Below are 55,502 nucleotides of genomic sequence, written 5' to 3'. Positions count from 1 at the left end.
CGGGATGCACGATCCCACCGCAGTGGTGCGAGGCCCACCACGTCGTGCACTGGCTGCACGGGGGCCTGACCGACCTGGCCAACGGGGCGCTCTTGTGCGGGAGGCACCACACGGTGGTGCACGAGCGGGGCCTGACCGCGACGGTGAACGCGTTGGGGGTCACCTGGCACCGGTAGCTGCCCCGCCCTGTGCCCCGCCGTCCGGCGACGGGGCCCGCCAGCGTGCCGTCGCGGACGTTCTTCAACGCGATCGCCGGCTGCGCGCTGCCGACCGTGGACATCCAGGTACGGCGACATCCAGGGCCGGCCCAATCTGCCGTCGGGCCATGCGGATTCACGGCGTCGGCGCGTTGCGTGCCGGGCGTCCGTGAGCTGGTACGTCTGGGGATCTCGATGTACGGAGGTGCGTGAGGCGTTGGGAGGAGAGGAGGAGGCGTCAGAGGATGCGCCTGACTCCGGGCACGCGCCGCAGGAGCAGGACGATGACGTACGTCAGGGTCAGCACGGCACCGACGCGCAACAGCAGGACCGAGGTGCCACCGGCCGCGCGCTCGCCACCGATGACGGGCCACTCCGGGACCCACATCAGGATGGTGAGGTGGAGTGCGAATACTCCCATCGTCGCGTCGCCGAGGGTTCGCGCCAGCGAGCTCATCCGGGACGAGGCAAGGCGGCGCAGCGGCCCGTCGCGCCGGACCAGTCCCTGGAAGACCAGGAACACCGCCAACGAGTACACCATCGCCGGGGTGCTGTAGTAGCCGACTGGACTCATGGTTTCCAGCCAGGCCGGTGCCTCGGGGTTGTGCCACTGCCACCCCATCAGGGCTCCCAGGAGACAGGCGAGGACAAGTGCCCCGACGAGGGCGCGGCCGCGCAGGACGACGCCGCGCAGGGCCCAGCCGAGCAGGAAGTATCCGAGGTAGGGGACCCACCAGGTCCACGCCGTCTCGACGAAGACGTCCGGGGTACCGCGCCACTGAGCCGTCGCCTGGCTCAGGGCCGTCATCAGGCACGCGAGCGTGCCCACGACCAGCATCTGGCGGTGCGTCGCCTTGGCCACGAACGGGATGAGGACCGGCGTCAACACCGCCAGGCCGAGCACGATCCAGAAGAAGTAGAGGGCCGTGTAGAGCTTGCCGCTCAACGCCACGGCAGCGGCGTCGCCCAGCCGCAGGTCCTGGTCGAGGAGGAGGACGCGCACGAGGAAGTACCACGCGTGCCAGAAGACGACCGCCGGCACGAGCCGGAGGGCGCGCTTTCGGAGGAAGTCACGCGGCCCCTGGTAGCGGGTCGGGTCGAGCAGCAGGGCACCGCTCAGCATGACGAACACCGGGACCGCGAAGACCCCCAGTACGTCGAGATGGATGGCGGTAATGCCGCGCAGCGTGTCGCGGGCTCCGGGCTGCACTGCGTTGTAGCTGACCGTGTGGATCGTGACCACCGCGGCGATGGCCACGAAGCGCAGCCACGAGATCCAGGCGAGGTCCGGTCGGGGCCGAGCCGGCGTCCGGTCTGGCGCGGCGCCCCTGCGATCGCCCTCGGAGACCGCGTCGACGCCGTGGCCCGAGTCGCCGACGAGCGCGGCGTCGTCTGGGCGGTCCGCGTCGACGACCTCTGCCGGACCTCCGAGTCGCGAGGTGCTCATCGGAGGGCCCCGGCCTTGAGGTGTCCGGGGCATGCGGTTGCGACGGGCTGGGGGTGCGTGGGGCGCACGGGACTCCCTGGTCGTGGTGCTGTGTGGAGGGCGAGGACGTGGACCCCGGCGCAGCGGCTGGCGTCCGGGCCCGACAGCGGCGGCCCCGGTTGTTCGCCGGGGACCGCGCGACCGCACGCTACCCGCGCGAAGGCGCCTCGGCCTCCTCGTGCCACCGCTCAGCAGTCGTCGTTCATCGAGGTTCAGACGGCGTTGTATCGACGTTCAGACTGCGTCGTATCAACGTTCAGACTGCGTCGTGACAGCGCTCAGGTCGTCGGCGGACCCTGCTACGTGAGGACGCAGATGAGCCCGTTGTCGACGGGGCCGATCTCGAGGCGGCCGCCCCCGACGTGGAAGGCCTGCCAACCCTCGAGCGCCTTGAGGAACCGCTTCTCCTGGTCCATGGCCTCGGGCGACCCGGCCATCCGCGTCATCCCGGTGCCCTCGACCTTGACCAGCTCGTTCTCGGCCTTGTACGTGCCGACGATGCGGTTGACGCCCGTGGTCCCGGTGAGCAGCCCGTCCTCACCCAGGGACAGGCGCGGCCTCGGTTCGACCGTGGGCACGCCGCCGATCGACTCGACGACCCAGGTGTGCGACTCCTGCTCGGCGTTGCTCATGGCCCCGAGTCAACCACGCGGTACGCCCCCGACGCTGCCGCCGATCCACATCGACGTCGGCGACGAACGTCGTGCGGGAGGGGTTGGGGACAAGGACGCCGCCCGCCCCGCAGGTGCCCGGGACGGGCGGCGTCGGATGGCGTCGGACGCCGTCCAAGAGCGTCAGTCGGAGGAGTCCTTCGACATGCCGGTCTTGATGAGGTCCATGACCGAGCTGTCGGCGAGCGTCGTCACGTCGCCGACCTCGCGGCCCTCGGCGACGTCGCGCAGGAGGCGACGCATGATCTTGCCGGAGCGCGTCTTGGGCAGCTCGCTGACGATCATGATCGAGCGCGGCTTGGCGATGGGGCCGATCTCCTTGGCCACGTGGTTGCGCAGCTCCTGCACGAGGTCGGTGCCCTCGCCGGGCTCGTCGGCCTCCTGGACCGCCTCCTGGCGCAGGATGACGAAGGCGCACACGGCCTGGCCGGTGGTCTCGTCGTTGGCCCCGACGACCGCGGCCTCGGCGACCTTCGGGTGCGACACGAGCGCCGACTCGATCTCGGCCGTCGACAGGCGGTGGCCCGACACGTTCATGACGTCGTCGACGCGTCCGAGCAGCCAGATGTTGCCGTCGGCGTCGTACTTCGCGCCGTCGCCGGCGAAGTAGTACTTCTCGCCGAACCGCGACCAGTACGTCTCCTTGTAGCGCTCCGGGTCGCCCCAGATGCCGCGCAGCATCGAGGGCCACGGCTTGGTCAGCACGAGGTAGCCGACCTGCTCGGGCGTCGTGAACGGCTGGCCCTCGTCGTCGAGGATCTCGGCGCTGATGCCGGGGATCGGCTTCTGCGCCGAGCCGGGCTCGAGCGTCGTGACGCCGGGCAGCGGGCTGATCATGATGGCGCCGGTCTCGGTCTGCCACCACGTGTCGACGATCGGGGCGCGGCCCCCGCCGATGTGCTTGTGGTACCAGAGCCACGCCTCGGGGTTGATCGGCTCGCCGACCGAGCCGAGCAGCCGCAGCGAGCTCATGTCGAACTTCGCCGGGATGTCGGTGCCCCACTTCATGAAGGTGCGCACCGCCGTCGGGGCCGTGTAGAGGATCGTCACCTTGTAGTCCTGGACGATCTCCCACCAGCGGCCCTGGTGCGGCGTGTCCGGGGTGCCCTCGTACATGACCTGCGTGACGCCGTTGGTCAGCGGCCCGTAGACGATGTAGGAGTGGCCGGTGACCCAGCCGATGTCGGCGGTGCACCAGTACACGTCGGTGTCGCGGTGCACGTCGTGGACGACCGCGTTGGTGTAGGCCGCCTGGGTCAGGTAGCCGCCGGTCGTGTGGAAGATGCCCTTCGGCTTACCGGTCGTGCCGGAGGTGTAGAGGATGAAGAGCGGGTGCTCGGCCTCGAACGCCTGCGCCTCGTGCGTCGGGGACGCCTTCTCGACGGCCTCGTGCCACCAGAGGTCGCGCTCGTCGTTCCAGGCGGTGTCCTGGCCGGTGCGCTTGACGACGAGCACGTGGTCGACCGAGGTGTCGCCGTGGTCGAGGGCGGCGTCGACGGCCGGCTTGAGGGCCGAGGGCGCGCCGCGCCGGTAGCCGCCGTCGGCCGTGATGACGACCTTGGCCTTGGCGTCGTCGATGCGCGAGTGCAGCGCCTCGGCCGAGAAGCCGCCGAAGACGACCGAGTGCGGGGCGCCGAGGCGGGCGCAGGCGAGCATCGCCACGGCGGCCTCGGGGATCATCGGCAGGTAGATCGCGACGGTGTCGCCCTTGCCGACGCCGAGGTCGGCGAGGGCGTTGGCGGCGCGCTGCACCTGCTCGTGCAGGTCGGCGTAGGTGATGTCGCGGGTGTCGCCCTCGGGCTCGCCGACGAAGTGGATCGCGACCTTGTCGCCGCGGCCGGCCTCGACGTGGCGGTCGACGGCGTTGACGCACGCGTTGAGCTCGCCGTCGGCGAACCACTTCGCGAAGGGCGGGTTGCTCCAGTCGAGCGACTGCATGAACGGGGTGCTCCACGTCAGGTAGGTGCGGGCCTGCTCGGCCCAGAAACCCTCGTGGTCGGCGCTCGCCTGCTCGTAGAGGTCGGCGGTGCCGTTGGCCTGAGCGGCGAAGTCGGCCGGGGGCGGGAAGGTCAGGCCCTCGTGGACGAGGTTCTCGAGCGGCTTGTCGCTCACGGTGTCACCCTTTCGCATCGACGGTGGTGCGCTGGCGTCGACCCGGCGGGCGCGGGGCGCGCGGGCATCGACGGTCGGCACAACTCAAACGCAGGCTAGTTCGCCCAGCAAGGCCGCGTGACGGGGGTCTCACCGCTACCGGCGAGTAGCCCGCCGAACGGTCCCGGCCGCCGGACGAGCGGTCGACGTCCGTGGCCGGTGGAAAGGTGGACCGCGCGACGCCACCGGAAGGACGCGGCGTGGGGGAGGGTGGTGCGGTGACCGACGTGCGCCCGTTCCGACCGACCGACGCCGAGGGCGTGGCCGCGCTGTGCCGCGAGCTCGGCTGGCCCTCCTTCTCCGACGCGGAGGTCGCCGCCCGGGCGTGCACGGCACCGGGCGTCTTCGCCTGGGTCGCGGTCGAGTCGGGCGGCCAGGGTGGGCGGGTCGTCGGCTTCGCGCAGGCCTTCGGCGACGGCGTCGTGCAGTCCTACCTCGCCCAGCTCGGCGTCACCGCGACGCACCGACGCGGCGGGGTCGGTCGGCGCCTCGTCGAGGCGGTCTTCGCGGCATCGGGCACGCAGCGGATGGACCTCGTCACCGACGACGCCGAGGCGTTCTACCGCTCCTTCGCGCACCGCGAGAAACCGGGCTTCCGCATCTACCCCGACCTGCCGCGTCCGGACGCGTGAACCGGCCAACGTTCACCAGAGGTTCGGCCCCGCGTCGGCCGCCTCGGCGTCGAACCGGACGAACGTGGACGACATGGACACTCACCCCCCTGCACCCGCCATCCCCACCGACGCCTCTTCAGCCACCCCTGCCAGACCCACGCGGCGCACGGTCCTGCGCACCGGCCTCGCCACCGGCGCCGTCGCCCTCGCCGGCGGCAGCGTCCTGCTCGACAGCCGGCCCAGCGCCGCCGCCCCGACGCCGACCGCCGACCCGTTCACCCTCGGCGTCGCGAGTGGTGACCCGGCGCCCGACGGCTTCGTCATCTGGACGCGCCTGGCGCTCGACCCGATCGCGTCGGACGGCCTCGGGGGCATGCCGTCGACGACCTACCAGCTGGGCTGGCAGGTGGCCACGGACGAGCGCTTCGCCGACGTCGTCAAGGCGGGTTCGGTTGCGGCAGAGCCGGGCTGGGCGCACTCGGTGCACGTCGAGGTCGGCGGCCTGCGCCCCGGCCGCGAGTACTGGTACCGCTTCCGGCTCGGTCGCCACCTGTCGCCCGCCGGCCGCGCCGTCACGTCGCCGGGTGCGCTCGAGCTGCCGTCGGCGCTGACGATGGCGTTCGTGTCGTGCTCGAACTTCCCGGCCGGCTACTTCACGGCGTACGACCGGCTGGCGCAGGAGCGTCCGGACCTCGTGCTGCACCTCGGCGACTACCAGTACGAGGGCGCGGGCAACGGCGTCGGCCGCGCCCACGTCGGCCCGGAGACGACGACCCTCGTCGGCTACCGGCAGCGCTACGGCCAGTACAAGAGCGACCCCGACCTGCAGGCCGCGCACGCCGCCGCCCCGTGGCTCGCCGTGTGGGACGACCACGAGGTCGACAACAACTACGCCGGCGACACCCCCGAGAAGGTCGCCGAGAAGCCGACCTTCCTGCAGCGGCGCACCGCCGCCTACCGCGCCTACTACGAGAACATGCCGCTCCGCCGGACCTCCGTGCCGAACGGCCCGAACCTCGACCTCTACCGACGGGTCCGGTGGGGGAGGCTCGCCAACTTCCACATGCTCGACACGCGCCAGTTCCGCTCCGACCAGGCCTGCGGCGACGGCTACAAGGACTGCGCCGACGCCGCCGACCCCGCGCGCTCGCTGCCCGGCACGGAGCAGGAGGCCTGGCTGCTCGACGGGTTCCGACGCTCCGAGGCCCGCTGGGACCTGCTCGGCCAGCAGGTCTTCTTCGGCCGCCGCGACAACGACCCGACGGCGAGGACGACCGTGTCGATGGACGCGTGGGACGGCTACCCGGCCTCCCGGCAGCGGGTGACCCAGGGCTGGGTCGACGCCGGCGTCCGCAACCCGGTGGTGCTCACCGGCGACGTCCACGCCCACTGGGCCTCCGACCTCTACCTCGACTACGACAACCCCGGCGAGGTCGTCGGCTCCGAGCTCGTCACCAGCTCGATCACCTCCGGCGGCAACGGCTACGACAGCCCCACCGGCCAGCACCCGTGGGCGGCCTGGAACCCGAACCTGCGGTTCTGGACCAACCTGCGCGGCTACGTGTCCACGACGATCACGCCCGACGCGATGACGGCCCGCTTCCGGTGCGTGCCGGTCGTGACGACGCCGGGCGCCGAGGCGTTCACCCGTGCCGAGTTCGTCATCGACGACGGGGTGCGCGGGCTGCGACAGACGGCCGACAACCCGCTGCCGGCGTCGGCCTCGCTGCGCCGCTCGACGCCGACCGACGAGCAGGTCGTGGCCGACACGATCCGCGAGGAGACGCACGGCTCGGACTGAGCCCGGGTCGCCTCCCTCGGCCCACCCGGTGTCACACGGTGTGACACGCCCGCCTCCGTCGCTGCGGCCGCCCACCCATCCGTGGGCGGCCGCGGCACCGAAGACGAGGTGTGCGCGGCCTGCCCACCGACCTCACCTACCGCGTCGTCGTCCGTGCGGCCCGGGCGATCTTCGCCGCCCTCGGGCTGCGGATCGAGGTGCGGGGTGCGGAGCACGTGCCGGCGCGCGGCGGGGCGGTCCTGGCGAGCAACCACGTCAGCTTCCTCGACTTCCTGTTCGTGGGCCTCGTCGGCACCGAGCGCGGCCGGCTCGTCCGGTTCCTCGCCAAGCAGGGCGTCTTCGCGCCACCCGTTGTCGGGGCGGCGATGCGGTCGATGCGCCACGTCCCCGTCGACCGCGCGCACGGGGAGGTGGCGCTGCGGCGGGCGGTGCGGCTCGCGGCGTCCGGGGAGGTCGTCGGCCTCTTCCCGGAGGCGACGATCTCCCACTCGTGGGAGCTGCGGCCGCTGCGTCCCGGCGCTGCCGCGGTCGCCGGGTGGTGCGGCGTCCCGCTCGTGCCGGTCGTCGTGTGGGGCGGCCAGCGCGTCCTCACGGTCGGCGGACGCTGGAGCCTGCGTCGCGGCCGCGCCGTGACCGTCAGCGTCGGGGAGCCCCTGCACCCCGGGGCCGATGCCGACCCGTACGTCGTCACCGAGGCGCTGCGCGAGCGGCTGGCCGGCTTGCTCGCCGACGCGGTCGACACCTACCCCGACCGCCCGCGCGACCACGCCGACCGCTGGTGGCTGCCCGCGTCACGCGGCGGCACGGCCCCCGGCGTCGAGGAAGGGCTGCGCCTCGACGCCGAGGCGATGGCCAGGGTCGACGGTCCGCCGCGCGCCAGCAGGGCTGTCCTGTAGGCGAACTCACCCCGGCACGGTGTCGGGACCCCGCTGGCGATCACGTCGGCCCGCCGCGGCGCGGAGGGCCTCGAGGTCCGCGCGGTCCTTGTCGCCACCGGCGGGGTCGTCGCGCGCGTTCTCCTTGTCGGCGAGCATTCGGGCGAGCGGGACGGTGCGGGCGCGGACGCCGTCGAGGGTGCTCGTCGCGTCCCCGAAGGGCTCCGCGCTCCACAGTGCCGGCTCGGGCTCGAAGGGGATGAAGACCTCGCCCTCGTCGCCGTCGACGAGGAACGTGAGCTCGAGCCGCACCCCCTCGCGCGCGTACCTCGTGCCGACCACCTCGCCGGCCAGGGGAGTGTGCTCCCACCCCGCGGCGACGAGGCAGCCGTGCAGGCGAGGCCGGTCGCGCAGCCAGACCGCGAGGTCGACGTCGTCGTGCGGACGCGTCCGGCGGCCGACGAGGAAGTCGACGCCCCAGCCTCCGAAGAGCCAGTGCTCGAAGCCGGACGCGTCGAGGGCCGCGCCGAGCTCGCCGATCGCCGCGAGCTGACGGGCCTCGGTGGCGCGTCGGTCGTCGCCGCCGTCCATGCCTTCAGGCTAGGTCCGGTGGCGAGCGCATGCGGCCGGATCGGGCGGTCACCACTGCGCGAAGTCCGCCATGGCGCAGTTCCGGCGGCGTCAGGGCCTGCTCGGCCGCGGGAAGTCCGCCATGGCGCAGTTCCAGCGGTGTTGGGGCCAGTCCGAGCGCGCCAACTCCGCCACGGCGCACTTCCCGTGGCGGGTCAGTAGGCCATGCCCATGACGGCGCGGACCGTGGCCAGGGTGCGGTCGGCGACCGCGTTGGCGCGCTCGTTGCCCCCGCGCAGCACCCCCGCGACGTAGCCGGGGTCGCGTTCGAGCTCGGCACGCCGGGCCCGGTGCCCCGCGAGAGAGCCGTTGACCGCGTCGGTGACGACCTCCTTGAGCCGGCTCGCGCCACCGTCACCGATGCCCTCCGCGACCGCCTCGGGCGACTCCTCGAGGAACAGCCCGGCGATGGTCAGCAGGTTGGCCACGGCGGGACGACCGTTGGGGTCGTACGTGATCCGCCGTTCGGAGTCGGTGCGGGCCGCGCGGATCCGGGCCGCCGTCTCGTCGGCCGAGTCGCGGAGGTTGACGACGTTGCCCCGGCTCTTGCTCATCTTCGTGCCGTCGGTGCCGAGCAGCAACGGCACGTCCGACAGCAGCGCCTCCGGCTCGCCGAACACCGGCTGGCCGCCGGCGTACCGGGCGTTGAAGCGTCGGGCGATGGCGCGCGTCTGCTCGAGGTGCGGCAGCTGGTCGCGGCCGACCGGCACGATCCGGCTGTGGCAGAAGAGGATGTCGGCCGCCTGGTGCACCGGGTAGGTGAGCAGCAGGCCCGACAGCGGCCGCCCGTCGGACAGCGTCAGCTCGTCCTTGACGGTCGGGTTGCGCCGCAGCTCGGCGTCGGTGACGAGCGACAGGAACGGCAGCATCAGCTGGTTGAGGGCGGGCACGGCGCTGTGGGCGAAGATCGTCGTCCGTGCCGGGTCGAGGCCGGCCGCGAGGTAGTCGAGCACCAGGCCGTGCACGTTGTCGCCGATCGCCCCGACGGAGTCGCGGTCGGTGATGACCTGGTAGTCGGCGATGAGGACGAACGTCTCGACTCCCTTGTCCTGCAGACGGACCCGGTTGCGCAGGCTGGCCAGGAAGTGGCCGATGTGCAGGGGCCCGGTGGGCCGGTCGCCGGAGAGCATCCGGAACCGCGTCGGGTCACTCGCCGCGTGCTCGTCGATGAGGGCGTCGAGGACGCGGCTGCGTTCCCGGGCCGCGGCGTACGTGACGCTCTCATCGGCCTCGAAGGGTGGGTGGGCCAAGGCGGTCGCGCTGGTAAGGGCGGCCGTGCTGGTCATGCTGGTCATGCTGGTCATGCGGGTGCTCCTCGTGGAAGGCCCACGGGCCGCACGCCGTCCACGCCTGACGCACATGGCAAGAGCCGCCCGTGGGCGGCTCTGGATGGGTTGGTTCGACAGGCCGCCTCAGCTGGGCAGCCACCGCGCGCGGATCGGTGCGACGGTCGAACTCATGTGGTCAGGGTACGCCTCGTCGCCGCCTTCGTCGCATCCCGCTCAGAACTCTATGAACAGAACGTCGACGCCCCGGGCGCGCCTGCACGAGCGTGTCCCCAGGCCACGGAGCGTCCCGGGCCTCTCACAGTGAGGTGGAACTGTCAATGACGATAAGTCCTTTCGCGACCGGCCCGGATCGGGACCAGCAGGTGCTGGCAGACCCTCCTCCCGCACCGACGCTCTCGCCGCCCGGCCGGGCAACCCCCGACCGGGCCACCCCCGACCGGGCCACCCCCGACCGGGCCACCCCCGACCGGGCCGCCCCCGACCGGGCCACCCCCGACCGGGCCTCGGCCGTGGTCCGTGCCGTGTGCACCGTCGCCTTCTGGGCGAGCCTGCTGTTCTTCGTCTACCTCTGGGTCGCCGACGGGTCGCTCGACAAGATGTTCGCCAAGCCCGAGGGCCCGCTCAGCTACCCGGGCAAGCTCGCCGGGCTGGTGTCGGCCGACCTGATGATCGTGCAGGTCGTGCTCATGGCACGCCTGCCGTGGATCGAGCGCTCCTTCGGCCGTGACCGGCTCGTGCGGATCCACCGGTGGACGGGTTTCACGTCGCTGAACCTCATGCTCGCCCACATCGTCCTGCTCATGCTCGGCTACATGGTCCGCGACGGCCGGACCGTGCTCGGGTCGCTCTGGTGGATGGTCGCCGACTGGCGCGGCATGATGCTGGCCGCGCTCGGCACGGTGCTGCTGGTCATGGTGGGCGTCACCTCCAGCCGGGCCGCCCGCCGGCGCCTGCGCTACCACACCTGGCACCTGCTCCACCTCTACACGCTCCTCGGCATCGCCCTCGTCGTGCCGCACATGATCTGGACCGGCAGCGAGTTCCGTCCGCAGTGGGCCCAGGTGCTCCTCGTGACGCTGTACGCCCTCGCCGTCGGCTGCCTCCTCGTCTTTCGGCTCCTCGTGCCCCTGCTCCGCTCGGCGCGCCACCGCGTCGTCGTCGACCGGGTCGTCGAGGACGCGCCGGGCAACGTGTCCGTGCACCTGCGGGGCCGTGACCTCGAGCGGCTCGGCACCCAGGCTGGCCAGTTCTTCATCTGGCGCTTCCGCGACGGACGCGGCTGGACGCGCGGCAACCCGTACGCCCTCTCGGCTGCCCCGCAGGCCGACACCCTCCGCATCACGGCCAAGGAGGTCGGCACCAACAGCCGGCGCCTGCGTGGCCTGCGACCCGGGACGCCCGTCCTCTTCGAGGGCCCGTACGGGCGGTTCACCAGCGCGTCGGGGCACGGTGGCAGGGTCACGGCCATGGCGTCGGGGATCGGCATCACCCCGGTGCGTGCCCTGATGGAGGACCTCGACTACGCCCCGGGCGAGGCCGTCCTGATCTACCGCGGCTCGAGCGAGGACGACTTCGTGTTCCGGCACGAGCTGGACGAGCTGGCGCGGGAGCGGGGCGTGCGCGTCGTCTACCTGCCCGGGCACCGGCCGAGCGGCCGCACCTCCTGGCAGGCCGCACCAGCGAGCGAGGAGGACCACGTGGCGATCCGGAGTCTCGTGCCCGACGTCTGCGACGGCGACGTCTACATCTGCGGTCCCGACGCGTGGGCGCAGTCCGCCGCCGAGGCCGCCCGACGGGCCGGCGTCCCGAACACCCACATCCACGTCGAGCGCTTCGCGTTCTGACCGCGGCAGGAGAGCCCCATGATCCGGAACACCCTGTGGGTGGCGGCGACTGCCATCGCGCTCGCGCTCACCCTCGCCTACCCGACCAGCGCCAACCAGGGGGTGCCCTACGGGCGCACTCCCGGCGCCACCGTCAAGAGCAAGCCGACGCCGGCCCGCTCGATGCCGGCTACGCCTGCACCCGCTCCGCCTGCTGCGCCCTCCGCGTCGACCGTGCCGGCCAACCCGTAGGCGTTGGACGGCCGGCCGTGAGCCAGGGGCGTTCGAGCAGGACGAAGCTCGCGGCCACGACCGGCACGAGGACGGCGAGCGCGGCCGCACACACGAGCAGCGGTGATGCGTCCGGCCAGGCCGCCCGCACCGCCCACACGACCGGGAGGTGCCAGAGGTAGAGGCTGTAGCTCGCGACTCCGAGGCCGGACAGCACCCGGGAACCGAGCAGCCGAAGGACCACACCCCCGCGGTCGCGGCGGTGGTCGATGACGACGAACGCGACCACCGCCGCCGCGGGGAACACCGTGTAGCGGTAGGCGGGGTGCCCGTTGAGCGAGCTCGGCAGGAGCGTCGCCACGACGAGCAGCGCGATCCCGAGCGTCACGACGAGCGGGTCGCGACCCGCGTCGTCGCGTCGACCCGGCACGGCGTGGTGCAGGGCCAGCCCCGCCCCGATGAGCATCGCCGCCCAGTTCGCCGGTGCCACGAAGTAGAAGACGCGCGGCGACAGGGCGAGCGAGGCGACGTAGAGAGCGCCCGCCGCGACGAGCACGACCGTGCGCAGCCGGGCCGCGTCGAGGCGGCGTCGGGCGGCGAGCAGCAGCAGCGGCCACACGAGGTAGAAGACCCACTCGACCGTGAGGCTCCACGTGTGCTGCCACGGCTCGACGGCGATCGGTCCGGCCGCGACGAAGGGCGCCGTCGCCTGCGCGAGCACGACCGGTGCCGTGCGGATCACATCGGCGAGCGGGGGAGCGTCGAGGGCCGCGAACACGGCACCGGTGACGACGACCATGCCGAGCAGCGCCGGATAGAGCCGCACGACGCGTCGACGCACGAAGTCGGCGTAGGTGGCTCGCAGCGGGGCCCCGGCCGGGCGCCGCCACAGCTGGCGCGTCACGAGGTAGCCCGACAGCACGAAGAACACGACGACCCCGGCGTGGCCGCCGCCGTCGAGCTCGGACAGCCCGCTGTAGAAGACGAGGTGCACGTGCACGACCGCGAGCGCGGCAAGGCCCCGCAGCCCGTCGAGCACGCGCTCCCGGTGCGCGGGGCTCGACGTTGCGGGCTCGGCGGTCACCCTCGGATTGTCGCGGGTGGGATGCGTCCTGTCCGCCGATCGGCGGACCCGGACGCGGTGCGGCCCGACGCATCGGCCGCTCGGGTGCGTTGACGTGTCGGGGTGTGGGGACGCGTCGGGCGTGGGGCTGCTCACGCGGTGGCACGCGTCGGTCGGGCCTCCTCCTAGGCTGGGCCGGTGCCCGACCCGACCCCTGCCCAGACCGCGCTGCTCGACCACCTCGCCGCCCTCGTCGACCTGCCCGACGTGCGCGAGCGCGCCGAGGCCGCCCGCGAGGCGAGCACCCGGCTGCGGTTCCACGAGGCGCTGCGCCGTCGGATCCCCGAGGCCGCGGCCGAGTCGCGGGTCCGTGGCGCGCAGGCCAGCGCCGCGCTGGACGGTGCGGACTTCCCGGTGGAGGTCGTGCGGGCGTTCATGAGCGGCACGCACGAGTGGCCCGAGGACCCCGACCCCGGCCTGTCGACGCTCCAGGGCGCCGTCGCTGCGACGGCCGAGAGCGAGCGCGTCGTGGGTCTCGTGCGCACCGCGCCGCTGCAGGCCCTGGCGCGGCTCCACGTCGCGGCGGCCTCACCGGTCGTCGGGTCGGACGCGCTGGGGCGCCCGCGCGTCGGCGACGAGTCGTGCACCGAGCTCGTCGACCTCGGCGACGCGCCGTCGGCGTCGGCCGTCGCCACCCGGCTCTCGGCCCTGAGCGAGCTCGTCGTCGCGGCCGCGGGGTCGACCCGGATCCCCGCAGCCGTCACGGCCGCCCTCGTCCACGCGGAGGTCGCCGCGATCAGGCCCTTCGTCCACGGCAACGGCCTCGTCGCACGCGCCATGGAGCGCGCGCTCGTGCAGGCGCTCGGCCTCGACCCCACCGGCGTCGCCGTCCCCGAGGCGGGCCATCTCGCCCAGGGCGGGCCCGCCTACCTCGGGTCGCTCGCCGCCTACGCCACGGGCGGCGCGCGCGGCGTCGGTCTCTGGCTCGCCCAGGCCGGCACCGCCTACGTCGAGGGCGCCGCGGCGGGAGAGCGGATCAGCGACGCCGTCCGCGTCGGGCGGCTCGGCCCCGGCCTCTGAGGCCCCGAGTCCCATTCGCCGGACCCGCGGGGCGCCCTCCCGTGCGTGGTGTCCACGATGGTGGACAGTTCCGGGCTCCCGCGACGCGTCGGGTCTGTCGCCACGCCGACGCGGTGGGGTAGAACGGACGCAGGAACCACATCGCCGAGAGGCGTAGATCCGGATCCGCGTAGAACCCTTTTCCGAGAAGTATCGAGTACCCACGCGAGAGCAGTTCCTTTTGGAACCGTCCACCCCCGGGATCACCACCGGGGCGACACTACGGAAATTGCACGCCTGGTAGCCCGATACGTCTCCGGAGGCCCTCGACCGTCCACGGTCGGGGGCCTCCACTCGTGTGGGGACCGTTCCGGTCTGCGGGTCTGCGGGCCGGGTGTGCTCGGGTCCGAGCGGGTGTGCTCGGGTATGCGCCACCCGACGCCCTCGGAGGACCGGGTGTTGGAGTCTGACCGTTTTGGCCCGCGCGGTGGTCGCGTGCGACCATTCCACGCGGCTGCACCCACGGCCTGATTCGTGAAAATTCGCTGCGTGTCGTGACAAGTCGGTTTGCATTCGGGTGCAATGGGGTCCACGATTGTGGCGGCGCTCCCCTTCGGGGTCGAGCGCTGCGCGATCTGGCTCCTCCCCCCCGGTGCCAGTCTCGTGAAGGTGGCCTCCGTCTTCCCCCGGACGGAGGCCACCTGTCTGTCCGGGATCGGTCAGGCGCCGCATCGGCGTCGTCCCCGAGGCGCTGACGTGCCTTGTCCACACCCCGCCCCGCAGCTGCCCCGCCGTCCACAGCCGCGGCATGAGGGCTGGGCCTGCCACCGACCGGCGACGACGGTGTCGTCATGGGAAACGTCATCGCCGTCCTGTCCGCCTCGGGCGGCGTCGGGGCCTCGTGCCTCGCCGCAGCGCTCGCCGTCCGGGCCGCGGCCGCCGGGCGCTCCGCCGTCGTCGTCGACCTCGACCGCGGCGCCGGGCGCCTGGACGTCGTGCTCGGCGTCGAGCAGGAGCCCGGGTGGCGCTGGCCCGACCTCGCCGACGTCCGCGGGGTCGTCGACGGAGCCGGGCTCGCCGACCGGCTGCCGACCACCGCCGGTGTCGCCGTGCTCTCGGGGGCGCCGCCGTGGGCGGCCGGCCAGGACCCGCACGACTGGCTCGACACGGTCCCCGACGTCGTCACCGGGCTGGCCGACGCGCACGCCGTCACCGTGCTCGACCTGCCCCGGTCGGTCGGGGTCGTCGAGACCGTCGCCCCGCTCGTCGACGCGATCGTCGTCGTGGTCGGCACCGAGGTGGTGCAGCTGGCCGCCGCGACGCTCGTCGTCCCGGGCGTGCGCCGCGTCGTCGGCGCTGCGCGGCGGGAGGCCGACGACTGGTCCGGGCCGCCCGTGCCGCCCATCGAGCCCTGGGTCGTGCTCCGCGGTGCCCGCGTCGAGCCCGAGCTCGAGGACCTCGTCATGGACGAGCTCGATGTGCCCGTCGTGGCCGCGGTCGGTGACGACCGGCGCGTCGTCACCGAGGTCGCAGAGGGACTTCCACCGGGCGTGCGCGGTCGAGGCCCGCTCGTCCGGGCCGCCGACGAGCTGCTCCTGCGGCTGGTGTCCATCTCGGAGGCGGCGTGAGCCTCAGCCCGGCGGTCTGGGAACGGGTCCGTGAGGGCGTCGTGCCGGGCCCCGACGCGGTCGCCGCCGTCGCGGCCCAGGAGCAGGGAGCGCTCGGGGCGACGCGGGTCGCGGCGACGCGCTCGGCGCTCGGGGCCCGGGTGCTGGGCGCCGGCCCCCTCGATGCGTGGCTGGCCGAGCCCGGCGTCACCGACGTCGCCGTCAACGGCGACGGGTGGGTCTGGGTCGACCGTGGAGCCGGCATGGAGCGCACCACCGACCACCTCGACCCGGCCGACGCCCGCACCCTCGCGGTGCGCCTGGCGGGGCTCGCCGGCCGGCGGCTCGACGAGGCGAGCCCCTGGGTCGACGGGCAGCTGCCCTCCGGGGCCCGCCTGCACGCGATGCTCCCACCCCTCGTCGAGGGCGGGGCCCACGTGACCATCCGCGTGCCGCCGTCGCGGTCCGTGTCGCTGGCGTCGCTCGCGGCCCGCGGCATGGTGCCGCCCGGCTGGGAAGCCGTTCTCGAGGCGCTCGTGCGCCGCCGGCTCGCGTTCGTCGTGTCGGGCGGAACGGGCGCGGGCAAGACGACGCTGCTCGCCGCCCTCCTGTCGGCGTGCGACCCGCTCGAGCGCCTGCTCGTCGTCGAGGACGTCCGCGAGCTGCGTGTCGAGCACCCCCACGTCGTGCGGCTCGAGGCCCGCCCGGCCAACGTCGAGGGTGTCGGCGAGGTGACGTTGTCGACGCTCGTGCGCCAGGCGCTGCGGATGCGGCCCGACCGCATCGTGGTCGGGGAGGTCCGCGGCGGCGAAGTGCGTGACCTGCTGACCGCGCTCAACACCGGGCACGAGGGCGGGTGCGGCACGGTGCACGCCAACGAGCCCACCGACGTGCTGGCCCGCTTCGAGGCGCTCGGGGCGCTCGCGGGGTTGTCGCCCTCGGCGGTCCGTTCGCAGGTGTCGGCAGCCCTCGACGTCGTCGTCCACGTCGCGCGCTCGCGCGGCGTGCGACACGTCCGTGCCGTGGCCCTGCTCCGACGCGGTGATCGTGGTCCGCGGGTCGAGCCGGCCCTCGCCTGGGCAGGTCCCGGCAGCGAGCAGCAGGTCGGGCCGGGTTGGCCCCACCTCGCCGCGCGTCTCGGGCTGCCCTCCAGCCCACCGACCGGTCGCCTTTCGGCCCAGCAGGTCGGCGCAGACTCCTCTGCGGGTGCGGCGTGAGCGTCGTCGGCGGGGCGTCGATCTGGGCCTCGGTCCCGCTGAGCACAGCCGGCCTGACGGTGGGTGTCCTCGTCGCGCTGGTCGCCCTGGCCTGGCCCCGACGCCGCGCGGTGCGCGCTGCCCGGTCCAGGGACGCCCTCGCCCTCGGGCCGAGCTGCTCGGCGGCTGACTCCTCGCCCCCGGAGCCGGGTGGTCGCCGCGAGGCCATGGCCCGGCTGTGGCGGGCCGACCCCGTGCAGCTCGTGCGGGAGTGGCGGCTGCGTCGACGGTCCGACGACCTGCTCGCGGGCGCGCTCGACCTCCTGTCCGGGATCGGTGCGGGCCTGGAGGCCGGTCTGCCACCCGTGCGGGCCGTCGAGCTCGCGGCGACCTCGGTGGTCGGCGCCGACGCGCTCGCCCACGTGTCGAGAGCCGGCGCCGGTGCCGCGACGCCCCCGGCTCCGGGTTCGCTCCCCGCCGTCGCCGGCCTAGCGGGCGACCTCGTGCGTGCCGGCCGGCTGGTCCGGCCCGCCTCGGCCGTCTGGGACGACTGGGCGCTGAAGAGCGGCTCGGACGAGCTGGCCTTCGTCGCCGCCGCCTGGCGCCTGTCCGAGCGCACCGGCGCGCCGCTGGCCGCCGCCGTCGAGCGCGCCGCTCGCGGACTGCGTGACGTGCGCCGTCGCCGCGGTCGGGTGGCTGCAGCCGTGGCCGGCCCGCGCGCCACCGTCTCGGTGCTCACGGCACTGCCGCTCGCCGGGCCGCTGCTCGGGATGGCGTGCGGCGTCGACCCGCGGACCCTCTACCTCGGCTCGCCGCTGTCCACGGCGGCCGTCGTGCTCGGGGCCGGTCTCGCGGTGCTCGGTCGCTGGTGGTGCGCCCGGATGGTGCGGGCGGTGGCGTCGTGAGCGCGGGCGCCGTCGCGAGCGCGCCCCTCGTCGCCGGCGTCCTGGTCATGCTGGCCGTGCTCGTCCTGCCGTCCCGGCGCGAGGTGGCCGATCGACCCGACGCCCTCACCCTGCCCGAGGACGCCGACGTGCCGACGTCCGTCGAGTCCGGTCGGGGTGGCGCTCGCGTCGAGCCCGCGCCGGCGCAGGTGGCCTCCGCCCTGGCGCTCCTGGCCCTCGGCTACCGCTCGGGGCTGCCCACGTGGGACGTCCTCGACGCGGTGGGGGACGGGCTGCCCGCCGACCCGGCCGCAGACCTGAGGCAGGTGGCCACGGCCCTTCGCTGGGGTGCCTCCGACACCGAGGCCTGGGGCTCTGTCGGCACGGCGTGGACTCCGGCGGCGCGGGCCGTCGAGGTGGCGCACCTGGCCGGGGTGCCACCCGCGCCCCTGCTCCTCGCGGCCGCCGACGACCTGCGCGAGGCCGAGCTCGAACGGGTCGAGGTCGCCGCGGCCCGGGTCGGCGTCCGCCTCGTCGCCCCGCTGGGGCTGGTCCTGCTGCCGGCCTTCTGCCTCACCACCGTCGTGCCCCTCGTCATCGCCCTGGCCCGAGACCTCGTGTCCTCATGACCTGCCGCGGTGCGATCCGGCGAGGCCGCGGAGTCGCGCCACGCGAGGACGGCTCGCCCACAGACCAGCCGAGCGTCGCTCGGACCAGAGAAAGGAAACCCCATGTCCCACAGCATGATCCGCACTCTCCGCCGCCTGCGTCGAGCCCGGCCGCGCGGAGACGACCGTGGCATGACGACGGCCGAGTACGCCGTTGGCATCATGGCGGCCTGCACCTTCGCGCTCGTGCTGCTCGGGGTGGTCAAGTCCGACGCGGTCCGCTCGGCGCTCGCCGGGATCGTCCAGAGCGCCCTGGGGATCGCCGGGTGAGCGGACCCTCCCGTCGCGAGCACGGGATGGTGACGGCCGAGCTGGCCGTCGCCGTCCCGGCCGTGGTGCTCGTCCTCGCGATGTGCCTCGCCGCCGTGCGGGTGGCCGTCGACCAGGTGCGCTGCGTCGACGCCGCCCGGATCGCCGCGCGGGCAGCGGCACGCGGCGACCCGGTGGAGCAGGTGACGAGCCTCGGGCGCTCGGCCGCCCCCGACGGGGCAGAGGTGCAGGTCCACGCCGCGCCGCTCGGGGTGGCGGTGACGGTGAGCGTCGACGCCGGTGGCTGGGCGGGCCTGCCCACGTGGACCCTGCGGGCCGTGGCCGTCACACCGACCGAGACTCCGCCATGAGCCGGCCCGGGCGCCTCCGGAGTGCGTCCGGAGCTGCGAGGGACCGTGGGTCCGCGAGCATCCTCGTGCTCGCGGTGACCGGGGTCCTGCTCGCAGCCGGCGTCGCGGCACTCGTGCTCGGCTCGGTGGCCGTGGCAGGTCAGCGCGCCCGGCTCGCGGCCGACCTCGCGGCCATCGCCGGCGCGACCGGCGAGCGGTCGGCGCACGGCCGGGCGTGCGCGACCGCCGCTGCGGTGGCCCGTGCCAACGGGGCTCGCCTCGAGGTGTGCTCATCGGACGGCGAGGACGTCACGGTCGAGGTCAGCGTCGAGGTGCCGGTCTGGCCCGATGCGGCCCGAGCCCGCTCCCGGGCCGGCCCGGCCCGCTCGGGCTGAGCCGGCCGCTCGGGCTGAGCCGGCCGCTCGGGCTGAGCCGGTCCGCTCGGGCTGAGCCGGTCCGCTCGGGCTGAGCGTCCGGCCGGGTCGAGCCGGAGCGTCCGGTCGGGTCGGGCCGGTGCGTCAGCGGTTCTGCCAGGCGTCCGGTGCGGTCAGCAGCTGGCGGACGCGCTCGGACAGGTCGCCCGTGCGAAGCGCCTCGAGCGAGGTGCCGTCGAGCACCTCGCGCAGGCTGGCGCGGACGGCGACCCACAGGCTCGGCAGGTGGGCCGCCACACCCTGGTACTCGGTCTCGTGCGGCCGGAGCCCGCGCACCTCGGCGAGCGGGCCGTCCACGGCCCGGAACACGTCGCCCACGCTGATCTCCTCGCCCGGCCGCCCGAGCACGTAGCCGCCTCGCGCCCCGCGCCGGCTCAGCACCAGACCGGCCCGGCGCAGGTCGGCGAAGATCGCCTCGAGGAACTTGCGGGGCAGGTCCTGCCGGGTGGCCAGGCTGTCGATGCTGATCGGGCCGGAGCCCTCGGCCTCCGCGTCGCTGAGGATGAGCATCGCCCTGACGGCGTAGTCGACCCGGGCAGAGATGTCCACCGGCACAGTCTGCCGCAGCCGCCGGCGCCGCCGTCGGACGCGGGGCCGACCGGGGTCCCGATCGGGACCAGGCACACGCGCCGGTCGGCGGGCCGAACGGAACGGGGCGGCGAGGTGTCGTCCCCTCGCCGCCCCGGTTGCTCCGGCGGTGCCGGTCGTCCGCCGCCGCCCGGCAGGTCGGCGAGGGACTCGGACCACCGTATGCCGTGGGCCCCGCGGGCTCGCACCCGCGTCTCAGTCCCCGGCCCGTGCCGGCCCCGACCGGGCTCAGATGGCGAGGGCCGGGTCGAGCTCGATGACGGTGGAGCGCTGGGCGGCCCGGGCGAACACCGTCTCGCCGGGCTCGAGCGCGAGATCGCCGGCGTCGCGTCGGGTCAGCTGGGCGGCGAACCGCTCGCCCGACTCGGCGCGCAGCTCCACCCGAACCTCGAAGCCGAGCGGCACGACCCGCTCGACGACGGCCGCGACGATGCCCGGCGACCCGCTGACCTTGTCGTCCAGGGCTCGGGCCATCGCCCGGTCGCGCTCGAGCGCGATGTCGTGGGGTCGCACGAGCTGCCCGCCGAGGCGGGCCACCGAGCCGAGGAAGCCCATGACGAAGTCGTTGGCCGGGCGCTCGTAGAGCGTCACCGGGTCGCCCACCTGCTCGATGCGGCCGTGGTTGAGCACCGCGATCCGGTCGGCGACGTCGAGCGCCTCCTCCTGGTCGTGGGTCACGAGCACCGTGGTCACGTGGACCTCGTCGTGCAGGCGCCGCAGCCACGTGCGCAGGTCGGCGCGCACCTTGGCGTCGAGCGCGCCGAACGGCTCGTCGAGCAGGAGCACCTCGGGGTCGACGGCCAGCGCCCGGGCCAGGGCCATCCGCTGGCGCTGGCCGCCGGAGAGCTGGGCGGGGTAGCGGTCACGGAAGCCCTCGAGACCGACGATCTCGAGCAGCTCGCCGACGCGTCGGTCGATGTCGGCCTTGGGCCGCTTGCGGATCGACAGGCCGAAGGCGACGTTGTCGCGCACCGTCATGTGCTTGAACGCCGCGTAGTGCTGGAAGACGAACCCGATGCCGCGCCGCTGCGGCGGCTCCTTCGTCACGTCGCGGCCGGCGATCGTCACGACTCCGGCGTCGAGGCCCTCGAGGCCGGCGATCGAGCGCAGCAGCGTCGACTTGCCCGACCCGCTCGGCCCGAGCAGCGCGGTGAGCGAGCCGCTCGGGATGTCGATGCTGACGTCGTCGAGGGCGAGGAAGGAGCCGTAGCTCTTGCGGGCGTCGGTGACGGTGATCATCGGGTGCTCCTCTTGCGGTCGAGCAGGGTCATGAGCAGCAGCACGACGAGCGCCATGCCCATGAGGACGGTCGCGGCGGCGTACGCGCCGTAGGTGTTGTGGTCGTCGATGTAGCGCGAGTGCACGAGCAGCGTCAGCGTCTGCGACACCCCGGGGAACCCGGACGACACCATGATCACGGCACCGAACTCGCCGAGCGCGCGGGCGACCGTCAGGACGATGCCGTAGGTCAGGCCCCACCGGATCGCCGGCATCGTGATGCGCCAGAAGGTCTGCCAGCCGTTCGCGCCGAGGGTGGCGGCGGGCCTGCTCGAGGTCTCCGTGCGCCTTCAGGCCGTCGGCGCCGCGGACGAGGCGGCGGAACTCCGTGACGTCGAGGGCGTGCTCGCCGAGGCGCAGCTCGTAGCCGAGGGGGCGGGTGACGACGAGGCCGGCGTCGTGGTTCGCGAGTCGCCGGCGCAGGCCGGCGATGAGGTTCTGCAGCTGTTGGCGGCCGGTGCGGGGCGGCTCGCCCCACATCGCGTCGATGATGCGCTCGGTGGGCACCAGGCGGTCCGCGCCGAGCAGCAGCATCGACAGGACGAGCCGCTCGCGGGACCCGCCCAGCCCGACGACGGCGCCGGCGTCACCGACGACCTCGAGCGGCCCGAGCACACGAAAAAGCACACGCCATTGATACCGGACCGGTGCCTCCCGGTGCGGTTCGCGCGCCGACCTGACGTCATCGGACACCGCCGGCCCGCATCACACCCACCCCTGTCGGGTGTGACGCGGGCCGGCGGCCCAGGAGGTGCCGCTGGGAGGAGCGGCAGGGGCGGCCCCCGTGGGGGCCGCAGGTCGGTGGTGGTGCGAACACCACGCTCGCCGACGCCGCTAACAAGCGGCTAACAGCGCGCCTGGCCGCACACCCGCGCCGCGCCGACGCCGGTTCAGGCGTGCGGGTTCATCCGCCAGTCGTAGCCGGAGCAGCCGCCCGACCCGCACACGCGGATGGCGAAGGCGTCGACCTCCTCGTAGGCGGCCTTGTAGTACGTGCTCGTGCGGACCGGGTCGGAGCCGCAGCCGCCGCTGTCGGTGCGCTCGCCGACCTTGATCCACACCATGTCCTGGATGGTGCCGCCGTGGCCGACGTAGAGGTTGATCGTGGCCGCGACGCCGTCGCCGGGGCAGCGGTCGTTGACGTAGAGGTCGTTGATGTTGACGCGGGTGGCGCTGACGAAGTCGAGGTAGGCCGAGCCGTAGGCCCGGCCGTCGGGTGAGGTGGCCGAGACGCTCCCGTCGTCGGCCGAGGCCGGCGCTGCCGTGAGCACCGCGCTGGACAGGGCGAGGACGAGGGCGCCGACCGCGCCGGCGACCGTGGTTCTGCGCTGCATGGGAGACCTCCTGTGTGGTGGAGCCCCGACGCTGCCGGTCGCCGGTAACCGGCGCCTAACAACCGGCGCCCGTGCGGGCCGGTGCCGGGTTAGCGGCGTGTTAGGGCGGGCGCGCATCGTCGGCGCCACCACCACCGCCGTCCGGGCCGCGAGCCGCTCGCACCCGGCAGCCCGAAGGAGACCGTCCATGACGACCGACACCGACCTCACGCAGACCGCGCCCCGCGCGGCGCGCCGGCCGATGACCCGCCGCACCGTGCTGCGCTCGACCCTCGCCGGGGCGATGGTCGCCGCTGCAGCGGCCACCGTGGCCACGGCCGCACCGGCCAGTGCAGCCCCCAACGACCCGATCTCGCGCGCCGACGTCATCGCCCGCGCCCAGAACTGGATGGACCGCAACATCCAGTACAGCCAGTCCGGCACGGCCACCGGCCCCTCCGGCACCTACAGCTGGCGGCGCGACTGCTCCGGCTTCGTGTCGATGGCCCTCAAGCTGGGCCCGACCGGCCTGAGCGCGCCGAACACCAACGCGCTCGCGACCTCGACCTACAGCTTCGGCATCTCCAAGGCCAACCTCAAGGCGGGCGACTACCTCGTCGACCCCGGCAACCACGTCGTCCTCTTCCAGAAGTGGGCCAACGCCGACCACACGCAGTTCTGGCTCTACGAGGAGTCGAACCCGACGACCGACATGGAGCACCGGGTCGCCAACCTCAGCAGCTACGCCGGCTACCTGGCCCGTCGCGCCAACAACATCCGCGACTGACGCCTCGCCACCGCCTGGCACCGCCTGTCGGCGTGCGCCGGTCGCGCCGGGTCCTCGTGGCCCGGCGTGGCCGGCGTCCGCGCGTCCGTCGCGGCCGGCGCCCCTGCCGGCGCCCCGGCCGGCGCCCCAGCCGGCGCCCAAGCCGGCGCCCCTGCCGACGCGTCAGGGCTCGAGGAGCACCGGCCCGGGGCCGTGCTCGGCCAGGACGTCCGAGGGGTTGTTGAGCGCGCACGTGCGCAGCGAGAGGCAGCCGCAGCCGATGCACGAGTCGAGCTGGTCGCGCAGCTTCTCGATGCGCCGGATCTGCTCGTCGAGGCGGGGCCGCCACGAGCGCGACAGGCGGGCCCAGTCGCTCGCCGTCGGCGTCCGGCCGTCGGGCAGGGTCGACAGGGAGGCCGCGATCTCCTCGAGGGACAGCCCGACCCGCTGGGCGGCGCGGATGAACGAGACGCGTCGGATCGTCGCGCGCTCGTAGCGGCGCTGGTTGCCCGTGGTGCGCACCGACGACACGAGCCCGAGCTCCTCCCAGTACCGCAGGGCGGAGGTTGCGACGCCGGTGCGCTCGGCCACCTGCCCGATGGTGAGGCCCGACATCTCAGGCGATCCTCGCCTCGGGCAGCCGCGACACGATCTCCTCGACGGTCTCCTCCGGGGTCTGCTGCGAGCTGTCGAGCCAGAGCCCGATGTGCGGCGTCTCGGAGCGCACCTTCTCGTCGAAGTCGCGGATCGACCAGAGGTCGCCGTAGCCGACCTTGACGCGCTCGGCCTCGCGCCGCATGACCGTGCCGACGTCGGGGGCGAGCATGACGAGGCTGAGCGGCCGGGCGCCCACCTGCTCGAGGAACGGCATGAGGCTCGTGCCGACGAAGAGGTCCTGGACGACGACGGTGAAGCCGGCGTCGGCGTACGCGTCGGCGGTGCGCGCGGTGATGCGGTGGCGCAGGGCCAGCTGACGCTCCGCCTCGGGGTCGCCGTGCGGCGACATGTCGACGCGCCCGCGCACGACGACCCGACGGAACTCGTCGCCGCGCAGGTGCACGGCGCGGCTGAACCGTTCCGCGAGCAGCTGCGACACGGTCGACTTGCCCGCGGCCATGACGCCGGTGACGACGACGACCTGGGCGGTGTCGAGGGCGCCGTGGAGGAAGGCCCGTTCGCTCACATCGCACACCTTAGGCCGCCGATGCCGGGAATGTCGCCGGACTTCAGGTGACGTTCAAGTTGCGGGCGGGTGGTGGGCGGCGCCTGCCGGGGCCGCGGACACCGAAACCGGTTGACGCGACGGGGAGGATGGCGCCCGTGCGCACCTACGAGCAGCTCGTCACCGAGGCCGAGTCCGCCGACGTCACCGGTTGGGGCTTCGGCTGGCTCGACGGGCGGGCCACCGAGGAACGGCCTCCGTGGGGCTACGTGCGGCTCCTCGCCGAGCGGCTGCCCACGGCGGCCTCCGTGCTCGACCTCGACACCGGCGGCGGGGAGGTGCTCGGTGAGGCGCTCGGTGAGGCGCTCGCCGCGGCCGCGTCGCTCCCGCAGCGGCTGGCGGCCACCGAGGGGTGGGCGCCCAACGCCGACGTGGCCCGCCGCGCGCTGGGGCGCTTCGGCGTCGAGGTGCTCGATGCCGCGCCGGGGGAGCCGCTGCCGGTGCCCGACGCGTCGGTCGACCTCGTGACGAGCCGGCACCCGGTGCGCCCGGACTGGGACGAGGTCGCGCGCGTGCTCGTCGACGGCGGCACCTACCTGGCCCAGCACGTCGGTCCGGGCTCGGCCTTCGAGCTCGTCGAGGCCTTCCTCGGCCCGCAGCCCGAGGCTCGACGCGGCAGGGACCCGCACACCGAGGCAGCGGCCGCCGAGGCCGCCGGCCTCGACGTGCTCGACCTGCGAACCGCCCGCTGCCGGATGGAGTTCCACGACGTCGGGGCGATCGTGTGGACGCTGCGCAAGTGCGTCTGGTGGGTGCCCGACTTCAGCGTCCAGCGCTACGACGGCGTGCTGCGCGGGCTCGACGAGCAGCTGCGCCGGGGCGAGCCGTTCGTGGCCCACTCGAGCAGGACCCTCTTCGACGCGCGACGCCGCCCGCGCTGAGCGGGCGGCGTCGGGTCGCGGGCGGGGCGGCCGGGAAAGACGCCGGTCTCACGCCTGCCGGGCGCTCGGCCTCAGGCGTAGGCGTCGACCTCGTCGGGCGTCGCACGGCGCACGACGACGCGCGTCCACGCGCCGACGTAGAGCCGGTCGTCGTCGCCGAGCTCGGTCTTGGGGCCGACGGGGATCGGGTGGTCGGGCAGCGGACCCGACGCCGGCCCGACGTACGTGCCGTTCGAGCTGCCGAGGTCCTCGACGAACCAGCGCGTGCCGTCGGTCGTCAGCTGCGCGTGGCGGCGGCTGACGCCCGGGTCGGACGACAGGTCGATCTCGGGGTGGGTGTTGCGGCTCGTGGACACCCGGCCGAGCAGGACGCTCTTGTGCCGCAGGGGCATGATGACCGGCAGCCCCGGCGAGGGGCAGGGGTCCTCGGCCTCCTGGGTCTGGTACCAGTCGGGGTCGATCCACACCTCGGCGAGCCACTCGAACGGCTCGGCCGCCGGGGCAGCCGGCTCGGCCGGTGCACCGGTGGGGTCGCCCGCGGCCGCGGCCGGGGCCGACCCGGACGCCTCGCCACCCGCGTCGCGCGGCATGGCGCCGGTCGTGAAGTCGTAGCCGCACGCCTCGCAGAAGAGCGCGCCGTCGGCGTTCTCGGTGCCGCAGTTCGGGCAGGCGAGGGCCGTGGGCGTCGCCGGCTCGGCGGGAGCCGCGGGCGTCGCCGGCTCGGCCGCGCCGGACGGGTCGAGGTCGAGCGAGGAGCGGCCCCCCGGAGCGGCGCCGGTGGCCGAACCACCCTGCGACGCAGCAGAACCCGCCGCCGCGCCAGCCGCCGCGCTCGGCGCCGCCGACGCTGCCGGCTGGGCCGACGCGTCGATCGGCGACCCGCACGTGTCGCAGTAGTCGTCGGCCTCGGACGTGTGGCCGTTGGGGCAGACCGCACTCATCGGCGCACCCGGCTCGTCTTCGTCGAGGCGGTGTCGAGCGACATCTCGTCGATCTTGCTCGCGCCCTTCTTGAGGCGGACGGTGCCGGTGTCGGCGTCGTCGATCTCGACGACCTTGCGCAGCCGGGAGGTCATCTCGTCGTTGCCGGTGAGGCCGGCCAGCTGCACGGCCCGGCCGAGCTTGGAGGTGGCGACGTCGTCCTGGCCGGCGGCCTTGGCGGCCAGGCCCTCCTGGATGACCGTGGCGAGCTCGGCCTGCCCGGTGTAGGCGGCCACCGCGGGGTCGATGCGGGTCGTGAGCGAGTCGTCGTTGCTCCACTTGGCCTTGACGAGGCCCTGGGCGAGCGGGTCGGAGCCGAGCGAGATCTGCACGCGCGCGGCGAGCTGCTCCTGCCCGAGCGTGCGGGCCGGGAGCCGGACGGCGACGTGGTAGTCGCGGCTCTCGTCGCTCCACGCGCCGGTGGGGTAGGCGTTGGTCAGCGGGTTGATCGCCTGGCGCCGCGGCGTGAGGTCCTCGAGCGTCGGGGACACCTGCTTGACGAAGAGCAGCTCGGCGCCCTGGGGCACCCACACCCGCAGCTCGGCGTTGGCGACGCCGCGCGACATCGACGCGCGCATCATCGCCTCGAACTCGGCCGCCATCTCCTCGGGGGCCGGGATGAGGTCGACGGTGCCGAGCAGGGCCGAGGCGATGCCGCGGACCTCGTCGACGCGCCACTGGTCACCGACGCCCCGGCAGTCGCACTGGAACGCCCCGAGGCAGCCGCGGACCGCCGCCTGCAGCGAGGCCGGGGTCTCGCCCTCGTTGACGCCGTCGGTGAGCAGGATCGCGTGGCGCTTGGTCACGTGGGGGACGGTCTCGAAGATCTGCCGGGCGAGGGTCAGCCACGTGCCCATCGCCGTGCCCCCGTTGGCGCGCAGGCCGTCGATGGCCCGCCCGGCCTCGGCGCGGGTCTGGGCCGACATCGGCACGAGCGCGCCCTGGTGGCTGTAGGGGTAGACGATCTGGGCGGTCCCGTTGCCGGCGACGACGGAGAACAGCGTGCCGTCGACGATCTCGGCGAGGGCGGCCTTGGCGGCCTCGCCCGCGGCCGAGACACCGCGCCGGCCCATCGAGCCGGACGTGTCGATGAGGATGACCTCGGCCGCCGACCCCGGGTCGGAGAGCCCGGTGGAGCTCCCGGCCGAGGCGCCGGTCGAGGTGATGCGCACGATGGCGTGCACGTCGGTGCCGCCGTCGGGCAGGAACTCGTTCTGGAACACCTCTGCGGTGAAGTCAGCCATCGATCGGGTCCCCTTCCTCGGGCGCGCCGGTCGTCGCGCCGTCGTTCACTGTCGATCCTTGCCCAGCCAGTCTGGCGAGGGCAACCGTGATGTTGTCGCGCCCGCCCTGCTCGTTCGCGAAGTCGACGAGGGCGCGGGCGAGGTCGGCCGGTGCGTCACCGACGCGGGCCGCGCTCTCGCGCAGCAGGGCCCGCAGGCCCTCGGCCTCGGAGCGGTAGTTCCACAGGCCGTCGGAGCAGACGAGCAGCCAGCCGGGCGTGTTCGTCAGCGCCGTCAGCGTGGTCAGGTGCGGCGTGAGGTCCTCGGGGGCGTCGCGGCCGAGCCACCGGGTGATCGAGTGCGCGTGGGGGCCGGTCTCGGCCTCCGCGCGCGGCACGCCCGCCGCCATCTGCTCCTGGGCGAAGGAGTCGTCCTCGCCGAGCTGGCGGGCCGGTTCGGCGTCGGCGTCGGGCAGCCAGTAGGCCCGGCTGTCGCCGACGTTGCCGGTCACGACGACGCCGTCCTCGACGACCGCTGCGACGAAGGTGCACGACGGCGGGTTGGGCACGTCGTCGACGACGGCCGCGGTGACCGCCTCGTTGGCGCGGGTCACGGCGGCGGTCAGCGCGCGGCCGGCCGTGACCGCCCACGCCTCGGGCGTGCCGGCACCGCGCGGGAACGGCTGGTCGAGCACCGCGCGGGCGGCCTGGGCGGCGGCGAGCGAGGCGATGTGGGAGTCGGTGGCCATCGAGACGCCGTCGCAGACGACGATCACGGCCCGCGACCCGGGTGCCTCGTCGGCGCTCAGCGACATCGCGTCCTCGTTGCGCGAGTGGCGCCGGCCGATGTCGCACAGGCCCGCCACCCACGAGGCCGGCGCCTCGGCGAAGTGGTCGCGGGGGTTGGGCGGGGGCGAGCCGCAGCGGTCGCACCAGCCGTCGACGATGCGTCCCTCGTGGCACGTCGGGCACGTATCGTCGGGCTCGGCGCCCGGGCCGCCGACCGGGGCCGAGGGCACCGCCCCGGTCCACCCGACGTCGAGCGGCGACTCCTCGCCGGCCGGTGCCGTCTGCGGGGTGGCGGCCACCGCGACGGCGGGCTCCGGCGCGCTCGCCTGGGGCAGCCCGGTGCCGAGCATCGACGCCGTCAGCTCGGTGCCGCACGCCTCGCAGAAGGTCGCGTCGGCGGGGTTGGCCGTGCCGCATGAGGGGCAGTGCCGCTCGCCGGTCGGGGCCGCGCCGTCGGCGGCGGCCGCCTCGGGGGCGGGGGCGTCGGGGAGGCCGTGCGCAGTTGGAGTGCCGGGCACGTCGGGCACGCCGGGCGCGCCTGGCACGCTGGGCGCGGTGGGGGGCAGGTCGGTCACCAGAGGCTCCAGGGTCGGATGGTGTTCGCCTCGTCGACGAGCGGCACGCGCTCGTCGAGCTCGGGGGTGCGGCGGGCCAGCTCGCGCAGCGACTCCTCGAGCCCGAGCCGCAGCCCGGTGGGCGTGGTCTTGTGCTCGCCGAGGAGCAGGTCGGTCTTGGTGCCGCTCTTCTCGACCTTGGCGAGCGCCTCACGGTAGATGAGGGTCGTCAGCTCGGCCTTGCGCCGCGCCGACAGCGAGGTGTCCTCGAGGGTGCGCAGCGCCTCCGCGAGGTCGGGCAGGCCGCGGTTGGCCCGCGCGAGCAGCTCGGCGAGGCCGGCCCGGGCGGTGCGGAAGGCGCTCGACTGCGGCGGCACGAGCCGATAGGCGCCGACGGCGCCGTCGACGTCGCGTCGGGCGGCCCGGATGCGGGCCAGGCCGAAGGCCGCCATCGGCACGTACGTCGAGTCGGTGCGGGCGCACGCGGTGTAGAGGTTCTCGGCCACGGCGTCGTCGCCGGCCTGCTCGGACGCCTGGGCGAGCGCCAGCTTGGGGGCGAGCTCGCCCGGCACCTGGCCGTACACGGCGTTGAACGCGGCCTGCGCGGCCTTGGAGTCGCCGCGCTCGAGGGCCGCCAGGCCCTGGATCCACACGGCGCGCCACTCCCACGGGTCGGCGGCGAGCAGCTCGGTGGCCGTGGACTCGGCGACGTCGCGCTTGCCGGAGTCCAGGGCGGTGCGGGCGATGTCGAGGAGCACCTCGGTGGTGCGGGCGGCCGCGCGCTCGAGGACGGCGAGCCGCTCGGTGGGCGAGCCGGTGACGGTGCTGAGCCAGCCGGTCTGCGGGTCGTGCGGGTCGCGGCGCAGCGCGGGCAGGTTGCGCCAGTCGTCGGGCTCGGTGCCCGGCGTCGGCACGTCGAAGAGCAGCGAGCTGACCGTGGTCGACGCGGCGCCGGCCCCCTGGTCGAGGGCCACGACCTCGCGGAGCACGCCGACCATCTGCGAGCGCAGCTCGTCGGCCGACACGAACCGGTCGTCGCGGTTGGGTGCGCACGCCTTGGCGACGAGGCGGTAGAACGCGTCGTACTTCTGGAAGACCGGCACGGAGTCCTGCGGCGGCAGGGTGTTGAGGTAGGTCGTCTGGTAGCCGCGGAACTCCATCGTCAGCACGACGAGCGTGCGCCCGATCGTGTAGATGTCGCTCGCCACCGAGACGCCGAGCTCGGCCACCTCGGGCGCCTGGTAGCCGACGGTGCCGAAGATCGCGGAGTCCTCGTCGTCGGCCCGGCGCACGCCGCCGAGGTCGATGAGCTTGACCTCGTCGCCGACCTGGATGATGTTGTCGGGCTTGAAGTCGCAGAAGACGAGCCCGAGGTCGTGCAGGTACTGGAACGCCGGCAGGATCTCGAGCAGGTAGGCGATGGCCTGGTCGACGGGCAGCGGGTCGTAGCGCCCCGCTGCCTGCATCCGCTGCTTGAGGATCGACTTGAGCGACGTGCCGCCGACGTACTCCATCACGATGTAGCCGGCGTCGTCGTGGGTGACGAAGTTGTAGATCTCGACGATGTTCGGGTGCGAGACCTGGGCGAGGAAGCGCTGCTCGGCGATCGCCGCGGCGAGCGCGTCGGGGTCGGCCGAGTTGAGCAGGCCCTTGAGCACGACCCAGCGGTCGGAGACGTTCTTGTCGCGGGCCAGGTAGATCCAGCCGAGGCCGCCGTGGGCGAGGCAGCCGGCGACCTCGTACTGGCCGGCCACGAGGTCGCCGGCCTTGAGCTTCGGGTCGAACGAGAACGGCTGGCGGCACTTGGCGCAGAAGCCGGTGGTGCGCCCCGGCTTGCCGTCGCGGCCGCGGCCGACGGGCTCGCCGCACTTGGGGCAGAACCGCTTGTTCTCGGGGACGGTGGGGTCGGTGAGCAGGGCCTTGGACGCGTCGATCGTCGGGGCGGGGCGCACCGTCGTGATGCCGCCGCCCAGGCGGGCGGCGCGGAGGCGCTGCGAGCCGCTGGTGCGGCGCGTCGCGACGCTGCCGCCCTGCCGGGCGCGCTTGGAGCCCAGGGCGGTCGAGGCGAGGTTGCTCGAGGCGGCGGACCGCGTCGAGAGCTCCGGGCCGACGCCGGCCGGCTCGCTGCCGGGCTGGGTCGGCCCCGAGCCGCCGGAGCCGGTGCGCGCGCTGCCGCCGACCGGCGCCAGCGAGGCGACCTCCTCCTGCGCGGCGGGCGTGCCGCACACGTCGCAGTAGCCGGCGTCGATCTTGCCGGAGCACCCCGGCTGGCGGCACGGCGTGCCGTCGGGGACGGTGCCCACCGACGTGCCCACCGATGCCCCCGCCGACGTGCCCACCGACGCCCCCGCCGGGCTCGCGGACGCGGCGGCCGGCGTGCCCACCGACGCCCCGGCGGCGGCGGACGCGGAGGAGGTGGAGGGCGCGCTGACGGACAGCGACGTGCCCGCGGCCATGCCGCACACGTCGCAGTAGCCGTCGACGATCTGCCCGGAGCACCCGGGCTGCATGCACTTCATGGACGCTGCCTCTGCGGTCTGGGGGTGGGACGGGGACGCGTCGCCGCGTCGACGTAGGCCTGGTAGGCCGCTGCGAGCGCCCGGGCGCGGGCGACCGGCAGCGGCGTCGTCGCGAGCACCGCGTCGAGCCGTGCGCGCAGGTCGGCGACGTCGGCGGTGGTGTCGGGGTCGAGGGTGGCCGAGGCGGCCATCGCGCCGACGGCACCGGCCAGGCCGACGACCTCGTCGCGCTCGGCCAGGCCCGCGGCGTACGTCTCGTGCGCGAGGTCGAGGGCGCGCCCGACGCGGTCGAGCCTGTCGCGGAAGGCGGCCAGCTCGGCGGCACCCTGCGGCACCGGGCCGAGGGCGCGGACGTTGGGGATTGCCAGGTGCGGGGCCGGGGTGATCGCGGCGAGGCAGGCCCGCTCGAGGGCCCGGATGGCCTCGGCCCGCGCGTCGAGCTCCTCGACCTGCTGCTGCGTGCGGATGCGGCTCTTGGCGGCCGAGGCCCGCTCTGCAGCGGCCACGATGAGGTCGCGCTCGAGCACCGCGATGTCGATCTCGAGCGGGGCGATGAGCCCTCCGGTGTCGGCGCCGCGCCGGGCGCGCTCGACGACGTCCTCCATGCGGCGGTCGAGGCGCGCCAGCTTCTCCGCGGCCTCGTCGCGCTGGGCGCCGGCCGGCACGAGCGGCACCTGGTCGCGGACGCGTTCCAGTCCCGCCCGGGCCACGGTGATGCGCTGGCTCGCCTCGGCGGCACCCGGCGCCAGCGAGGCCCGCGCCTGCAGCGTGCGGGTCAGGGAGTCGAGCAGCCGGCAGGCCTCGGGCAGGCTCACCGCGAGCGACCCGCTCGAGGGCAGCGACAGCTGCTCGGAGGTGTTGGAGTCGAGCCTGCCGTGGATGAGCGTCGAGAGGCGCTCGGCCTCCTTCGGCCCGACGCGCCCGCCGTCGAAGGTCGTCTCGAGCAGGACGAGCCGGTCGTTGACGGCCTTCCAGAACGTCAGGGCGACGGTGAGGTCGGTGGTGATCGAGGCCTGCTCGGCCGGCGTCAGGCGCAGGACGGCGCGGTCGACCTCGCCGAGGTCGGCGCGGCGCTGGGCCACCCAGTCGCGCAGCGCGAAGAGGTAGGTCTGGGCCTCGGCCGCCTGCACGGGCACGCCGAGACGGCCCGGTGCCGTCGGGGCGACGACGCCGACGCCCGGCTCGGGGGCCGGGCCGGACGCGGGGGCGGGGACGGCGGTCATCCGCGTCCGTACACCGGGGTCGGGGGCTTGGGGGCCGGGCCGAGCGGGCCGGCGAGCCAGCGGTCGTACATCTGCTTCCACTCACCGCTCGCCTCGAGGTCGGCGATGACGCGGTTGACGTAGCGCGCGAGGTAGACGTCGTCCTTGTTCATGCCCAGGCCGTACGGCTCGACGGTGATCGCGGGGGCCTTGGTGACGACGGTGTTCGGGTCCTGCGCGGCGAGGCCGGCCAGGACGGTGTCATCGCCGGTGATCGCGTCGGCCTTGCCCTGCTGGAAGAGCACGAGGCACGCCGTGTGGGTCGGGGCCGTCACGACCTCCGGCCCCTTGACCTGCTCGAGCTTGGTCAGCGACGTCGTGCCGCTGGGGGCGCAGACCTTCCTGCCCTTGAGGTCCTGCAGCGACAGCGTCGCGGCGTCCTTCAGGGTGCGCCCCACGAGGACCTTCTGGCCGGAGCGGTAGTACTCGGCCGAGAACGCGATCTTCTGCCACCGGTCGCACGTCATCGACATGTTGCGGGCCACGAGGTCGAGCTCGCCGGCTTCGAGGAGGGGGAGGCGGTCCGCGGCCGTGATGACCCGCAGCTGCACCTTGCTCGGGTCGCCGAAGATCGCCTTGGCCATCGCCCGGGCCATGTCGATGTCGAAGCCCTGCAGCCTGCCCGTCGACGGGTCGTTGGCGCCGAAGAGGTAGGTGTCGGCCGAGACGCCGACCCGGAGGTAGCCGCGGGTGAGGATGTCGCGCATCCGCTGGTCGGTGATCTCGGCTCGGGTCGGCAGGCTCGGCAGCGGGTTGTAGGACTGGGTGGCGTTGTCGCACGCCTGCGGCGTGACCGCCGGGGCGGCCGAGCTCTTCGCGGGGGTCTTGACCGGCACCGGCGTCGCCTCGTAGGTGACGCTCGAGCAGGCGCCGAGCGCCCCGAGCGCCGCGACCGCGACGGCCGTAGTCAGGGCCCGGCGGGCGGCGCGGGGCAGGGTGAGGTTCATCGGTACTCCTCGATCCGCTGGCCGAAGCCGCGCACGACGAGCCACGCGGCGACGAGCGCGGCGATGGCGAGGGCGGCGGCGTAGTAGGGGGCCGAGCCGCCCAGGCCCTCGAGGTTCGCGACGGCGCTCTGGCTCGCCTTGTCGCGCTGGGCGGCGGCGGCGTTGTCGAAGGCGGTGAAGGCCGTTGCGGCGCCGTCGGCCGCGATGCTCGTCGACAGGGCCACGGCCTGGTCCCACTGGCCGTTGTCGTCGAGCGAGCGGACCTTGGTGTGGACGCCGCGGTAGGCGTTCCAGTCGGCCAGCAGGGTGCTGTCGTCTCCGAGCGCGGTGCGCACGGCGGTGTCGTCGGTCTTCCACTTCTTCTCGTACGACGCCCCGGAGCCGCGTTTGATGAGGGTCAGGCTCTCGTTGGCGCGGGCGTCGTTGGCGGCGGTCGTGACGCCGGCGAGCTGCACGGCGGTCTTGAAGTCGCCCTGCTGGACGTTGCGGGTCGCGTTGCCGATGCCGCCGATGGTCGACGCCGCCACGAAGAGCCCGACGACGAGGATGACGATCGCGGCCGAGAGCGACGGGTTGAGGTAGCGGTGGGTGCGCTTGGCCAGCCAGACCGCGATGAGCACCAGGGCGATGAGCGACACGAGCCCGACCAGCAGCTGCAGGCTCGAGTTGCTGCGGTCGAACTCCGCGGACGCGCGCTGCTCGTTGGCCGAGACGACCGCCTCGACGATCGGGATGGCGTCCGAGCGCAGGCCGTCGCTGGCCTGTGTCAGGTACGTGGCCCCGATCGGCAGGTTGAGGCGGTTGTTGGCGCGGGCCTGCTCGACGAGCCCGACGTAGGTCTGCACCTGCTGGGACAGCGCGCCGAGCGCCGTGCCGTCGGCGGGCTGGGCCGCCGCGGCCTCGGACAGCGCCTTGGCGACCGCACCCATCGCCTCCTCGTAGCGGGCGCGCGAGTCGGCCGACTCGACGCCACCGACGAGGAACGCGTTGGTGGCGAGGGCGTCGGCACGGAGCAGGTCGACGTGGATCGACTGCGCCCGCACGACCTGCGCGGTGTTGTTGGCCGCACGCTCGACGGCCGCCTGCGAGGCGAGGAGGGCGTTGGCGCTGATGGCACCGAGCAGGAGCGCGGCGATGACGCCGACGAGGCCGTACAGACGCATCCGGCCGGGGGTCCCGTGCAGCAGGCGGTCCGCGACGCCGCGGGCGCCGGGCAGGCTGCCGGCGATGGTGCGCGTGCCGCCTCCGGCCGGGCCCGTGCCGCCGGGCCGGTTCGCGGGCGCGCCGGCCGGCACGGCGACGGGGATGTTCGTCCTCGGGGCGCTCATGCGGTGTCCTCGCTCGGGTCCGGGCTCTCGGTGTCCCGGGTGTCGTCGTTCTCGTGCTGGTCGTGCTGGAACTGCTGGTCGTGCTGGTCGTCCTGGTCCGAGACTGCCTCGCCGGCCGGGGCGGTTCCATCAGGGTCTGCCCTGAGCGGTTCCGGATCCGAGGCGTCCGCTGCCGGGGTGGCGGGGGCCGTCTCGGGCTCGTCGGGCTGCTCGGGCTCGTCGGGCTGGTCGGTGAAGTCGTCTGCGGTGAGTAGACGCAGCTCGTCGCGCGTCGGCTCCTTCGCGTCGCGCAGCCGCCACGCGTGCCGGGACACGGCGGCCTCGAAGAGGTTGCGCGAGAAGCGTCCGTTGCCGAAGGCCGACGAGCGGACCGTCGCCGTCAGGATCTCCCGGACGGTGTCGCGGGCCTGGGGCGTCAGCTCGTAGTCGCTGCCCTCGGCGATGGAGTCGAGGATGCGCATCAGCTCGTCGTCGGAGTAGTCGTCGAACTCGATCGTCGTGGTGAACCGGCTCGCGAGGCCGGGGTTCTGGGCGATGAAGGCGACCATCGGGTCGGGGTAGCCGGCGACGATGACGACGAGGCGCTCGCGACGGTCCTCCATCTCCTTGACGAGGGTGTTGACGGCCTCCTGCGCGTACTGGTCGCCGGTGAGGGAGTAGGCCTCGTCGACGAAGAGCACCCCGCCGTCGGCCTTCTCGCACACCTCGGCGGTCTTGAGCGCGGTCTGGCCCACGTAGCCGGCGACGAGCTCGCTGCGGTCGACCTCGACGAGCTGACCCTGGGGCAGCAGCTGCAGTGCCCGGTAGATGGCCCCGATGAGGCGCGCCACGGTGGTCTTGCCGGTGCCGGGATTGCCGACGAAGACGAGGTGGCGGCTCATCCTCGGTGCCTTGAGGCCAGCCTCGGTGCGCAGCTTCTCGACGGTGAGCAGCGCGACCTGGCGGTGCACCTCGCGCTTGACGCGGTCGAGGCCGATCATCTCGTCGAGCTCGGCGAGCAGCTCCTCGACCGTCTTCTCCGGCTCGGCCGGCTCCTCCGGCTGTGTGGGCTGCTGCGGCGCGGCATCGGTGCCGGTGGCCGCCGCCCCGGCCGGGCCGACGGCGGCCGGGTCGCCTTGTGCACCAGCGGGACCCGCAGCTCCCAGGGGCCCCGGGATCGACGGGCGCAGCACGTCGGGGGACGCCGACCCGAGGCCGGGGATGCCGGCCGGCCACGCGGCGGACGCCTGCGGCACCGGCACCGACGCGCCCCGCGCGGCAGCGAGGTACACGCCCGAGGCGGCCGACGCGTTGGCGATGACCCAGATCGGCGCCGTGCCGAGCATGACGGCGGCGGAGGCCACCTCGGTCAGCGCCTCGGCGTACTCGTCGGCGAGCGAGTGCCGCGACCCGACGAGCGCCTCGAGCAGGTCGGTCGGGGCCGCCCGCCAGCGGCGTCCGCGGGAGGCGGCGTCGAAGAAGGCGGCGTTGATGCTCGCGAGGTCGGTGAGGCCCGGGTGGGCCACCTCGGCCCAGCCGGGCGCCGCCTCGGGCACGGCCTCGGCGAGGGCGGCCGCGACGCGCAGCCCCTCGTCGCGCGCGGCCGCCGGGTCGAGGCCGGCCTCTGCGGCGACGTCGGTCAGCTGCTCGAGGCTCTCGGCCAGGCGCGAGTCGCCGCCGTCGGTTCGGCGGTCGGGGGCGTCACGGGGTGCATCAGGCATGCGTCACTCCGGCGGGGCCAGGGGGGAGGGGGGCGGGGGAGACAGAGGGGCCCCGGGCGCCGAGGGCGTCGAGGGCGTCGAGGGCATGGCGGCGGGTGGGCCACCCGGCGTCGGGTCGGGCGCGCCGAGGCCGAGCGAGCCACCGGCCGAGGCCTGCCCGAACTTCTGCTCGAGGAACTGCCCGTGCACGATGATCGCCTCGGCGTCGGCCCGGCAGACGGCGTCGTACACCTTGTCCATCGTCGTGCCGAGCAGGTCGAGCTGGTCGACGAGCAGCATGACCGAGCTCTTGCCGCCGGCGATCGGGCGCGTGTCGGCCCAGTCGCGCGGCAGGCGCAGGTAGTTGCCGATGGCGACGGGCAGGTAGTCGGTGGCGGTGGCCATGACGCTGAAGCCCTGGGCGCTGCCGAGGCCGAGCTGGTCGAGGCGGGGGAGCGTCTCGCGCACGACGCGCGTGACCCGGAGCAGGCGCGAGAGCACGACGCCCGGCACGCGTCCGGCCCGGGCCTGCGCCTCGACGGTGTCGAGGGCGCCGAGCAGCTGGTCGGTCGTCGGCGGGCCCGGACGCACCGGCTCGGGCGCCTCGGGCCTGTCCAACCCGAACCACGACCGGATACCCACTGCGAGACCCCTTTTCATCGTCGGGGGCCGGCCCGCCCATCCACCGCGCCCGGCCCCGCTCGTCCTTCTGACCGCCCGCGCGTCGGTGCGCGGGTGTCGCCCCAGCCTCTGCCCGCCGTCGCTAGGCGTCCTCGCGAGTGGGCGTGTCGGTGGCCGTCATCGGGTCGGGCCGCTGAGGTCGAAGACGCCGGGGGCGGCGTTGGTGGACTGGCGGGCGTCGTGCGAGGCGACGCGCTCGAGGTAGCTGCGCGACTTGGCGACCTCGGTCTCGAGGGTGCCGATCGTGGCGGCCATGTTGTCGAGCGCGCGGACCTTGAACTGGTCGATGGTGTCCATCGTCTCGTAGATGTTCGCGAAGGCCTTCTGCAGCGACTCGATCGACAGCGTCGAGCTCGCCGCCTGCTCCTGGATGCGCGCGGAGTTCTGCTTGAGCGCCTCGGACGTGCGCTCGATGATCCCCGACGTCGTCGTGTTGAGCGCCGTGATCTGGTCGAGGACGAGCTGCTGGTTGTTGAGGGCCTGGGCCACGATGACGGCCGTACGCAGCGCCGACACCGTGGTGGTCGTGGCGCGGTCGACGCCCTTGATGAGCTCGATGTTGTTCTTGATGATGATGTCGATGGCCAGGTAGTTCTGGATCGACACCGCGAGCTGGGTCAGCAGGTCCTGGTGCTTCTGGCGCACGTAGAACAGGACGTCCTCGCGCAGCGCCTTGGCCTTCTCGGGGTCGGTGGCCTCGAGGGTGGCGACCTGCGCGGCGAGCTTGGCGTCGAGGCGCTCGGCCACGTAGACGTACTGGTTGAGCCGGCCCATCGACTCCCAGAGGTTCTTCTTCTCGAGGTTGAGGGCGACGTTGTCCTTGGTCAGCTCGTCCTGGCCGGACTGGAGCGAGTGCAGGATGCCGTTGAGGTGGCTCTGGGCCGACTGGTACTTGCGGAAGTAGTCGGTGACCTTGTCGCCGAAGGGGATCATGCCGAGGAACTTCTTGGCGCCCTGGGCCTGGCCCGGGTCGAGGTCCTCGACCGTGCGGCGCAGGTCGAGCAGCGTCGTGCCGACCTTCGAGTTGCCCGACAGGCCCCCCTCGTTGAGTGCCTTGACCGGCATCTGGAGCATCCGGTTGCTGCTCTCGGCGGCGAAGCGGATCTCGTCGGTGCCCATGCTGCGCACGTCGGCCGCCTTGGCCTCCCACTCGGGCGACTTCGCGGTGGTGCGCATCAGGCCGTCGAGGTAGGTGTCGACCTTGGAGTCGAGGCCGGGCAGCGCCGCCTCGGGGACGGCCGGGGCCATCCGCGGCGCCGCGGTCTCGGCGACCGGCTGGGTGGGGGCCGGGGCGGTGAGGACGAACGCCTCGCTCGGCGGCGGGGCCAGGGGCGTGACCTGCTGGGCCTGCGCCTGTGCTCCGGAGGCAGCGGCCTGGGCGGCTGGCTGGTCGGTCATCGTCGAACGGGTCCTTCCCCTCGGTGCCGGACGCGTCGGCGACGCGTCCGAAGTCCCTCGCCCACGGGTCGGGCGCCCGGCCTGGAGCCGGACGCGTCCCCCCGTCTCGGGCGTACGGCCACTCTACGTGCCGCGCGCCTGCGACGGGCAGACGTTTCCAGGGGTTCCACGCCGGTTCCCCGCCCGTCGCATCGGGCCTCGCGGGGGAGGATCCGCGGGGCCCGCGCGACCCCGCGGAAAGGGGCGACCGCGGCCCGGCGCCAGGGGAAACACCGAGCCGCGGTCGCGTTTCGTGGGGTACCCCACGCCTCTCGAACGACAGGCGCTCGCGGGGAGTTCCGCCGGCGTCAGCCGATCTGCCAGGAGCGTTTGCTCAGGCCGAACCAGAAGCCGTCGATGACGCTCTCGGAGGCGAGCCCGCCCGACGCGTACGCCGCGCCGAGGGTGACGAACAGCGGCGCGAAGTGCTCGGTGCGCGGGTGGGCCTCACGGGCGGCCGGGGCCTTGGCGAGAAAGTCGAGCAGGCCGTCGACGTCCTGGGCGGCCATCGCCTCCTGGGCCCAGTGGTCGAACTCGGCGCTGGCCTGCGGCGGCGTGCCGTCGGAGCCGGCCGCCGGGTTGAACCAGCGCAGGTTGTGGGTGGTGAAGCCGGAGCCGACGATGAGGGTGCCCTGCTCGCGCAGCGGTGCGAGGCGTCGGCCGATCTCGAAGAGTCCGCGCGGGTCGAGCGTCGGCATCGACATCTGCAGGACCGGCACGTCGGCGTCGGGGAACATCTCCTTGAGGGGGACGTACGCGCCGTGGTCGAGGCCGCGGGCCTCGTCGCGGTGCACCTCGTGGCCGGGGGAGGTGAGCAGGCGCGTCACCTCGTCGGCGAGGCCGGGGGCGGCGGGCGCGTCGTAGGTCACCTCGTAGTACTTCTGCGGGAAGCCCCAGAAGTCGTAGGTGAGCGGGGCGCCGGTCGTCGAGCCGAGGGTGGTCGGGGCGTCCTCCCAGTGGGCCGAGACGATGAGGACGTCCTTGGGCCTGGGCAGGTCGGCCGACCACGCGGCGAGCTCCTCGGTCCAGCGCTGGTCGTCGGCGAGCGGCGGGGCGCCGTGGCTCAGGTAGAGGACGGGTGCGGTGGACATGGGGCGGCTCCTGTAGAAAGTTGAACAATAAACTACCACGGGAACGCCCCCACGTCGCCCTTTCTTCCGGACGCGTCGTGGGACGTTGTGCCCTTCCCGCCGGCCGGTCGCGGGCGCGAGGGTGTGGCATGAGCGACATCCACGTGGTCCGCACGACGGCGCAGCACACGGCCGTCGTCCGCGCGCAGGTCCCCGTCCAGGACCTGCCCGCCTTCTTCGAGCGCGCGTACGGCGAGGTCCTCGCCGCCGTCCGGGCCCACCGGGCCGTGCCCGTCGGGCCTCCGTTCGCCCTCTACCACGGGATGCCGGGGGCCACGGTCGACCTCGAGGCGGGCTTCCCCGTCTCGACCGAGGTGCCGGCCTCCGGTGAGGTCGTGCCCGGCACGCTGCCGGCCGGCGAGGCGGTCGAGGCCGTCCACGTCGGCCCCTACGACCGGCTCCGGGACACCTACGCGGACGTGGAGCGGTGGATGGCCGAGCACCACCTCACCCCCGCCGCGCAGATGTGGGAGAGCTACCTGTCCGACCCGCAGCGCGAGCCGGACCCCGCCGGCTGGCGCACCCTGGTGGTCGTCCCGACGGCCTGAGGGCCCGCGTCGGCACTGGTCGGCACTGGTCGGCACGCGTCGGCACGCGTCGGCACGCGTCGGTATGTGGCGGGACCTCGGCGGCGCACCTGTTACGGTCGGGGCGGTTCCACGTCGGAGCAGCGACGAATCCGCTGCACGTGAGATCGGGAAGTCGTAGGTGTGTCATGGCTGCAGGCAAGGGCCGCAAGCTCGTCATCGTCGAGTCGCCCGCGAAGGCGAAGACGATCGCGGGGTACCTGGGTGGGGACTTCGAGGTGGAGGCGTCGGTCGGGCACATCCGCGACCTGCCGAACCCCTCCGAGCTGCCCGCCGACATGAAGAAGGGCCCGTTCGGCAAGTTCGCCGTCGACGTCGACAACGGCTTCGAGCCGTACTACGTCGTCGACCCGGACAAGAAGAAGAAGGTCGCCGAGCTCAAGCGCCTCCTCAAGGACGCCAGCGAGCTCTACCTCGCCACCGATGAGGACCGCGAGGGCGAGGCCATCGCGTGGCACCTGCTCGAGGCGCTCAAGCCGCGGGTCCCGGTCAAGCGCATGGTGTTCCACGAGATCACCCGCGAGGCCATCCAGCGCGCCGTCAACGACACCCGCGAGATCGACACCGCGATGGTCGACGCCCAGGAGACCCGCCGCATCCTCGACCGCCTCTACGGCTACGAGGTCAGCCCGGTCCTGTGGCGCAAGGTCCGCCAGGGCCTGTCGGCCGGCCGCGTCCAGTCGGTCGCGACGCGCATGGTCGTCGAGCGCGAGCGCGAGCGGATGGCGTTCGTCAAGGCGTCCTACTGGGACGTCGAGGGCGAGTTCACCCCGGGCGGCGACCAGCAGCGCTTCGCCGCGCGCCTCGCCTCCGTCGACGGCGCCCGCGTGGCCACCGGCCGCGACTTCTCCGACACCGGCGAGCTGACCGGCAAGGGGGTCGTGCACCTCGAGGAGAGCCTGGCCCGCCGCATCGCCGAGGCGTGCACCGGCGCCGACGCCCGGGTCACCGACGTGCAGGAGAAGCCCTACACGCGTCGGCCCTCGGCCCCGTTCACCACCTCGACGCTGCAGCAGGAGGCCTCGCGCAAGCTGCGCCTCAGCAGCAAGAACGCGATGCGTGTCGCGCAGCGTCTCTACGAGAACGGCTACATCACCTACATGCGTACCGACAGCACGACGCTGTCGGACGCCGCCCTGACCGCGGCCCGCAGCCAGGCGCGCGACATGTACGGCGCCGAGTACGTGCCCGAGTCGCCGCGCCGGTACGAGAAGAAGGTCAAGAACGCGCAGGAGGCTCACGAGGCCATCCGGCCCGCCGGCGACCGCTTCCGCAGCCCGGCCCAGGTGGCCGGTGAGCTGCGCGGCGACGAGTTCGCCCTCTACGAGCTGATCTGGAAGCGCACCGTCGCCTCGCAGATGGCCGACGCCCGGGGCTCGACGGCCACGGTGCGGCTGTCGGTCGACACCGCGGTCGAGGGTGCCCGGCAGGTCGAGTTCTCGGCCTCCGGCACGGTCATCACCTTCAAGGGCTTCCTCGCCGCCTACGAGGAGGGCCGCGACGACGAGGCCGTGGCCCGCGCCGACGCCGCCGCCGAGGAGCGCCGCCTGCCCAAGCTGTCCACCGGCGTCACCATCGAGGTGCTGCGCGCCGAGGCCGACGGCCACGAGACGAGCCCGCCGGCCCGCTACACCGAGGCCACGCTCGTCAAGGCGATGGAGGAGCGCGGCATCGGCCGCCCGTCCACGTACGCCGCGACGATCGGCACGATCCAGGACCGCGGCTACGTCTTCACCAAGGGCCAGGCCCTCGTGCCGACGTGGCTCGCCTTCGCCGTGACGCGCCTGCTCGAGGAGCACTTCGGCAGCCTCGTCGACTACGAGTTCACCGCCTCGATGGAGGAGGACCTCGACCGCATCGCCAACGGCGACGAGGGCCGGGTGCACTGGCTCGAGCAGTTCTACTTCGGCAACGAGCCGACCTCCGGCGCCGGGCTCAAGCAGCTCGTCGACGACCTCGGCGAGATCGACGCCAAGGAGATCAGCACGATCCCGCTCGGCGACGGCATGGTCGTGCGCGTCGGGCGCTACGGCCCGTACGTCGAGGAGGTGACGCCCCGCGGCGTCGACCTCGAGACGGGTGAGGTGGCCGAGGGCGCCGACCCGTCGGCGACGCCGCGCCGCGCGACGATCACCGACGACATCGCCCCCGACGAGATGACCCCCGAGAAGGCCCGCGAGCTGCTCGAGGTGGCCGCCGACGACGGCAAGGTGCTCGGCCAGGACCCCGAGACCGGGCGCGACATCATCGCCCGGGCCGGCCGCTACGGCCCGTACGTCACCGAGGTCATCGACGACGACGAGGCGCCGGCGGGCGACAAGCCCAAGGGCCGCAAGGCTGCCAAGGCCAAGCCGCGCACCGCGTCGCTGTTCAAGGACATGGACCTCGCGACCATCGACCTCGCCGACGCACTCAGGCTGCTCAGCCTGCCGCGCGTCGTCGGTGCCGACGCCGAGGGTGTCGAGATCACGGCCCAGAACGGCCGCTACGGCCCGTACCTGAAGAAGGGCACCGACTCGCGCTCGCTCACCACCGAGCAGCAGCTCTTCGACATCACCCTCGAGGAGGCGCTGGCGATCTACGCCCAGCCCAAGCAGCGTGGACGCGCCGCGGCCGCCCCGCTCAAGGAGCTCGGCGTCGACCCGGTCAGCGGCAAGCCCGTCGTCGTCAAGGACGGACGCTTCGGCCCGTACGTCACCGACGGCGAGACCAACGCGACGCTGCGCAAGGACGACGACCCCGACTCGATCACGCCCGAGCGCGGCTACGAGCTGCTCGCCGAGAAGCGCGCCAAGGGCCCGACGACCCGCAAGCGCGCCGCCAAGAAGACGACCCGCAAGACGGCGAAGAAGGCGACGAAGAGCACGACGAAGAAGGCCGCCAAGAAGTCGTGACCCTCGGCGGGCCGCGCGCTAGCGTCGGCTCGTGATCGAGACCCGACGCCTCCAGCCGGCCGACCGGCCGCGCTGGGAGACCCTGTTCCGCGCGTACATCGCCTTCTACGAGCGCACGCTCGACGACGCCGCCTACGACCGGGCGTGGCGCGAGATCGCCTCGGGCACAAGGCTGCACGGTCTCGGCGCTTGGCTCGACGGCGAGCTCGTCGGGATCACGCACTTCCTCGTCCACCCGAGCTCGAGCGAGCCCGACCTCTGCTACCTCGAGGACCTCTTCACGGTGCCCGAGGCACGGGGCCACGGCGTCGCGAGCGCCCTCGTCGAGGCGGTGGGGGAGTGGGCGCGGACGCAGGGGTGCGGCAGCGTCTACTGGCAGACCCACGAGGCGAACGCGACGGCCCGGCGGCTCTACGACCGGCTCGCGAGGTACGAGGGCTTCGTCGTCTACACGATGCCGCTCGGCTGACCGGCCGCGTCCGCCACGGCGGCATCGTCGGTGTCGCCGTCGGGTGAGAGGCTGCCCTCATGGCAACTGTCGTCTTCGTCCACGCCCACCCCGACGACGAGGCGTCCCAGACCTCCGGCTCCATGGCGCGCGCGGTGTCCGAGGGGCACCGCGTCGTCCTCGTCGTCGCCACCAACGGCGACCACGGCGACGCCCCCGCCGACCTCGCCGAGGGCGAGACCGTCGTGCACCGCCGGCGCGTCGAGGCCGAGGCCGCGGGCGCGGTCATCGGCACCCACCGCGTCGTCTTCCTCGGCTACGCCGACTCGGGGATGACCGGCTGGGCGCAGAACGACCACGAGGCGAGCTTCATGCGCGTCGACACCGAGGAGGCGGCCCGACGCGTCGCCGACGTGCTGCGCGAGGAGGCCGCCGACGTCGTCGTCGGCTACGACTGGCACGGCGGCTACGGTCACCCCGACCACGTCAAGGTGCACGCGGTCACGAGGCGGGCGGCCGAGCTGGCCGGCACCCCGCGCTACCTCGAGTCCTCGATGAACCGCAGCGCGATGATCCGCTCGCACGAGGAGGCGACGGCCGCCGGGCACGACGTCGGCGAGTGGGACCCCAGCGCGCCGATGGACGACGGCAACCCGCTCGGCAGCCTCGAGGAGGAGCTGCACTGGGCCTGCGACGTCAGCGACTTCCTCGAGGTCAAGCGCTCGGCGCTCAAGGCCCACGCGAGCCAGTCCGACGCCCAGGGCATGCTCCAGATGCCCGAGCAGATGTTTGCCGTCGCCTTCGGGTGGGAGCACTTCATCGAGCCCGGACGCCCTGACGGGATGGTCGCGGGGTGGTTCCTCGACGCCGGGGCCGTCGGGTAGGTTACTGCCGGTAACCTCCACCGTGTCCTGAACCGTCTCCCGAAAGGGGCCACCATGACCGACATCGACTTCGCGACCGCCACGCCCGAGCAGCTCGCGGCCGTCGAGCCGGCCGAGTTCATCCAGATCGTCAAGAAGATGTCCGACAAGGACGTCACGGCGCTCATGGCCACCGACAACCGCGAGGCGATCCTGCGCGCGATCTTCTCGCGCATGCCCGAGCTGTTCCGCGCCGACCGCGCCGGCTCGACGACGGCCACGACGCACTGGAGCATCTCCGGTCGCCCCGACGGCGGCGCCGACGAGTGGACCGTGCGCTTCGCCGACGGCACGTGCACGGCCGTGCCCGGCCACGAGGGCGACGCCACGCTGACCCTGGCGATGTCGCCCGTCGACTTCACCAAGGTCATCACCAAGAGCGGCAACCCGGTCATGATGTTCATGACCGGCAAGATCAAGGCCAAGGGCGACCTCGGCCTCGCCGCCAACATCGCGAACTTCTTCGACATCCCCAAGGCCTGAGTCCGGGTGGTCGAGTTCTCGCTGGCCCTCGACGACGACCAGCGCGAGCTGCGCGACTGGGTGCACGGCTTCGCCCGCGACGTCGTGCGTCCGGCCGCCGCCGAGTGGGACGCCCGTGAGGAGACGCCCTGGCCGGTCATCCAGGAGGCGGCGCGCGCCGGCCTCTACGGGTTCGAGTTCCTCGCCCAGGCGTGGGCCGACCCCACCGGCATCGCCATCAACCTCGCCAACGAGGAGCTGTTCTGGGGCGATGCCGGCATCGGCATGTCGATCTTCGGCACGACTCTCGCGGTGGCAGCCATCTACGGCTCGGGCACGCCCGACCAGATGGTCGAGTGGCTGCCGCAGTGCTACGGCGACGCCGACCAGCCGAAGGTCGCCGCGTTCGCGACGACCGAGCCGCAGGCCGGCTCCGACGTCGGCGCCATGCGCACGCGAGCCCGCTACGACGAGGCCACCGACGAGTGGGTGCTGAACGGGCAGAAGGCCTACATCACCAACGGCGGCATCGCCGGCGTGCACGTCGTCACGGCCGTCGTCGACCCCGACCTGGGCTCCCGGGGGCAGGCCGCCTTCGTCGTGCCGCCGGGCACCCCGGGGCTCGAGGGCGGTCGCAAGCTGCGCAAGCTCGGCCTGCGCGCCTCGCACACGGCCGACGTCTTCCTCGACGACGTGGGCGTGCCGGGCTCGTGCCTGCTCGGCGGCAAGGAGCGGCTCGACGAGCGCCTCGCCCGGGCCCGTGAGGGCTCTGGTCAGGCTGGGCAGGGCGGTCAGGCTGGGCAGGGCGGCCAGGGTGGCCAGGGTGGCCAGGCCGCGATGCGCACCTTCGAGCTGACCCGGCCCACGGTGGGGGCGCAGGCCATCGGCATCGCGCGCGCCGCCTACGAGCACGCGCTCGACTACGCCAAGGACCGCGTCGCCTTCGGCCGGCCGATCATCGAGAACCAGTCCATCGCCTTCGCGCTCGCCGACATGCGGATGGAGATCGACGCCGCCCGGCTGCTCGTGTGGCGTGCGGCGTGGATGGGCAAGACGAACCAGCCGTTCGGCGCGGCCGAGGGCTCGATGAGCAAGCTCAAGGCCGGCGAGGTCGCGGTGGCCGTCACCGACAAGGCCGTGCAGATCCTCGGCGGCGCCGGCTACGTCTCCGACCACCCGGTCGAACGGTGGTCGCGCGACGCGAAGATCTACACGATCTTCGAGGGCACGAGCGAGATCCAGCGACTCGTGATCGCCCGCGCCATCAGCGGCGTCCGCATCCGCTGACGACGACGCCCGGGCGCCCCTCTCACGGCAAAGTGCCCACTCGACCGAGACGGTCGAGTGGGCACTTTCTCGATGACGGGTCTAGACGACGAGGTTGAGGAGCAGGACGAGGACGAGGCCGGTGACCGACAGGACGGTCTCCATGAGCGACCACGTCTTGATCGTCTGGCCGACCTTCATCCCGAAGTACTCCTTGACGAGCCAGAAGCCGGCGTCGTTGACGTGCGAGAAGAACACCGAGCCGGCACCGATGGCCAGGACCATGAGCGACACCTGGGTGGCGGGCATGCCCGCAGCCAGCGGCGCGAGGATGCCGGACGCCGTGACGGTGGCGACGGTGGCCGAGCCGGTGGCGAGGCGGATGAGCACCGCGACGAGCCACGCGAGGAGCAGGACCGACAGGCCGCTCTGGGCGATCCAGTCGGCGACGAGCTGGCCGATGCCGGTGTCGACGAGCGTCTGCTTGAAGCCGCCGCCCGCGGCGACGATGAGGATGATGCCCGCGATCGGGCCGAGCGAGCCCTCGAGCGAGGAGCTGACCTCCTTGACGCCCATGCCGGCGCCGCGTCCGAGCGTGAACATCGCGAGGATGACGGCGATGAGCAGGGCGACGAGCGGCGTGCCGAGGAAGTCGAGCACCGCGCGGGCCGGCGTGCCCTTGTCGGCGAAGATGTCGGCCAGCGCCTTGCCCATCATGAGGACGACCGGCGTGAGGACGGTGAACAGCGTGATGCCGAACGACGGGCGACGGGTGGCCGACTCCGGACGCGGCTCGAACAGGTCGGGTGCGGGCACGTCGACCCAGCGCGAGGCGAACCGCGCGAACCACGGCCCGGCCACGGCGACGGTCGGGATCGCGACGAGGATGCCGAGGCCGAGGGTGATGCCGAGGTTCGCCTTGAGGGCGTCGATGGCCACGAGCGGGCCGGGGTGCGGCGGCACGAGGCCGTGCATCGCGGACAGGCCGGCGAGCGCCGGGATGCCGACGCGCACGAGCGACAGGCCCGACCGGCGCGCCACGAGGAAGATCACCGGCATGAGCAGCACGAGGCCGATCTCGAAGAACATCGGCAGGCCGATGATGGCGCCGACGCCGGCCATCGCCCACGGCAGGACCTTGGTCGAGCTGCGCCCGACGATGGTGTCGACGATCTCGTCGGCGCCGCCAGAGTCGGCGAGCAGCTTGCCGAACATCGCACCGAGCGCGATGAGGATGCCGACGCCGGCGGCCGTCGAGCCGAAGCCCTTGGTGTAGCTGTCCATGACGTCGGTCATCGCGACGCCGGCGACGGCGCCGACCGTGAGCGAGCCGAGGGTCAGGGCCAGGAACGGGTGCAGCTTGAAGCGCACGATGAGCAGGACGAGCACGGCGATGCCGAGCAGCGCGGCGGGCACGAGGCGTCCGGCGGGGATGGCCGGCGCGGCGTCGGCGCCGACGGCCGAGGCCGACAGCAGGGACAGGGTGGTGGTCATGGCTGGGTCACTTCCGGGGTGCGGGAGGTCAGGAGGTGCAGGGACTGCGTGACGAGGTCGTCGACGGGCTGGTCGACCTCGATGACGGCGCCGTGCTCGGTCGGGCCGAGGGGCTCGAGCGTCGCGAACTGCGACTCGACGAGGGCGGCGGGCATGAAGTGCCCGAGGCGGCCGGCGACGCGGGCCGCGATGACCTCGGGGTCGCCGTGCAGGTGCAGGAAGTACACGTGCGGGGCGGCCGCTGCGAGGATGTCGCGGTAGGCCTGCTTGAGCGCAGAGCAGCTGGTGACGCCGCCGGTGCTGGCGTGGTCGGCGAGCCAACCGGCGATCGTGGCCAGCCACGGGCCGCGGTCGAGGTCGGTCAGGGGGGTGCCGGCCGACATCTTGTCGATGTTGGCCTGCGGGTGGAAGTCGTCGGCGTCCGCGAAGGGGACGCGCAGGCGCTGGGCCAGGGCCGCGCCGACGGTGGTCTTGCCCGAGCCGGACACCCCCATGACGACGACCAGGGGTGGCGGGTGGTGCTCTGTGTTCGCTGTCGTCTGTCGCGACATGCTCCGTGACTCCTTCGTCCGGCTCGATCGCTCTCTTCGTCGAGTCGCTCGCCCTAGAGTGAAGCAACAAGGGCGTCTTATCAAGTCACTAGAGCAAATAAAACAGATTTAAAGACGCCACAGGTGGGGCGGGTGTGCCGTGTGACAGGCTGGCGCCATGCCGACCGACCGCCGCCCCGCGCTCCACGCGAGCGTCCTCGACGCCCTCGGCCGGCAGGTCGTCTCGGGTGAGCTCGCGGCGGGCACGGTGCTGCGCATCGACCAGCTCGACGAGCGGTACGGGGTGTCGCGCTCGGTGGTGCGCGAGGCCGTGCGGGTGCTCGACTCCATGGGGCTCGTCGAGGCGCGCAAGCGCCTGGGCGTGCGGGTCCTGCCGAGCAGCGCGTGGAACGTCTTCGACCCGCGGGTCATCCGGTGGCGCCTCGACGGGCCGGGCCGCGAGGAGCAGCTGCTGTCGCTGGGCGAGCTGCGCCGCGGCGTCGAGCCGGTGGCGGCCGAGCTGGCGGCGGCGCACGCGACGCCGGAGCAGTGCGGGGCGATGCTCGGGGCGGTCGTGCAGATGGCGGTGCACGCCAAGTCCGGCGACCTCGAGGCCTACCTGCAGGCCGACCAGCTCTTCCACGCGACGCTGCTGGCGGCGTCGGGCAACGAGATGCTCGCCGCGCTGGCCGGAGTCGTCGGCGAGGTCCTCGCCGGCCGCACCCACCACGACCTCATGCCGGCCACGCCCAACCCGGTCGCGGTGCGCCTCCACGGCGACGTCGCCGAGGCCGTGCAGTCCGGCGACAGCGCCGCCGCGTCTGCCGCGATGCAGGCCATCATCGCCGAGGCCAGCGACGCCCTCCGCGACACCGAAACCCCACAGTCGTAAGGAAGTTCGCCCACGAGACAGAGAAAGTGCCCACTCAACCAGGCAGGTCGAGTGGGCACTTTCTCGCGGGGGGAGGCCTGCGTCAGGCGAGGGAGTCGACGATGCCGTTGAGCGTCGCGGACGGCCGCATGACCGCGGAGACCCTGGCCGCGTCGGGGCGGTAGTAGCCACCGATCTCGACCGCGTGGCCCTGGGCGCCGACGAGCTCGGCGTCGATGGCCTCGGCGTTGTCGGCGAGGGCCTTGGCCGTGTCGGCGAAGGCCGCCGCCAGCTCGGCGTCGTCGGTCTGCTGCGCCAGCTCCTGGGCCCAGTAGAGGGCCAGGTAGAAGTGGCTGCCGCGGTTGTCGATCTGGCCGACCTTGCGCGCCGGGGACTTGTTCTCGTCGAGGAGGCGGCCGGTGGCGCGGTCGAGGGTCTCGCCGAGCACCTTGGCGCGGGCGTTGCCGGTGGCCTCGGCGAGGTGCTCGAGGCTGACGGCCAGGGCGAGGAACTCCCCGAGGCTGTCCCAGCGCAGGTAGTTCTCCTGGACGAGCTGCTGCACGTGCTTCGGCGCCGAGCCGCCCGCGCCGGTCTCGAAGAGGCCGCCGCCGTTGATGAGCGGGACGATCGAGAGCATCTTGGCCGACGTGCCGAGCTCGAGGATCGGGAAGAGGTCGGTGAGGTAGTCGCGCAGGACGTTGCCGGTGACCGAGATCGTGTCCTCGCCCTTGCGGATGCGCTCGAGCGAGTAGGCGATGGCATCGGCCGGCGCGAGGATCTCGATGGTCAGGCCCTCGGTGTCGTGCTCGCCGAGGTACTCCTTGACCTTGGCGATGAGGTTCGCGTCGTGGGCGCGGTCGGCGTCGAGCCAGAACACGGCCGGGGTGCCGGTGGCGCGGGCCCGGTTGACGGCGAGCTTGACCCAGTCGCGGATCGGCACGTCCTTGGTCTGGCACGCGCGCCAGATGTCACCGGCCGAGACCGAGTGCTCCAGGAGCGTGGCGCCCGAGCCGTCGACGACGCGCACGGTGCCGGCTTCGGCGATCTCGAAGGTCTTGTCGTGGCTGCCGTACTCCTCGGCCTTCTGCGCCATGAGGCCGACGTTGGGCACCGAGCCCATCGTGGCCGGGTCGAACGCGCCGTTGGCGCGGCAGTCGTCGAGGACGACCTGGTAGATCGGGGCGTAGGAGCTGTCGGGCAGCACCGCGAGGGTGTCCTGTTCGTCGCCCGCGGCGTTCCACATGTGGCCCGAGGTGCGGATCATCGCCGGCATCGAGGCGTCGACGATGACGTCGCTCGGCACGTGCAGGTTGGTGATGCCGCGGTTGCTGTCGACCATGGCGAGGGCCGGGCCGTCGGCGAGGCCGGCCTTGACGGCGTCCTCGACGGCGGCGCGCTCGTCGGCCGGGAGCGACTCGATCGCCTTGAGCATCGCGCCCAGGCCGTCGTTCGGCGACGCGCCCGCGGCGGTGAGCTCGGCGGCGTGGCCGGAGAAGAGCGCCGGGAAGAAGGCGCGGATGACGTGGCCGAAGATGATCGGGTCGGAGACCTTCATCATCGTGGCCTTGAGGTGCACCGAGAAGAGGACGCCCTCCTCCTTGGCGCGGGTGACCTGGGCCGCGAGGAAGCGCTCGAGCGCGGCGACGTCCATGTACGTGGCGTCGACGACCTCACCGGCCTGCACCGGGAAGTCGGGCTTGAGGACGGTGACGGCGCCGTCGGCCGCGACGTGCTCGATGCGGACCGTGCCGTCGGCGCCGATGACGGTTGACTTCTCGTTGTGGCGGAAGTCGTCGGCGTCCATCGTCGCGACGTTCGTCTTCGAGTCGGCGCTCCACGCGCCCATCGAGTGCGGGTGCCTGCGCGCGTAGCTCTTGACCGACGCGGGCGCCCGGCGGTCGGAGTTGCCCTCGCGCAGAACGGGGTTGACGGCCGAGCCCTTGACCTTGTCGTACGCCGCACGGGCAGACTTCTCGGCGTCGGTGGTCGGGTTGTCGGGGTAGTCGGGGATCGCGAAGCCCTGGGCCTGCAGCTCGGCGATCGCGGCCTTGAGCTGCGGGATCGACGCCGAGATGTTCGGCAGCTTGATGATGTTCGCCTCGGGCGTCTGCGCGAGCTCACCGAGCTCGGCGAGGGCGTCGTGCCCGACGCCGGTGGCGGCCTGCTCCGGCGTCAGGGCCTCCGGGAAGGAGGCCAGGATGCGCCCCGACAGGGAGATGTCGCGCGTCTCGACGTCGACACCGGCCTGCTTGGCGAAGGCCGAGACGATGGGCAGCAGCGAGGCCGTCGCGAGCGCGGGGGCCTCGTCGGTGTGCGTGTAGATGATGGTCGAGTCCAACGCGGGTGCTCCGTTCGGTGTGCTCTGGTCGTGCCGGTGGGCGGTCAGGCGGCTCGGGCGGTCCGGACGCGTCGGGCGGGGCCCGACGGGCCGGCCGTGGCACGAGACCGCCACGGTCCACCGGCAAGAAATCTTGACATCAAGATATCCGATGCGTCGCGGCCGTGGGGCCGCCGTCCCATCCTGCCGGGGTGGCCTGCGCCACGCCAGACGCGTCACGCCGGCAGGGAGCTGTGCGGCGCAGGTGCGACACAGGTGCGACGCAGGCGCGGCGGCGGTGTGACTCGGGGTGCCGCGAGCGGCCTTCTGGGGCCGGGCGGCGTGGCGCGGCGACCGCACCTAGGCTCGGGCGGGTGAGCCCGTACCGTCCCGATGCCGCGACCGCCCGCCACCTGAGCCATTTGCTCGCGACCGAGCAGCGGACCCACCGCCTGCCGTCCGTGGCGGCCGGCGTCGTGCGTGGTGGCGCGCTCGTGTGGTCCGACGCCGTCGGCACGCTCGACGGACGCAGCGACGGCGTGGCCGCCGACGCCGACACCCAGTACCGGATGGGCTCGATCACCAAGACGTTCGTCGCGGTCGCCGTGCTGCGGCTGCGCGACGCCGGTCGCCTCGGCCTCGAGGACCCCTTCGAGCGGCACGTGCCGGGCACGGCCTTCGGGGACGTGACGATCGCCCAGCTGCTCTCGCACGGAGCCGGCGTGCAGGCCGAGACGAACGGGCCGTGGTGGGAGCGGACCCCCGGCGGCTCGTGGGCCGAGCTCGTCGCCTCGCCGGTCGGCCGGCGCTTCGAGCAGGGGCGTCGCTTCCACTACACGAACGTCGGCTACGCGGCCCTCGGCGAGCTCGTGGCGCGCGCACACGGCGCGTCGTGGTTCGACGTCGTGCGTCGCGACCTGCTCGTGCCGCTCGACATGACCCGCACGACCACCCGCCCCGCCGGCAAGGCCGCGCAGGGCCTGGCCGTCCACCCGTTCGCCGACGTCCTGCTGCCCGAGCCCGAGCACGACGCCGGCGCGATGGCCCCGGCCGGCCAGCTGTGGTCCACGACGACCGACCTCGCGCGCTGGGCGGCCTTCCTCGGCGGCGACACCGGCGAGGTGCTCTCGCGCGACACGCTCGCCGAGATGTGCGAGCCGCGCACGGTCAACGACCTGCCCGGGCAGGCCTGGACGGTGGCACACGGCCTCGGCTGGCAGGTGTGGAACCTCGACGGCGTGCGCTACGCCGGCCACGGCGGCTCGATGCCCGGCTTCCTCGCGGGCCTGCGGGTGCGCCTCGACTCCGGCGACGGCGCCGTCGTCACCGCCAACGCGACCACCGGCATGGGGCCGGTCGTCCAGTCGCTGCTCGACGCCTTCGCCGAGCGCGAGCCCGCGCCGGTCGCGCCCTGGCACGCCGATGCCGGGGCCGATGCGGGGCACGCCGACGCGGTCGACCTCGGCGGCACGTGGCACTGGGGCCCGGCGGTCGCGACGGCGCGCCTCGAGGGCGAGCACCTCGTGCTCGGTGAGCCGGGCCAGGCGCGCGGGTCGCGGTTCGTCCGCGTCGCCGCCGACGGTCCTGACGCGTGGGTCGGGCTCGACGGCTACTACACGGGCGAGCCGCTCCGGGTCGTGCGCCGGCCCGACGGGACCGCCTCCCACCTCGACCTCGCCTCGTTCCGGTTCACCCGCACGCCCTACGACCCGGCCGCCGACGTGCCGGGCGGCGTCGACGAGCACGGTTGGCGCTGATGCCCCGTCCCGACCTGTCGGCCCTCGACTGGCCGCGGCTCACCGACCGCCTCGTGCTGCGGCCCCTCCGCGTCGAGGACGTCGAGCCCATCCACGCCTTCCGCAGCCTGCCGGAGGTCGTCGTGCACCTGAGCCACGACGTGCTCAGCATCGAGGAGGTCCGCGAGCGCGTCGTGACCCGGATCGCCCGCGGCCGGTCCGACGCGCTCGAGCCGCTGCTCGGTCTCGCCGTCGAGGAGCAGCGCACCGGCCGCGTCATCGGCGACGTCATGCTCCGGCTCGAGCCCTGCCACTCCATCTCGCGAACGCCGACCGACGCGTGGGAGGGCACCATCGGCTACGCCCTGCATCCCGACGTGCACGGCCGCGGCTTCGCCGCCGAAGCCGCCGCCGAGCTGCTCCGCATCGGCTTCCACGACCTCGGGCTGCGTCGCATCACCGCCGACGCGTACGCCGACAACGTGGCCTCCAACCGCGTGCTGCACCGCATCGGGATGCGCCTCGAGGCGACGATCCACGCCAGGTCGCTCGGCAAGGACGGCACGTGGCTCGACGACAACATCTGGGGCGTGCTGCGCGAGGAGTGGCCCGGCTAGGCGCGCCGCACCCGGGCGCGTGGCCCGGGCGCGGATGACGGGGCGCGTCAGTGGGCGCCGTGGTGCTCGGCCCGGCGGGGGAGCAGGAAGGTGAGCAGCCACGCGGCCGCGACCATCGCGACGGCGACCCACACGCAGGTCTGGACGGCGGCGGCGAAACCCTGGGCCGTCGGGACCCCCGAGGCTCCCTCGACCCGGCCGAAGAACACCGTGCCGAGCACCGCGATGCCGAGCGCGCCACCGATCTGCTGGACCGCCGTCAGCGTGCCGGACGCCGAGCCGGACTCCTCGGGCGAGACGCCGGCCAGGACGATGTCGAAGAACGGTGCCATGACCATGCCCATGCCGATGCCCATCGGCACGAGGGCCGGGGCCAGCGCGAGGATCGTCACCGAGGCGCCGGACGAGCCGATGACGACGCCGAGCAGCACGAGACCGCCCGCGAGGACGATGCCGCCGAGGTGCATGAGCCGCCGGCCGAGACGCTCGTTGAGTCCCTGGGCGATGCCGAAGCCGGCCATCATGCCGAGCGCCTGGGGCAGGCCCGCGAGACCGGCGTGGAGCGGGTCGAAGCCGAGCCCGAGCTGCACGAAGAGGGTCAGGACGAGCGAGGTGCCCATGAGGGAACCGAACAGCGCGAGCCCGGTGAGCAGGCCCGAGGTGAAGGCGCGCTTGCCGAACAGCGAGGGCACGACCAGCGTCGCGAGCCCGGTCCGGTCACGGCGTCGTTCGAGCACGGCGAACGCGGCGAAGGCGGCGGCGGAGAGGGCCAGGAGCGCGAAGCACCATGCCGGCCAGTGCTGCTCGCGGCCCTGGATGAGGGGGACGATGAGCGCGACCATGCCTGTGGTGGCGAGCAGGGCGCCCGGCACGTCGATGCGCAGGGACCGGTCGGGGCGCGACGCCGGCAGGTAGCGCAGCCCGGCGACGAAGCCGGCGATCCCGATGGGCACGTTGATGGCGAAGATCGCCCGCCACCCCAGGCCGAGCACGTCGGCGTCGACGAGCCAGCCCGCGAGCACCGGACCGCCGACGGACGACAGCCCCATGATCGGGCCGAAGGCGCCGAACGCCTTGCCCATCTCGGCGGGCGGGAACATCTCCTTGATCATGCCGAGGCCCTGGGGGATCATCGCCGCCCCGAAGAAGCCCTGGACGACGCGGGTCGCGACGAGCATCTCGGGGGAGACGGCGGCGGCGCAGGCCAGCGAAGCGAGGGTGAAGCCGGCCATGCCGACGAGGAACATCCGGCGTCGACCGAAGAGGTCGCCGAGGCGGCCGCCGAGGAGCAGGCCGGAGGCCATCGCGACGGTGTAGGAGGCGGTGAACCACTGCACGAGGGTCGCGGTGCCGCCGAGGTCGCGCACCACGGAGGGGCCGGCGATGACGGTGACGAGGGCGTCGAGCAGGTCCATCACCTCGGCGGCGAGGACGACGAAGAGGGCCGCCCAGCGGTACGGGTGGGGCACGAACGGCTGGGCCTCGGTGTCGATGCCGGTGTCG

At 73.6% G+C, this 55,502-nt stretch carries 52 protein-coding genes and 1 pseudogene (1 of these 53 running past the window's edge); 25 read left to right on the top strand and 28 right to left on the bottom strand.

Annotated elements, in window-relative coordinates; genetic code table 11:
* Positions 1-176, top strand: the 3' end of a protein-coding gene (locus BIV28_RS06260; protein WP_076260250.1) for an HNH endonuclease signature motif containing protein. 1,438 nt of this gene lie to the left of the window's left edge; only the last 176 of its 1,614 coding nucleotides appear in the window; the start codon falls outside the window, past its left edge; the stop codon is at positions 174-176.
* Between the two features lie 259 nt (positions 177-435).
* Here BIV28_RS06260 and BIV28_RS06255 read toward each other — a convergent pair whose 3' ends face one another.
* The 3 genes from BIV28_RS06255 to acs all read right to left on the bottom strand — a co-directional run bounded on the left by BIV28_RS06255 (position 436) and on the right by acs (position 4,484).
* The gene (locus BIV28_RS06255; protein WP_076260248.1) at positions 436-1,644 is read right to left on the bottom strand and encodes an acyltransferase; all 1,209 of its coding nucleotides are present in this window, start codon (positions 1,642-1,644) and stop codon (positions 436-438) included.
* A gap of 338 nt (positions 1,645-1,982) precedes the next feature.
* A complete protein-coding gene (locus BIV28_RS06250; protein ID WP_076260246.1) occupies positions 1,983-2,315 on the bottom strand; it encodes an META domain-containing protein in 333 nt (110 codons plus the stop codon).
* A 162-nt stretch (positions 2,316-2,477) separates the two neighbouring features.
* A complete protein-coding gene (gene acs / locus BIV28_RS06245) occupies positions 2,478-4,484 on the bottom strand; it encodes an acetate--CoA ligase (protein WP_076260355.1) in 2,007 nt (668 codons plus the stop codon).
* 239 nt (positions 4,485-4,723) lie between these two features.
* Here acs and BIV28_RS06240 point away from each other — a divergent pair, with 239 nt between their 5' ends.
* The 3 genes from BIV28_RS06240 to BIV28_RS06230 all read left to right on the top strand — a co-directional run bounded on the left by BIV28_RS06240 (position 4,724) and on the right by BIV28_RS06230 (position 7,816).
* Complete coding sequence (locus BIV28_RS06240; RefSeq protein ID WP_076260244.1) at positions 4,724-5,137, top strand: GNAT family N-acetyltransferase; 414 nt, start codon at positions 4,724-4,726, stop codon at positions 5,135-5,137.
* Between the two features lie 73 nt (positions 5,138-5,210).
* Positions 5,211-6,920, top strand: coding sequence for an alkaline phosphatase D family protein (locus BIV28_RS06235; protein WP_083707087.1), 1,710 nt, complete (start codon positions 5,211-5,213; stop codon positions 6,918-6,920).
* Positions 6,921-7,030: 110 nt separating this feature from the next.
* A complete protein-coding gene (locus BIV28_RS06230) occupies positions 7,031-7,816 on the top strand; it encodes a lysophospholipid acyltransferase family protein (RefSeq protein ID WP_242652794.1) in 786 nt (261 codons plus the stop codon).
* A gap of 6 nt (positions 7,817-7,822) precedes the next feature.
* Here BIV28_RS06230 and BIV28_RS06225 read toward each other — a convergent pair whose 3' ends face one another.
* Both BIV28_RS06225 and trpS read right to left on the bottom strand, forming a co-directional pair.
* Positions 7,823-8,386: a nucleotidyltransferase domain-containing protein gene (locus BIV28_RS06225; protein ID WP_076260242.1), complete on the bottom strand. Its 564-nt coding sequence runs from the start codon at positions 8,384-8,386 to the stop codon at positions 7,823-7,825.
* A 194-nt stretch (positions 8,387-8,580) separates the two neighbouring features.
* The gene (trpS, locus tag BIV28_RS06220; protein ID WP_083707102.1) at positions 8,581-9,720 is read right to left on the bottom strand and encodes a tryptophan--tRNA ligase; all 1,140 of its coding nucleotides are present in this window, start codon (positions 9,718-9,720) and stop codon (positions 8,581-8,583) included.
* A gap of 311 nt (positions 9,721-10,031) precedes the next feature.
* On the opposite strand from trpS, the gene BIV28_RS06215 reads away from it, so the two are divergent.
* Both BIV28_RS06215 and BIV28_RS19920 read left to right on the top strand, forming a co-directional pair.
* Positions 10,032-11,558, top strand: coding sequence for a ferredoxin reductase family protein (locus tag BIV28_RS06215; protein ID WP_083707086.1), 1,527 nt, complete (start codon positions 10,032-10,034; stop codon positions 11,556-11,558).
* A gap of 18 nt (positions 11,559-11,576) precedes the next feature.
* A complete protein-coding gene (locus BIV28_RS19920) occupies positions 11,577-11,789 on the top strand; it encodes a hypothetical protein (RefSeq protein WP_207555809.1) in 213 nt (70 codons plus the stop codon).
* Here BIV28_RS19920 and BIV28_RS06210 read toward each other — a convergent pair.
* Entirely contained in the window at positions 11,728-12,852 is a 1,125-nt protein-coding gene (locus BIV28_RS06210) for an acyltransferase family protein (RefSeq protein WP_076260240.1), read from the bottom strand. The two genes, BIV28_RS19920 and BIV28_RS06210, sit on opposite strands and share 62 nt — an antisense overlap.
* Before the next feature lie 177 nt (positions 12,853-13,029).
* On the opposite strand from BIV28_RS06210, the gene BIV28_RS06205 reads away from it, so the two are divergent.
* The 8 genes from BIV28_RS06205 to BIV28_RS06170 all read left to right on the top strand — a co-directional run bounded on the left by BIV28_RS06205 (position 13,030) and on the right by BIV28_RS06170 (position 19,239).
* Complete coding sequence (locus BIV28_RS06205; RefSeq protein ID WP_076260239.1) at positions 13,030-13,911, top strand: Fic family protein; 882 nt, start codon at positions 13,030-13,032, stop codon at positions 13,909-13,911.
* An 830-nt stretch (positions 13,912-14,741) separates the two neighbouring features.
* Positions 14,742-15,518 carry a CpaE-like family protein gene (locus BIV28_RS06200; protein ID WP_076260237.1) on the top strand — a complete coding sequence of 259 codons (777 nt, stop codon included), beginning with the start codon at positions 14,742-14,744 and terminating at the stop codon, positions 15,516-15,518.
* Positions 15,515-16,714, top strand: coding sequence for a TadA family conjugal transfer-associated ATPase (locus tag BIV28_RS06195; protein ID WP_076260235.1), 1,200 nt, complete (start codon positions 15,515-15,517; stop codon positions 16,712-16,714). The genes BIV28_RS06200 and BIV28_RS06195 overlap by 4 nt, the downstream gene beginning before the upstream one ends.
* Positions 16,711-17,598: a type II secretion system F family protein gene (locus BIV28_RS06190; RefSeq protein ID WP_076260233.1), complete on the top strand. Its 888-nt coding sequence runs from the start codon at positions 16,711-16,713 to the stop codon at positions 17,596-17,598. The genes BIV28_RS06195 and BIV28_RS06190 overlap by 4 nt, the downstream gene beginning before the upstream one ends.
* On the top strand, positions 17,595-18,206 hold the full coding sequence (locus BIV28_RS06185) for a type II secretion system F family protein (RefSeq protein WP_207555808.1): 612 nt from the start codon (positions 17,595-17,597) through the stop codon (positions 18,204-18,206). Before BIV28_RS06190 ends, BIV28_RS06185 begins: the two co-directional genes overlap by 4 nt.
* Positions 18,207-18,308: 102 nt before the next feature.
* Positions 18,309-18,515 (top strand): DUF4244 domain-containing protein, encoded by a 207-nt coding sequence (locus tag BIV28_RS06180; RefSeq protein WP_076260232.1) that lies wholly within the window; start codon positions 18,309-18,311, stop codon positions 18,513-18,515.
* On the top strand, positions 18,512-18,865 hold the full coding sequence (locus BIV28_RS06175) for a TadE family type IV pilus minor pilin (protein WP_242652793.1): 354 nt from the start codon (positions 18,512-18,514) through the stop codon (positions 18,863-18,865). Before BIV28_RS06180 ends, BIV28_RS06175 begins: the two co-directional genes overlap by 4 nt.
* A complete protein-coding gene (locus tag BIV28_RS06170; protein WP_076260228.1) occupies positions 18,862-19,239 on the top strand; it encodes an Rv3654c family TadE-like protein in 378 nt (125 codons plus the stop codon). The genes BIV28_RS06175 and BIV28_RS06170 overlap by 4 nt, the downstream gene beginning before the upstream one ends.
* A gap of 123 nt (positions 19,240-19,362) precedes the next feature.
* Here BIV28_RS06170 and BIV28_RS06165 read toward each other — a convergent pair whose 3' ends face one another.
* The 5 genes and pseudogenes from BIV28_RS06165 to BIV28_RS06145 all read right to left on the bottom strand — a co-directional run bounded on the left by BIV28_RS06165 (position 19,363) and on the right by BIV28_RS06145 (position 22,478).
* Positions 19,363-19,827, bottom strand: coding sequence for an RrF2 family transcriptional regulator (locus BIV28_RS06165; RefSeq protein ID WP_076260227.1), 465 nt, complete (start codon positions 19,825-19,827; stop codon positions 19,363-19,365).
* A gap of 267 nt (positions 19,828-20,094) precedes the next feature.
* Complete coding sequence (locus BIV28_RS06160; RefSeq protein ID WP_076260344.1) at positions 20,095-21,105, bottom strand: sulfate/molybdate ABC transporter ATP-binding protein; 1,011 nt, start codon at positions 21,103-21,105, stop codon at positions 20,095-20,097.
* Positions 21,102-21,359: an ABC transporter permease family protein gene (locus BIV28_RS06155; protein ID WP_242652791.1), complete on the bottom strand. Its 258-nt coding sequence runs from the start codon at positions 21,357-21,359 to the stop codon at positions 21,102-21,104. The genes BIV28_RS06160 and BIV28_RS06155 overlap by 4 nt, the downstream gene beginning before the upstream one ends.
* Before the next feature lie 205 nt (positions 21,360-21,564).
* Positions 21,565-21,678, bottom strand: a pseudogene (locus tag BIV28_RS20510) (hypothetical protein); the annotation flags it as partial.
* Positions 21,679-22,034: 356 nt separating this feature from the next.
* Positions 22,035-22,478 (bottom strand): hypothetical protein, encoded by a 444-nt coding sequence (locus BIV28_RS06145; RefSeq protein ID WP_076260225.1) that lies wholly within the window; start codon positions 22,476-22,478, stop codon positions 22,035-22,037.
* Between the two features lie 187 nt (positions 22,479-22,665).
* Between BIV28_RS06145 and BIV28_RS06140 the strand changes: the two genes are divergently transcribed.
* Positions 22,666-23,244: an NlpC/P60 family protein gene (locus BIV28_RS06140; RefSeq protein WP_076260224.1), complete on the top strand. Its 579-nt coding sequence runs from the start codon at positions 22,666-22,668 to the stop codon at positions 23,242-23,244.
* Between the two features lie 162 nt (positions 23,245-23,406).
* On the opposite strand, the gene soxR is transcribed toward BIV28_RS06140, so the two are convergent.
* Positions 23,407-23,838 (bottom strand): redox-sensitive transcriptional activator SoxR, encoded by a 432-nt coding sequence (gene soxR / locus BIV28_RS06135; protein WP_076260222.1) that lies wholly within the window; start codon positions 23,836-23,838, stop codon positions 23,407-23,409.
* 1 nt (position 23,839) lies between these two features.
* Complete coding sequence (locus BIV28_RS06130; protein ID WP_076260221.1) at positions 23,840-24,406, bottom strand: AAA family ATPase; 567 nt, start codon at positions 24,404-24,406, stop codon at positions 23,840-23,842.
* A 137-nt stretch (positions 24,407-24,543) separates the two neighbouring features.
* Between BIV28_RS06130 and BIV28_RS06125 the strand changes: the two genes are divergently transcribed.
* Positions 24,544-25,326 carry a class I SAM-dependent methyltransferase gene (locus BIV28_RS06125; protein WP_076260343.1) on the top strand — a complete coding sequence of 261 codons (783 nt, stop codon included), beginning with the start codon at positions 24,544-24,546 and terminating at the stop codon, positions 25,324-25,326.
* Between the two features lie 71 nt (positions 25,327-25,397).
* Here the strand turns inward: BIV28_RS06125 and BIV28_RS06120 are convergent, their stop codons facing one another.
* From BIV28_RS06120 to BIV28_RS06070, 11 genes are all read right to left on the bottom strand, one after another.
* Positions 25,398-26,267 carry an FHA domain-containing protein gene (locus tag BIV28_RS06120; protein ID WP_076260219.1) on the bottom strand — a complete coding sequence of 290 codons (870 nt, stop codon included), beginning with the start codon at positions 26,265-26,267 and terminating at the stop codon, positions 25,398-25,400.
* Positions 26,264-27,550, bottom strand: a complete 1,287-nt coding sequence (locus tag BIV28_RS06115) for a VWA domain-containing protein (protein ID WP_076260218.1) — start codon at positions 27,548-27,550, stop codon at positions 26,264-26,266. The genes BIV28_RS06120 and BIV28_RS06115 overlap by 4 nt, the downstream gene beginning before the upstream one ends.
* Complete coding sequence (locus BIV28_RS20410; protein ID WP_278247761.1) at positions 27,543-28,892, bottom strand: PP2C family protein-serine/threonine phosphatase; 1,350 nt, start codon at positions 28,890-28,892, stop codon at positions 27,543-27,545. Before BIV28_RS20410 ends, BIV28_RS06115 begins: the two co-directional genes overlap by 8 nt.
* On the bottom strand, positions 28,889-31,390 hold the full coding sequence (locus BIV28_RS06105) for a serine/threonine-protein kinase (protein ID WP_076260216.1): 2,502 nt from the start codon (positions 31,388-31,390) through the stop codon (positions 28,889-28,891). Before BIV28_RS06105 ends, BIV28_RS20410 begins: the two co-directional genes overlap by 4 nt.
* The gene (locus BIV28_RS06100) at positions 31,387-32,613 is read right to left on the bottom strand and encodes an AAA family ATPase (RefSeq protein WP_076260214.1); all 1,227 of its coding nucleotides are present in this window, start codon (positions 32,611-32,613) and stop codon (positions 31,387-31,389) included. Before BIV28_RS06100 ends, BIV28_RS06105 begins: the two co-directional genes overlap by 4 nt.
* Positions 32,610-33,599, bottom strand: a complete 990-nt coding sequence (locus BIV28_RS06095; protein WP_076260213.1) for a glutamate ABC transporter substrate-binding protein — start codon at positions 33,597-33,599, stop codon at positions 32,610-32,612. Before BIV28_RS06095 ends, BIV28_RS06100 begins: the two co-directional genes overlap by 4 nt.
* Complete coding sequence (locus BIV28_RS06090) at positions 33,596-34,927, bottom strand: hypothetical protein (RefSeq protein WP_076260211.1); 1,332 nt, start codon at positions 34,925-34,927, stop codon at positions 33,596-33,598. Before BIV28_RS06090 ends, BIV28_RS06095 begins: the two co-directional genes overlap by 4 nt.
* Positions 34,924-36,627: an AAA family ATPase gene (locus BIV28_RS06085; RefSeq protein WP_076260209.1), complete on the bottom strand. Its 1,704-nt coding sequence runs from the start codon at positions 36,625-36,627 to the stop codon at positions 34,924-34,926. The genes BIV28_RS06090 and BIV28_RS06085 overlap by 4 nt, the downstream gene beginning before the upstream one ends.
* A 3-nt stretch (positions 36,628-36,630) precedes the next feature.
* Positions 36,631-37,248: a hypothetical protein gene (locus BIV28_RS06080; protein WP_083707083.1), complete on the bottom strand. Its 618-nt coding sequence runs from the start codon at positions 37,246-37,248 to the stop codon at positions 36,631-36,633.
* Positions 37,249-37,404: 156 nt separating this feature from the next.
* Positions 37,405-38,685 (bottom strand): toxic anion resistance protein, encoded by a 1,281-nt coding sequence (locus BIV28_RS06075; RefSeq protein WP_076260206.1) that lies wholly within the window; start codon positions 38,683-38,685, stop codon positions 37,405-37,407.
* A gap of 347 nt (positions 38,686-39,032) precedes the next feature.
* Complete coding sequence (locus BIV28_RS06070) at positions 39,033-39,815, bottom strand: dioxygenase family protein (protein ID WP_076260204.1); 783 nt, start codon at positions 39,813-39,815, stop codon at positions 39,033-39,035.
* Between the two features lie 128 nt (positions 39,816-39,943).
* Between BIV28_RS06070 and BIV28_RS06065 the strand changes: the two genes are divergently transcribed.
* The 6 genes from BIV28_RS06065 (at position 39,944) to BIV28_RS06040 (ending at position 46,455) form a co-directional block, all read left to right on the top strand.
* Complete coding sequence (locus BIV28_RS06065; protein ID WP_076260202.1) at positions 39,944-40,402, top strand: GyrI-like domain-containing protein; 459 nt, start codon at positions 39,944-39,946, stop codon at positions 40,400-40,402.
* 167 nt (positions 40,403-40,569) lie between these two features.
* Entirely contained in the window at positions 40,570-43,335 is a 2,766-nt protein-coding gene (gene topA, locus BIV28_RS06060) for a type I DNA topoisomerase (protein WP_076260201.1), read from the top strand.
* Positions 43,336-43,366: 31 nt separating this feature from the next.
* A complete protein-coding gene (locus BIV28_RS06055; RefSeq protein ID WP_076260199.1) occupies positions 43,367-43,804 on the top strand; it encodes a GNAT family N-acetyltransferase in 438 nt (145 codons plus the stop codon).
* A gap of 59 nt (positions 43,805-43,863) precedes the next feature.
* Complete coding sequence (locus BIV28_RS06050; protein WP_076260197.1) at positions 43,864-44,667, top strand: PIG-L deacetylase family protein; 804 nt, start codon at positions 43,864-43,866, stop codon at positions 44,665-44,667.
* A gap of 54 nt (positions 44,668-44,721) precedes the next feature.
* Complete coding sequence (locus BIV28_RS06045) at positions 44,722-45,189, top strand: SCP2 sterol-binding domain-containing protein (protein WP_076260195.1); 468 nt, start codon at positions 44,722-44,724, stop codon at positions 45,187-45,189.
* A gap of 6 nt (positions 45,190-45,195) precedes the next feature.
* Positions 45,196-46,455 (top strand): acyl-CoA dehydrogenase family protein, encoded by a 1,260-nt coding sequence (locus BIV28_RS06040; RefSeq protein WP_076260194.1) that lies wholly within the window; start codon positions 45,196-45,198, stop codon positions 46,453-46,455.
* A gap of 81 nt (positions 46,456-46,536) precedes the next feature.
* Here BIV28_RS06040 and BIV28_RS06035 read toward each other — a convergent pair whose 3' ends face one another.
* Positions 46,537-47,928, bottom strand: a complete 1,392-nt coding sequence (locus BIV28_RS06035) for a GntP family permease (RefSeq protein WP_076260192.1) — start codon at positions 47,926-47,928, stop codon at positions 46,537-46,539.
* A complete protein-coding gene (locus tag BIV28_RS06030) occupies positions 47,925-48,479 on the bottom strand; it encodes a gluconokinase (RefSeq protein ID WP_076260191.1) in 555 nt (184 codons plus the stop codon). Before BIV28_RS06030 ends, BIV28_RS06035 begins: the two co-directional genes overlap by 4 nt.
* A gap of 157 nt (positions 48,480-48,636) precedes the next feature.
* On the opposite strand from BIV28_RS06030, the gene BIV28_RS06025 reads away from it, so the two are divergent.
* Positions 48,637-49,350, top strand: coding sequence for a FadR/GntR family transcriptional regulator (locus tag BIV28_RS06025; protein WP_076260189.1), 714 nt, complete (start codon positions 48,637-48,639; stop codon positions 49,348-49,350).
* 82 nt (positions 49,351-49,432) lie between these two features.
* Here the strand turns inward: BIV28_RS06025 and BIV28_RS06020 are convergent, their stop codons facing one another.
* Positions 49,433-51,667, bottom strand: a complete 2,235-nt coding sequence (locus tag BIV28_RS06020; RefSeq protein WP_076260188.1) for an NADP-dependent isocitrate dehydrogenase — start codon at positions 51,665-51,667, stop codon at positions 49,433-49,435.
* A gap of 353 nt (positions 51,668-52,020) precedes the next feature.
* On the opposite strand from BIV28_RS06020, the gene BIV28_RS06015 reads away from it, so the two are divergent.
* Positions 52,021-53,403, top strand: coding sequence for a serine hydrolase domain-containing protein (locus BIV28_RS06015; protein ID WP_083707082.1), 1,383 nt, complete (start codon positions 52,021-52,023; stop codon positions 53,401-53,403).
* Positions 53,403-53,999 (top strand): GNAT family N-acetyltransferase, encoded by a 597-nt coding sequence (locus tag BIV28_RS06010; protein ID WP_076260186.1) that lies wholly within the window; start codon positions 53,403-53,405, stop codon positions 53,997-53,999. Before BIV28_RS06015 ends, BIV28_RS06010 begins: the two co-directional genes overlap by 1 nt.
* Positions 54,000-54,046: 47 nt before the next feature.
* Here the strand turns inward: BIV28_RS06010 and BIV28_RS06005 are convergent.
* Positions 54,047-55,502, bottom strand: a 1,456-nt coding sequence (locus tag BIV28_RS06005) for an MFS transporter (RefSeq protein ID WP_207555807.1), incomplete at its 5' end; no start/stop codon positions are given.

The organism is Intrasporangium flavum (assembly GCF_001956915.1).
Classification (GTDB): Bacteria; Actinomycetota; Actinomycetes; order Actinomycetales; family Dermatophilaceae; genus Monashia; species Monashia flava.
This window is presented reverse-complemented; position numbering and strand designations above follow the sequence as displayed.

Excerpts from the sequence above, each read along its gene's own strand:
- BIV28_RS06095 (WP_076260213.1), bottom strand. The coding sequence starts at position 33,599 with ATGAACCTCACCCTGCCCCGCGCCGCCCGCCGGGCCCTGACTACGGCC.
- acs (WP_076260355.1), bottom strand. The coding sequence starts at position 4,484 with ATGCGAAAGGGTGACACCGTGAGCGACAAGCCGCTCGAGAACCTCGTC.
- BIV28_RS06100 (WP_076260214.1), bottom strand. The coding sequence starts at position 32,613 with ATGACCGCCGTCCCCGCCCCCGCGTCCGGCCCGGCCCCCGAGCCGGGC.
- BIV28_RS06255 (WP_076260248.1), bottom strand. The coding sequence starts at position 1,644 with ATGAGCACCTCGCGACTCGGAGGTCCGGCAGAGGTCGTCGACGCGGAC.
- topA (WP_076260201.1), top strand. The coding sequence starts at position 40,570 with ATGGCTGCAGGCAAGGGCCGCAAGCTCGTCATCGTCGAGTCGCCCGCG.
- BIV28_RS06180 (WP_076260232.1), top strand. The coding sequence starts at position 18,309 with ATGTCCCACAGCATGATCCGCACTCTCCGCCGCCTGCGTCGAGCCCGG.
- BIV28_RS06115 (WP_076260218.1), bottom strand. The coding sequence starts at position 27,550 with ATGGCTGACTTCACCGCAGAGGTGTTCCAGAACGAGTTCCTGCCCGAC.
- BIV28_RS06025 (WP_076260189.1), top strand. The coding sequence starts at position 48,637 with ATGCCGACCGACCGCCGCCCCGCGCTCCACGCGAGCGTCCTCGACGCC.
- BIV28_RS19920 (WP_207555809.1), top strand. The coding sequence starts at position 11,577 with ATGATCCGGAACACCCTGTGGGTGGCGGCGACTGCCATCGCGCTCGCG.
- trpS (WP_083707102.1), bottom strand. The coding sequence starts at position 9,720 with ATGACCAGCATGACCAGCACGGCCGCCCTTACCAGCGCGACCGCCTTG.
- BIV28_RS06160 (WP_076260344.1), bottom strand. The coding sequence starts at position 21,105 with ATGATCACCGTCACCGACGCCCGCAAGAGCTACGGCTCCTTCCTCGCC.
- BIV28_RS06120 (WP_076260219.1), bottom strand. The coding sequence starts at position 26,267 with ATGAGTGCGGTCTGCCCCAACGGCCACACGTCCGAGGCCGACGACTAC.
- BIV28_RS06090 (WP_076260211.1), bottom strand. The coding sequence starts at position 34,927 with ATGAGCGCCCCGAGGACGAACATCCCCGTCGCCGTGCCGGCCGGCGCG.
- BIV28_RS06035 (WP_076260192.1), bottom strand. The coding sequence starts at position 47,928 with ATGACCACCACCCTGTCCCTGCTGTCGGCCTCGGCCGTCGGCGCCGAC.
- BIV28_RS06250 (WP_076260246.1), bottom strand. The coding sequence starts at position 2,315 with ATGAGCAACGCCGAGCAGGAGTCGCACACCTGGGTCGTCGAGTCGATC.
- BIV28_RS06215 (WP_083707086.1), top strand. The coding sequence starts at position 10,032 with ATGACGATAAGTCCTTTCGCGACCGGCCCGGATCGGGACCAGCAGGTG.
- BIV28_RS06045 (WP_076260195.1), top strand. The coding sequence starts at position 44,722 with ATGACCGACATCGACTTCGCGACCGCCACGCCCGAGCAGCTCGCGGCC.
- BIV28_RS06105 (WP_076260216.1), bottom strand. The coding sequence starts at position 31,390 with ATGAAGTGCATGCAGCCCGGGTGCTCCGGGCAGATCGTCGACGGCTAC.
- BIV28_RS06200 (WP_076260237.1), top strand. The coding sequence starts at position 14,742 with ATGGGAAACGTCATCGCCGTCCTGTCCGCCTCGGGCGGCGTCGGGGCC.
- BIV28_RS06050 (WP_076260197.1), top strand. The coding sequence starts at position 43,864 with ATGGCAACTGTCGTCTTCGTCCACGCCCACCCCGACGACGAGGCGTCC.
- BIV28_RS06030 (WP_076260191.1), bottom strand. The coding sequence starts at position 48,479 with ATGTCGCGACAGACGACAGCGAACACAGAGCACCACCCGCCACCCCTG.
- BIV28_RS06010 (WP_076260186.1), top strand. The coding sequence starts at position 53,403 with ATGCCCCGTCCCGACCTGTCGGCCCTCGACTGGCCGCGGCTCACCGAC.
- BIV28_RS06085 (WP_076260209.1), bottom strand. The coding sequence starts at position 36,627 with ATGCCTGATGCACCCCGTGACGCCCCCGACCGCCGAACCGACGGCGGC.
- soxR (WP_076260222.1), bottom strand. The coding sequence starts at position 23,838 with ATGTCGGGCCTCACCATCGGGCAGGTGGCCGAGCGCACCGGCGTCGCA.
- BIV28_RS06145 (WP_076260225.1), bottom strand. The coding sequence starts at position 22,478 with ATGCAGCGCAGAACCACGGTCGCCGGCGCGGTCGGCGCCCTCGTCCTC.
- BIV28_RS06075 (WP_076260206.1), bottom strand. The coding sequence starts at position 38,685 with ATGACCGACCAGCCAGCCGCCCAGGCCGCTGCCTCCGGAGCACAGGCG.
- BIV28_RS06170 (WP_076260228.1), top strand. The coding sequence starts at position 18,862 with ATGAGCCGGCCCGGGCGCCTCCGGAGTGCGTCCGGAGCTGCGAGGGAC.
- BIV28_RS06155 (WP_242652791.1), bottom strand. The coding sequence starts at position 21,359 with ATGCCGGCGATCCGGTGGGGCCTGACCTACGGCATCGTCCTGACGGTC.
- BIV28_RS06235 (WP_083707087.1), top strand. The coding sequence starts at position 5,211 with ATGGACACTCACCCCCCTGCACCCGCCATCCCCACCGACGCCTCTTCA.
- BIV28_RS06225 (WP_076260242.1), bottom strand. The coding sequence starts at position 8,386 with ATGGACGGCGGCGACGACCGACGCGCCACCGAGGCCCGTCAGCTCGCG.
- BIV28_RS06140 (WP_076260224.1), top strand. The coding sequence starts at position 22,666 with ATGACGACCGACACCGACCTCACGCAGACCGCGCCCCGCGCGGCGCGC.
- BIV28_RS06065 (WP_076260202.1), top strand. The coding sequence starts at position 39,944 with ATGAGCGACATCCACGTGGTCCGCACGACGGCGCAGCACACGGCCGTC.
- BIV28_RS06070 (WP_076260204.1), bottom strand. The coding sequence starts at position 39,815 with ATGTCCACCGCACCCGTCCTCTACCTGAGCCACGGCGCCCCGCCGCTC.